Annotated in this window: 38 protein-coding genes; 11 read left to right on the top strand and 27 right to left on the bottom strand. The window is 37.2% G+C overall.

Going from position 1 to position 41,202, the window contains the following annotated elements:
- On the top strand, positions 1-556 hold a 556-nt coding region (locus ACPYKA_RS01410; protein WP_479540627.1), incomplete at its 5' end, for a pyridoxal-phosphate dependent enzyme.
- Positions 557-622: 66 nt separating this feature from the next.
- Here the strand turns inward: ACPYKA_RS01410 and ACPYKA_RS01405 are convergent.
- A complete protein-coding gene (locus ACPYKA_RS01405) occupies positions 623-1,108 on the bottom strand; it encodes a tetratricopeptide repeat protein (RefSeq protein WP_479540626.1) in 486 nt (161 codons plus the stop codon).
- Between the two features lie 652 nt (positions 1,109-1,760).
- Between ACPYKA_RS01405 and ACPYKA_RS01400 the strand changes: the two genes are divergently transcribed.
- Positions 1,761-2,384, top strand: coding sequence for an RraA family protein (locus ACPYKA_RS01400; RefSeq protein ID WP_479540625.1), 624 nt, complete (start codon positions 1,761-1,763; stop codon positions 2,382-2,384).
- Between the two features lie 516 nt (positions 2,385-2,900).
- On the opposite strand, the gene ACPYKA_RS01395 is transcribed toward ACPYKA_RS01400, so the two are convergent.
- On the bottom strand, positions 2,901-4,253 hold the full coding sequence (locus tag ACPYKA_RS01395) for an FAD-binding oxidoreductase (RefSeq protein ID WP_479540624.1): 1,353 nt from the start codon (positions 4,251-4,253) through the stop codon (positions 2,901-2,903).
- Positions 4,254-4,768: 515 nt separating this feature from the next.
- On the opposite strand from ACPYKA_RS01395, the gene ACPYKA_RS01390 reads away from it, so the two are divergent.
- A complete protein-coding gene (locus ACPYKA_RS01390) occupies positions 4,769-6,025 on the top strand; it encodes an IS110 family RNA-guided transposase (RefSeq protein WP_479540623.1) in 1,257 nt (418 codons plus the stop codon).
- Between the two features lie 545 nt (positions 6,026-6,570).
- Here the strand turns inward: ACPYKA_RS01390 and ACPYKA_RS01385 are convergent.
- Positions 6,571-7,632, bottom strand: coding sequence for an NAD(P)H-dependent flavin oxidoreductase (locus ACPYKA_RS01385; protein ID WP_479540622.1), 1,062 nt, complete (start codon positions 7,630-7,632; stop codon positions 6,571-6,573).
- 143 nt (positions 7,633-7,775) lie between these two features.
- Between ACPYKA_RS01385 and ACPYKA_RS01380 the strand changes: the two genes are divergently transcribed.
- From ACPYKA_RS01380 to ACPYKA_RS01370, 3 genes are all read left to right on the top strand, one after another.
- On the top strand, positions 7,776-9,374 hold the full coding sequence (locus ACPYKA_RS01380) for an FMN-binding glutamate synthase family protein (protein WP_479540621.1): 1,599 nt from the start codon (positions 7,776-7,778) through the stop codon (positions 9,372-9,374).
- Positions 9,375-9,546: 172 nt separating this feature from the next.
- A complete protein-coding gene (locus tag ACPYKA_RS01375; protein ID WP_479540620.1) occupies positions 9,547-10,551 on the top strand; it encodes a methionine ABC transporter ATP-binding protein in 1,005 nt (334 codons plus the stop codon).
- A gap of 2 nt (positions 10,552-10,553) precedes the next feature.
- Positions 10,554-11,216 (top strand): methionine ABC transporter permease, encoded by a 663-nt coding sequence (locus tag ACPYKA_RS01370; RefSeq protein ID WP_479540619.1) that lies wholly within the window; start codon positions 10,554-10,556, stop codon positions 11,214-11,216.
- 251 nt (positions 11,217-11,467) lie between these two features.
- Here ACPYKA_RS01370 and ACPYKA_RS01365 read toward each other — a convergent pair whose 3' ends face one another.
- From ACPYKA_RS01365 to ACPYKA_RS01335, 7 genes are all read right to left on the bottom strand, one after another.
- Positions 11,468-12,295: a MetQ/NlpA family ABC transporter substrate-binding protein gene (locus ACPYKA_RS01365; RefSeq protein WP_479540618.1), complete on the bottom strand. Its 828-nt coding sequence runs from the start codon at positions 12,293-12,295 to the stop codon at positions 11,468-11,470.
- Between the two features lie 504 nt (positions 12,296-12,799).
- The gene (locus ACPYKA_RS01360) at positions 12,800-13,402 is read right to left on the bottom strand and encodes a 4Fe-4S single cluster domain-containing protein (RefSeq protein ID WP_479540617.1); all 603 of its coding nucleotides are present in this window, start codon (positions 13,400-13,402) and stop codon (positions 12,800-12,802) included.
- 73 nt (positions 13,403-13,475) lie between these two features.
- The gene (locus ACPYKA_RS01355) at positions 13,476-14,258 is read right to left on the bottom strand and encodes a ComEA family DNA-binding protein (protein ID WP_479540616.1); all 783 of its coding nucleotides are present in this window, start codon (positions 14,256-14,258) and stop codon (positions 13,476-13,478) included.
- 5 nt (positions 14,259-14,263) lie between these two features.
- Positions 14,264-14,491 carry a DUF2997 domain-containing protein gene (locus ACPYKA_RS01350; RefSeq protein WP_479540615.1) on the bottom strand — a complete coding sequence of 76 codons (228 nt, stop codon included), beginning with the start codon at positions 14,489-14,491 and terminating at the stop codon, positions 14,264-14,266.
- Positions 14,492-14,495: 4 nt separating this feature from the next.
- Positions 14,496-14,939, bottom strand: a complete 444-nt coding sequence (locus ACPYKA_RS01345; protein ID WP_479540614.1) for a hypothetical protein — start codon at positions 14,937-14,939, stop codon at positions 14,496-14,498.
- An 18-nt stretch (positions 14,940-14,957) separates the two neighbouring features.
- Positions 14,958-16,613 (bottom strand): AAA family ATPase, encoded by a 1,656-nt coding sequence (locus ACPYKA_RS01340; RefSeq protein ID WP_479540613.1) that lies wholly within the window; start codon positions 16,611-16,613, stop codon positions 14,958-14,960.
- A gap of 89 nt (positions 16,614-16,702) precedes the next feature.
- Positions 16,703-17,335 carry a phosphatase PAP2 family protein gene (locus tag ACPYKA_RS01335; RefSeq protein ID WP_479540612.1) on the bottom strand — a complete coding sequence of 211 codons (633 nt, stop codon included), beginning with the start codon at positions 17,333-17,335 and terminating at the stop codon, positions 16,703-16,705.
- A gap of 216 nt (positions 17,336-17,551) precedes the next feature.
- Here ACPYKA_RS01335 and ACPYKA_RS01330 point away from each other — a divergent pair, with 216 nt between their 5' ends.
- On the top strand, positions 17,552-17,818 hold the full coding sequence (locus ACPYKA_RS01330) for a phosphocarrier protein HPr (protein WP_479540611.1): 267 nt from the start codon (positions 17,552-17,554) through the stop codon (positions 17,816-17,818).
- Positions 17,818-19,524 (top strand): phosphoenolpyruvate--protein phosphotransferase, encoded by a 1,707-nt coding sequence (gene ptsP / locus ACPYKA_RS01325; protein ID WP_479540610.1) that lies wholly within the window; start codon positions 17,818-17,820, stop codon positions 19,522-19,524. Before ACPYKA_RS01330 ends, ptsP begins: the two co-directional genes overlap by 1 nt.
- A gap of 1,022 nt (positions 19,525-20,546) precedes the next feature.
- On the opposite strand, the gene menC is transcribed toward ptsP, so the two are convergent.
- The 3 genes from menC to ACPYKA_RS01310 are packed head-to-tail and all read right to left on the bottom strand — an operon-like array spanning position 20,547 to position 23,606.
- Positions 20,547-21,662, bottom strand: a complete 1,116-nt coding sequence (gene menC, locus ACPYKA_RS01320; protein ID WP_479540609.1) for an o-succinylbenzoate synthase — start codon at positions 21,660-21,662, stop codon at positions 20,547-20,549.
- A gap of 16 nt (positions 21,663-21,678) precedes the next feature.
- Positions 21,679-22,473: a GNAT family N-acetyltransferase gene (locus ACPYKA_RS01315; RefSeq protein ID WP_479540608.1), complete on the bottom strand. Its 795-nt coding sequence runs from the start codon at positions 22,471-22,473 to the stop codon at positions 21,679-21,681.
- A gap of 5 nt (positions 22,474-22,478) precedes the next feature.
- The gene (locus ACPYKA_RS01310; protein ID WP_479540607.1) at positions 22,479-23,606 is read right to left on the bottom strand and encodes a M20 peptidase aminoacylase family protein; all 1,128 of its coding nucleotides are present in this window, start codon (positions 23,604-23,606) and stop codon (positions 22,479-22,481) included.
- 225 nt (positions 23,607-23,831) lie between these two features.
- Between ACPYKA_RS01310 and ACPYKA_RS01305 the strand changes: the two genes are divergently transcribed.
- On the top strand, positions 23,832-24,017 hold the full coding sequence (locus ACPYKA_RS01305; RefSeq protein WP_479540606.1) for a hypothetical protein: 186 nt from the start codon (positions 23,832-23,834) through the stop codon (positions 24,015-24,017).
- Between the two features lie 63 nt (positions 24,018-24,080).
- Here ACPYKA_RS01305 and ACPYKA_RS01300 read toward each other — a convergent pair whose 3' ends face one another.
- The 3 genes from ACPYKA_RS01300 to ACPYKA_RS01290 form a co-directional block, all read right to left on the bottom strand.
- Complete coding sequence (locus ACPYKA_RS01300; protein ID WP_479540605.1) at positions 24,081-24,470, bottom strand: KGG domain-containing protein; 390 nt, start codon at positions 24,468-24,470, stop codon at positions 24,081-24,083.
- 934 nt (positions 24,471-25,404) lie between these two features.
- A complete protein-coding gene (locus tag ACPYKA_RS01295) occupies positions 25,405-25,563 on the bottom strand; it encodes a hypothetical protein (RefSeq protein WP_479540604.1) in 159 nt (52 codons plus the stop codon).
- 23 nt (positions 25,564-25,586) lie between these two features.
- Positions 25,587-26,831, bottom strand: a complete 1,245-nt coding sequence (locus ACPYKA_RS01290; RefSeq protein ID WP_479540603.1) for a hypothetical protein — start codon at positions 26,829-26,831, stop codon at positions 25,587-25,589.
- A 187-nt stretch (positions 26,832-27,018) separates the two neighbouring features.
- Between ACPYKA_RS01290 and ACPYKA_RS01285 the strand changes: the two genes are divergently transcribed.
- On the top strand, positions 27,019-27,474 hold the full coding sequence (locus tag ACPYKA_RS01285; RefSeq protein ID WP_479540602.1) for a hypothetical protein: 456 nt from the start codon (positions 27,019-27,021) through the stop codon (positions 27,472-27,474).
- Positions 27,475-27,606: 132 nt separating this feature from the next.
- A complete protein-coding gene (locus ACPYKA_RS01280) occupies positions 27,607-27,969 on the top strand; it encodes a YflT domain-containing protein (protein WP_479540601.1) in 363 nt (120 codons plus the stop codon).
- Positions 27,970-28,046: 77 nt separating this feature from the next.
- On the opposite strand, the gene nhaC is transcribed toward ACPYKA_RS01280, so the two are convergent.
- The 11 genes from nhaC to ACPYKA_RS01225 form a co-directional block, all read right to left on the bottom strand.
- Positions 28,047-29,492 (bottom strand): Na+/H+ antiporter NhaC, encoded by a 1,446-nt coding sequence (gene nhaC / locus ACPYKA_RS01275; protein WP_479540600.1) that lies wholly within the window; start codon positions 29,490-29,492, stop codon positions 28,047-28,049.
- Between the two features lie 402 nt (positions 29,493-29,894).
- Positions 29,895-31,112 (bottom strand): dihydrolipoamide acetyltransferase family protein, encoded by a 1,218-nt coding sequence (locus ACPYKA_RS01270; RefSeq protein WP_479540599.1) that lies wholly within the window; start codon positions 31,110-31,112, stop codon positions 29,895-29,897.
- A 15-nt stretch (positions 31,113-31,127) separates the two neighbouring features.
- Positions 31,128-32,150: an alpha-ketoacid dehydrogenase subunit beta gene (locus ACPYKA_RS01265; RefSeq protein WP_479540631.1), complete on the bottom strand. Its 1,023-nt coding sequence runs from the start codon at positions 32,148-32,150 to the stop codon at positions 31,128-31,130.
- Between the two features lie 2 nt (positions 32,151-32,152).
- Positions 32,153-33,211 (bottom strand): pyruvate dehydrogenase (acetyl-transferring) E1 component subunit alpha, encoded by a 1,059-nt coding sequence (gene pdhA / locus ACPYKA_RS01260; protein WP_479540598.1) that lies wholly within the window; start codon positions 33,209-33,211, stop codon positions 32,153-32,155.
- A gap of 36 nt (positions 33,212-33,247) precedes the next feature.
- Entirely contained in the window at positions 33,248-34,387 is a 1,140-nt protein-coding gene (locus tag ACPYKA_RS01255; RefSeq protein ID WP_479540630.1) for a Leu/Phe/Val dehydrogenase, read from the bottom strand.
- Positions 34,388-34,389: 2 nt separating this feature from the next.
- Positions 34,390-34,809 carry a thioesterase family protein gene (locus ACPYKA_RS01250; protein ID WP_479540597.1) on the bottom strand — a complete coding sequence of 140 codons (420 nt, stop codon included), beginning with the start codon at positions 34,807-34,809 and terminating at the stop codon, positions 34,390-34,392.
- Between the two features lie 830 nt (positions 34,810-35,639).
- Positions 35,640-36,851, bottom strand: a complete 1,212-nt coding sequence (locus ACPYKA_RS01245; RefSeq protein WP_479540596.1) for a dihydrolipoamide acetyltransferase family protein — start codon at positions 36,849-36,851, stop codon at positions 35,640-35,642.
- A 12-nt stretch (positions 36,852-36,863) separates the two neighbouring features.
- Positions 36,864-37,880: an alpha-ketoacid dehydrogenase subunit beta gene (locus ACPYKA_RS01240; protein WP_479540629.1), complete on the bottom strand. Its 1,017-nt coding sequence runs from the start codon at positions 37,878-37,880 to the stop codon at positions 36,864-36,866.
- A 9-nt stretch (positions 37,881-37,889) separates the two neighbouring features.
- Entirely contained in the window at positions 37,890-38,951 is a 1,062-nt protein-coding gene (gene pdhA / locus ACPYKA_RS01235; RefSeq protein WP_479540595.1) for a pyruvate dehydrogenase (acetyl-transferring) E1 component subunit alpha, read from the bottom strand.
- Between the two features lie 22 nt (positions 38,952-38,973).
- Positions 38,974-40,113 carry a Leu/Phe/Val dehydrogenase gene (locus ACPYKA_RS01230; protein WP_479540628.1) on the bottom strand — a complete coding sequence of 380 codons (1,140 nt, stop codon included), beginning with the start codon at positions 40,111-40,113 and terminating at the stop codon, positions 38,974-38,976.
- 800 nt (positions 40,114-40,913) lie between these two features.
- A partial coding sequence (locus tag ACPYKA_RS01225) for an FCD domain-containing protein (RefSeq protein WP_479540594.1) occupies positions 40,914-41,202 on the bottom strand: 289 nt, incomplete at its 5' end.

Below are 41,202 nucleotides of genomic sequence, written 5' to 3'. Positions count from 1 at the left end.
GGTAAAACATTTTCAATCGATAATTAGCGAAGAATCTAAGCAACAGATTTTAGAAAAAGAAGGAAAACTTCCGACAGCCGTAGTAGCTTGTGTCGGTGGTGGAAGCAATGCAATTGGGGCATTCGCTCATTATCTCGAAGAAGAAAATGTACGCTTAATTGGTGTGGAGCCGAAAGAAGCTGCATCCATTACCGAAGGAGTTCCTGCTGTCATTCACGGATTTAAATGTCTCACTCTCCTGGATGAAGACGGTGAACCAGCACCAACTCACTCGATTGCAGCGGGGCTAGATTATCCTGGCATTGGACCTGAGCATAGTTATTTAAAAACGAATGGCCGCGCTGAATATGTAACCATTACCGGAGACGAAGCTTTGGAGGCCTTTAAGGAATTGTCACGAGTAGAAGGAATTATCCCGGCACTTGAAAGTTCCCACGCAATTGCTCATACAATAAAACTTGCAAAAGAACTTACAAAAGATGATGTTATAATTGTTAATTTATCAGGTCGCGGGGATAAGGACGTTGACCAAGTGTTTCAAATGGAAAAGTTATAAGATATTCTGGCGGGATGGTTACTTCTTTTCGAAAACACATCTCGCCAGTCTTTTTTATGTATAAAATTAATCCCAAATCTGATCTAATCGTGGTGCATAGAATTCAATTGCTTTTTGATAACTTAAAATTTCACTATCTTTAGTTGTTTCCATTAAACATGCAAGTAGTAGTTTCATGGCTGCTTGGTGTTCATGTAAATTATATAGGGTCATTGAATAAAATACTTGCATTGCCCTATTATCGGGGAACTGATTAATGCCTTTTTCAAAAACATTTTTTGATTCTTCATAATTTCCAATCGTTCGATATGTGCTCCCCAATCCAATAATTGCTTTTTCCAAATCTTTACCTGATAATCCCAATTTTATTGCCTTTTCATAATACGAAACAGCTTTTGTTTCCTCTCCTAGTACATCAAAACTCCATGCACATTGAAAATTCACATCAGGATCATTTGAAAATTTTCTTACCAGTTGCATTAATAATTTATTAGATTGTTTTAGTTCAGATTTTTTACGTAACTCAATTGCTTGTTTAATCTCTTCTTTCACGTCAACAACGTCCTTTCCTCGTTTACGATAATTTCCATCCGAAAATTCTACATATCACATGAAATATTAAAAATAATCCTAGCACTTTCATGTATCCTGAAATAGAATCAGAAAAGCTAAAGGTTAAAAACGGAATTCCCAAAATTAATAACAAACCTAATAACAGCCGTCCCAAAACAAAAAAGGAATACAGAAAACCGCTATACGAATCTGGATCAACCGAATGTGATTGATGATAGTTTTCTATTTGAGGATCATCAAAATAATTATCGTCTCGATCATCCTACATTAAATCACCGCCCCAATATTTTAATTATAAATCCTTTACACTCGTCTAATTTTTAAAAATTTTAATCTATTAATTCAATTCCAAGGCATCATATAAAAGTTTTGTTCGTTTTAATGACCTTACACATACCGGCTTATTAGGTTTAATTATAAAACGTTTTGATTATTTTTCCTATATAAGAGGATGTTCAAAAAGTCCGGTAAAAATGACTCAGCGAACTTCTTGGTCCTTTTTATTCTGTTTTTGAACACACACGATAATTCTATCACTCTGTATTATAACAATATACAATAAAAACATTGCAATGGAGCCACTATTGTTATTATAATAGAATTAACATCACTACATAAAGGAGTTAATTTTATGAATTCTGTTATAGAACAATTAAAAAATGTGCCAACAACCGCTGTTTCTGATGTCCTTAAAGGGATGAACAATATTGATCCTACTATTAAACCTTTAAAAGAAGAATATAAAATTGCTGGGCAGGCATATACGGTAAAACTTCCTGTGGGAGATAATTTAATGCTGTTAAAATCTTTAAAAGAGGCAAAACCAGGTGATATTCTTGTCGTTGATGTAAAAGGTGATACCTATCGTGCTATTGCCGGCGATTTTGTCGTTGGGATGATGCAAACACTAGAACTTGGTGGTCTAGTAGTCGACGGGGTAATCCGTGATCTAATTGACATTAAAGCATTAAATTTCCCAGTTTTCTCTAAAGGAACAACGGTGTCCTCCGGCGAAAAAACAGGACCTGGGGAAACAAATGTCCCAATCTCCTGTGGTGGAGCTTCCGTAAATCCCGGAGATATCATCGTCGGCGATGTTGATGGAGTAGTTGTTATTCCAAAAGATCGTGCGGAAGAAGTATTAGAAGGAGCAAAAGCAAAAATGAAAGCCGATGACATGCGAGAAGCAAAAATTGGTGGAAATAAAGAAGAAATTTATAAATACATTGACGGAATGATTGCAAAAAGTAAATAAAATCTAGTAAGCAGAATAAAATTATAGAAATCCGAACTAAACACTAATTATAGTTCGGTTTTTCTTTTAACCGCTTCAGTAAACTTTATTGTTTATTTCCTAAAACTACACCATAAAACACTGCATGTATTGAATCAAATTGACATGTTGGAAATCGACTCAACAATCTTGGGAATCCACTCGGTATCTTGGAACACAACTCAACTTCTTGAGAATCCACTCGACATCCCTGAAACGAATAGACATCCGGAAAACCCACTCTACATCTTGAAGATCGAGTCAGCACCAACCGCAGCGGTGATTTAATCAAAATAAATGAGTAAAAACAATGTTTTTTAAATAAAAATGAATGAGTATTAAACGATAATCGATTTTTTATCAGTTACGATCGAGAAGTTAGAACTGTTATCGAAGAGTTCAATAACGGAAGATTGCAGAAAAATTACAAGATTTTTATGCAATAAGAAAACTGCCTGGTGAAAAGCCTAGAATATAACTTCTAAGCTTTTCAACAAATTAATTAAAAATTTTGCCAGGGTTCAATATATTATCGGGATCTAACAGTTGCTTAATGCTTTTCATAACTTCTACCGCATCTCCATGTTCTTCTCGTTGATATTTCTTTTTACCAAGACCTACACCATGCTCACCTGTACAAGTCCCTCCTACTTTAATCGCTTTTAAAACAAGTTTATCGTTCATTCGTTCGGATCGCTCCCGATCTTTTTGATTATCTACATCAAATAAGGATAATGTATGGAAATTTCCATCACCTACATGCCCTAAAATACCACCATGTAAGCCAGATTCTTCAAGTAAATCTCTCGCATAATGGACTAGTTCAGGAAGTTTAGAGATAGGAACGCAAATGTCTGTACCAAAAAATCGTTTTCCTTTTTGATGTCTGAAAGCATAAGCCATTTGATGCCTAGCTTTCCAAATTTCATTTCTTTCTTTTGTACTTTCTGCAATATCCCAATGTTCACAATCGAGCTCCTCCATTAACTCCTTAACTAATTCTACTTGAGCCTCTACAGCAGTCTTAGCACCAGCAAATTCAAAAAATAGAGAATGTGCTACCGGGAAAGAGTAGTCACCATATTCATTCACTTGCTTGATACTTGATGCATCAACTAATTCCATTCTCATGATTGGGATATCATTTGCCAACACCGTGTATGCTGCCTCTGCACACTCCTCTACTGTTTTGAATGTGCACCTTGCTGCGATAATATGTTCTGGAATCCCATGCAATTTCAATGTAACTTCGGTAATGATTCCAAGCGTGCCTTCTGATCCAGTAAAAAGTCCAGTTAGATTATATCCGGATGATGATTTTTTCGCTTTAGTTCCTGTATGTATAACACGACCATCCGCCAAGACAACTTCCATATCTAGCACTTGATCTCTCATTGACCCATAACGTACCGCGGTCGTCCCACTTGCATTCGTTGCCGTCATCCCACCAATTGTCGCATCTGCACCCGGATCAATAGGAAATTGCAGACCATATCTATTAATCTCTTCATTTAACTGAAGTCGTGTAATTCCCGGTTGAACAGTTACAGTCATATCTTCTGGAGAAAAGTCGACTATTTTATTCATTCGCTCTAAATTAACAGATATTCCTTTTTTAACCGGAATCACTTGCCCTTCAAGGCCTGATCCGACACCGTATGCGGTAACAGGAGCTTGAAATTGTTTGGCGACAGAAAGTATTTTTTTCACATCTTCTGTAGATTCAGGAAAACATACAATATCAGGTGTAACGGCTGCATGTGCAGATTCATCATGACTATGTCGGAACAGTTCTGTTTCATTTATACTTACCTTTTCAATACCTAACTCTTCTTCTAATCGTTTTTTCATAATTTTCCCCCTTGTATATTATGTTTAGACCTAATTTTTTAGGTTTTTAAAAGAATCATTTGTTCCTTGAAAATTAAATAATTTCTTACGCTTTATTTAATGTTGGGGGGCGTAGCTTCGATATGAGCGTTAGCTTGCGAAGCAAGGTAAAAGCTCATTAGAAGGAAGCAAGCGTAAGCGCGGTAGCCCCATGGTCATGCAAATTTGTTTACGATGCTAAGCTGTCTTTGGGAAAATAGCTATAGGTAGTGTCCTACCAAGGGAATGTTCCGATTCCCCTTGTCGCCCCAAAACTTGGGTGTCTTCCGAAAAAAGAGTGTTCCCCTGGCCCTATGATATAGACCTACACGCTGACTGTTTCCCGGCTGGTTGGCCCTCCTGCAATGCAGAGGGAGGCACGTGCACCGCTAACCCCCGGTGTATTCCAATAGCTCGCAAGGCTGTCGTTCATAGGTTTCCTAGGGACATCTCAGCATCGTAGGCACTACAACCCTTAAACAAAGGAGGTGATTATGATGACTTCACCCTTGTTCGTCGGAATTGATGTAAGCAGTAAGAATAACGTCGTCTGTTGCTTAACTCGGGACGAAGAGAAACGACCAATAAGCCGATTTACCATCACCAATAATCGTCCCGGTATTAATGAGTTACAAGACCGTATTACCAAGCTTGTAAAAAAGCATGGATACGAACAACTTTTGTTTGGACTGGAGCACACCGGTCATTATTCGATCCATGCCGCCATGTACTTGCATCGTCACTTAGATTTTGGGATTCCAAATAAAAACGTTTATGTTTTCAATCCTAGTCTGATCAAAGAATTCAAGAAATCTAGTTATTTGGACGCTCCCAAAAACGATCGGGCAGATGCGTGGTTTATTGCCGCCAAACTTCGTGCGGGAAATCTCCCGCATCCATTCACATGGAGCGAGACACAAATGGCTCTTCAACGGCTGACACGTACTCGTTACCATTTGATGCAGGACCTAACACGGGAAAGCAATTTCCTTATGACGAACTTATATCTAAAGTTCAGCGATTATTCGGTCACTGGTCCCTTCAAGCAAAACAAGTTGGGAGCCACATCTCTCGCTGTCATGGAAGAGTTTGAATCCGTTGAAGATTTGGTCGGCATGCCCTTGGACGAGCTGATTGAATTCCTTGTCCTGCATGGAAAAAATCGATTTGATGACCCGGAAGCTGTTGCCCGTGCTTTGAAAAAGGCAGCACGTTCTTCCTACCGTTTGCCGGATTCCATGGCAGATTCTATCAACCTCGCCATGGCCTCTAGCATTCGCGTCATTCGAGTCGTTCAGGAACAGCTGAAAGTGTTGAAAAAGGCGATTGTAGACCATTTGGCAACAATCCCTCAAACGCTTGATACCGTTCCCGGAATTGGGCCAATATTCGCTTCTGGCATTTTGGCCGAAGTCAATATCCAGGAATTTAATACCCAGCAACAGTTGGCAAAATACAGCGGATTGGCATGGAACCAGAATCAATCCGGTGATTTTACTGCCAAACGAACTAGGCTGATTCAATCCGGTAACCGCTATCTCAAATACTACCTCGTGGAGGCGGCAAACAGTGTTCGGGTGCACGACCCTGTTTACGCCGAATATTATGCCAAAAAGTTAGCGGAACCGAAGCAATTTGCCGAGAAACGTGCCCTTGCGCTTACAGCTCGAAAACTAGTGCGGTTGATCTTTTATCTGCTGAAGAACAACCAAATTTATCACCCGGAAGGAGGGATCCGACAAGAAAATATCTGAAACTATTAATTCGGATCATTCCACCTATTAATTAGTTTACTTGGATAATTTTGTAAACCAATTAGGGTGGGCTTAGTTCAGTATTGTCTTTTTTAGCTACACCACCTTCAAAGCAACAAGATTTTTAAATATTTATCTTGACATATTACCGCTGCTCTTTATAATTAAATTTTTATTTTAATTAAAACAAAGTGAACAAGAAAATGAGAACCCAAGTGAATTGCAATGTAACCACGAGGTTTCCAAAATAACCACGCAATTGGCGATTTAACCACGAACAAAACGATTATCCAGCCAAATTGCAATTTATCCACGAGGTTTCCAAAATAACCACGCTATTCGCGATTTAACCACGAACAAAACAGTTATCCAGCTAAATTGCAATTTAACCACGAGGTTTCCAAAATAACCACACAATTCACAAATTAACCACGAACAAAACAATTATCCAGCTAAATTGCAATTTATCCACGAGGTTTCCAAAATAACCACACAATTCACGATTTAACCACGAAATACCGGAATTATCCACGGCCGAGAAAACATCATTTTATCAATTTAGTCGCTTCAAACATCGTATCTTCAATTAGTTTTTTCACAGTTTGATATTTCGCGAGACGTGGACTTTGGCCAGCCCATAAGGACATATATTCTTTATCTTTATTTTTAGCTGCTGCTGTTCTCATCGGTTGTGTCAATGCGTTTTGGATCGGAAACTCAGGTAAATCTTCTTCAAATTCCGTCATGTTATCAATATATTCATTCCGAATTCCTTGAGCATATTTTCCCGAAAATGCTCTTGTTTCTACAATTTCTTCTTCCACCGCTTGTAAAATTGCTTCTTTATGTATGTGATTAGCGCCACTTTCTTCGGTCATTAAAAAGGCCGTTCCCATTTGTACTGCTTCGGCACCTAGACTAAGAGATGCGGCAAGACCTCGCCCATCCATAATACCTCCTGCAGCAATTACTGGAATCGTTACATGATCTACTATTTGTGGAACTAACGACATTACACCAATAGAATGTTGGTTATCTTTCAGAAAACTACCTCGATGACCCCCTGCTTCGTACCCTTGAGCAACGACAGCATCCATGCCTAATTGTTCAATATGGATTGCTTCTTGTACGGTAGTTGCCGTCCCTACTATAATTATGCCTGCTTGCTTAAGTTCATTAATGATTGATTTCGTAGGGACGCCAAATGTAAATGAACATACCGGAATTTTTTCTTCAACAACTACTTTTATTTGCTCAAGATAATTCTTTAAAAATGACTCTTTTGTAGGAATAGACGAATTTTTCTTCAGCTTATACTTTTCCCGAATGCCTGCTAGCGCCTTGTTCGCCGTTTGTATTTTATTTTCGACAGGTGAAAAATCATTTGGAACAAATAGATTAACACCAAAATTCGTCGTTTGTAATTTTAGCTCTTTGACTTGGTTACGCAACTGCTCCGGACTCATATATCCTGCCCCAATCATACCAAGTCCTCCGTTATTAGAAGTCGCTGAAACGAGTGAATTGGTAGTGATTCCACCTGCCATAGGGGCTTGAATAATCGGATACTTAATGTTACAAAGGTTGGTAAATTGATTTTTAATCATGACGGACACCTCTTCCAAATTCATACTTATAATTTTATCATAGCTGTTTTAACACCCTGTAACAAGAGATGTTTACATCGTTACAAGAATGATAATACTAATAATTAATCTAAGTTAATGCCCAATTTGTTAGGAGAGGTTTTATGACCAAAATCGCAAGTGCAATAATTTTATTCGTAGGCATTGTTAGTGCTATTATTTTAACTGGAGCAATTGGTTTCTTTATTTATCTCGTCTTTTTTGACCGCAGACAAAAAATGCATTCTATTCTAAGAAATTACCCACTTCTTGGTAGAGTGCGTTACTTTTTTGAAAAAATTGGACCGGAACTAAGGCAGTACTGGTTTAATAATGATACGGAAGGTAAACCTTTTTCAAGAGCAGATTATGAACATATTGTCCGTAGCGCAAAATATAAACGTGATGTCATCGGTTTTGGTTCTAGAAGAGATTTTGAAAAAGAAGGATATTATATTCGAAATGATATGTTCCCTAAATTGACGGAAGAATTAAAAGTAGATTCGAATGTAATTACTTTAACTAATAAATATTTATTGTTACGTGATCCACTCTTCACCCAGAGAAAGGAAAAATTAAAACAAGATAAATCACTTGCCTATCTTTTACATGATGATGATGCAGTAGTCATCGGACCAAATGCGAAATATCCTTTCATCACTAAAGGTCTAATCGGGATGTCTGCAATGAGTTACGGTTCTTTAGGAAAAAATGCAATCACTGCCCTCTCAAAGGGCCTTGCAATGGCGAAAGGTTCATGGATGAATACAGGAGAAGGTGGGCTGTCACCATATCATTTAGAAAGTGATGTTGATATGATCATGCAAATTGGACCTGCATTATTTGGTGTGAGAGACAATCAAGGTAAACTTGATTTAGCTGAGCTGGAAAGAAAAAGTAAAATACCTCAAATTAAAGCAATTGAATTAAAACTCGCACAAGGAGCAAAAGCTCGGGGTGGACATATTGACGCTGAAAAAGTAACACCGGAAATTGCAGAAATCCGTAGAGTAGATGCTTATAAGTCTATTGATAGTCCAAATCGTTTTTACGAGTTTAATGATCCAGAAAAAATGTGTGAATTTATTACATTAATTCGTAATACAACTGGAAAACCGGTTGGAATAAAACTTGTTATAGGTGGAGTCGACAGTATCGAACCGTTAGCAAAGTATATGAAAGCAACCGGTGAAGGACCGGATTTTATTACAGTCGATGGCGGAGAAGGCGGCACTGGTGCTTCCTACCAAGAACTCTCCGATAGCGTTGGATTACCGCTTAAATCTGCACTCCCGATTTTGGATGGAACCTTAAAGAAATATGGCGTTCGCAATAACGTGAAAATTATCGCTTCCGGAAAACTATTTACCCCTGACCGAATTGCCATTGCATTAGCTATGGGGGCTGATCTTGTTAACATTGCACGAAGTTTAATGATCTCTATCGGTTGCATTCAAACTCTAAAATGTCACGCTAATATTTGTCCAGTAGGCGTAGCAACCACTAACCCAAATCTACAAAAAGCGCTCGTGATCGATGAAAAAAAACATCGAGTTGCGAACTACATCACGACACTAAGAAAAGGATTATTTCGTATTTCTGCTGCCGCAGGACTAGATTCGCCTGTTCATTTTGAGCCGAAACATATTATGTATAAAGATGATCATGGAGTCATCTATCCGTTAGAAAAAATATTAAACGATATCCATAACCAATTAGGTTGAGAAAAGAATCACTGATGCCGCGGCAACAGTGGTTTTTTCACGAATCATATATTTGTGACATAAATAAATGTTCAATACAGTAGTATATCATCTTGATTCCCTCTTGCAATCAGCCTCACTACAATGTATAGTAAGTTTATAGGAATAATACATGAAAGTGTGGAGAAATGTCTTGATTGAATTAAAAAATGTTTCAAAAATATATAAACGAAATGGCACCGAAACAGAAGCATTAAGTAATGTAAATTTGCAAGTAAATAAAGGGGATATCTTTGGAGTAATCGGTTTTAGTGGGGCTGGTAAAAGTACATTAATTCGGCTTGTAAATTATTTGGAAAAACCGACCGCTGGAAAAGTTATCATTGATGGAAATGATTTAAGTACGTATCCAATGAGTGAATTACGAGCTCTTAGAAAAAATATTGGAATGATTTTTCAACATTTCAATCTATTAAACTCTAAAACAATTTATCAAAATATCGCAATTCCACTTATTTTAGCAAAAGAAAATAAGCAAGTAATTAAAGATCGTGTCATGGAACTTCTTCATTTCGTAGGGTTAGAAGACAAAGCTAACAGTTATCCAAACGAATTATCTGGCGGACAGAAACAGCGAATCGGAATTGCACGGGCGCTAGCTACAAACCCGTCAATTCTTTTATGCGATGAAGCAACATCAGCACTTGATCCGCAGACAACAGATTCTATATTACAGTTACTGCAGAAAATTAATGAAGAATATAATATTACGATTATGATCATTACCCATGAAATGAGCATCATTCAAAAAATATGTAATAGGGTCGCAGTAATGGAAGACGGAAAAGTAATCGAAGAAGGTAACGTATTGGATGTATTTGGAAATCCAGAGCACACTTCGACTAAAAACTTTGTACGAACAGTGATTCAAGATGAATTGCCTGAAAGTGTTCGTCAAAAAATAAAGCACATTCCAGGAAGTAGATTATTTAAAATTGACTTTACTGACAAAACTAACTCTGTAATTAATGAGTTAATAAAAAAGTTTGATGTGAATGTTAATTTTATTTATGCAACAATGAATGAAATTAAAGACGATACAGTCGGTCACATGATTATCCAATTAGCCGGCAATTCTATTAATGAAGCTATATCATTTTTACAAGCAATAGACATTAACGCGAAGGAGTTGGCATAGTTATGTTCTCTACTACCGTCACCCTAGACCAATTCCTACAAGCGATGGTCGATACATTCTATATGGTCGGATTTTCTTTAATCATCGGTTCAATTATTGGAATTCCATTAGGCATTTTACTAGTTGTCACACGTTCTGGTGGCATTATAGAAAATAAGATTATCTTTAATATGTTAAATCCAATTATTAATATGGTCAGATCTTTACCGTTCATTATTTTACTCGTCGCAATTATTCCATTTACTCGTTTAATTGTTAACACTTCAATCGGAACTCCGGCAGCAATTGTTCCATTAATTATTTATGTGGCTCCCTTTATTGCCCGCTTGGTGGAAAATTCAATCTTAGAAGTGGATGATGGAATTATTGAAGCAGCTGAATCGATGGGTGCCACTCCGATGCAGACAATATGGTACTTTTTGCTCCCAGAAGCACTTGGTTCATTAATTTTAAGCCTAACTACTGCGACCATTAGTTTACTTAGTGCAACTGCAATGGCTGGAGCTGTCGGCGGCGGCGGAATCGGAGACTTAGCAATCAGTTATGGATACGAGCGATTTGATTCATTTATAATGCTTGTTACTGTAATTGTATTAATCATATTCGTACAATTTATGCAGTCATTTGGAAATTGGTTAGCAAGAAAAGTAAGAAGAGAAAGTTAAATTCATGTACAATAAAAGTTTTTTAAAAGCTGTCAATGAATGGCAGCTTTTTTTATGTAATTCCGAATTTACTAGTTTTGAAAATCCACTCATCATCTTAGAGATTGACTCGACTTCTAAGGAATCCTCTCGCTCGACATTCTAAGAATCGAACAGACTTCTTAAATAATCCACTTAAAATCTTCATTATCCACTCTGCATTTTTACGTATAGAAAAAACCCGCCCAATATAGGACGGATTTTAATGATTTTTATCTAATTTCTTCTGGTATAAACCAATAGCCATCTTCGTTATTTTCTTCCATATATGTTTTAAATTCATCGGATTCATAAGCCGCTTTTACAGCTTGAGCCCAATCTGTATCTTTATTTTTCTCATCAACTACTGCAACAAGTTCTAAATCTTTTAATATATCTTCATGAAGTAAACTTAAGGATGCATCGACTCCAGATGAATAGACAATACTTCCCGGAATAACACCATAATCAAGATCGTCTAAAGCACGTGGAATTTGCGCAGAATCCATTTCTTGTATATCAAGATTAAGTTCATTTTCTACGATATCGTTTTGTGTCACTTTTACTAATTCTACATCATCTTCTAATGTAATTAATCCAGCTTTTTGTAATACAGCATAAGCTCTTGCCGCATTGGATGGGTCTTTCGGAATTCCAATGACATCCCCTTCTTCAATGTCATCAAGTGAATCTTTTCGACCCGGGAAAATACCAGTTGGTACCGTCGGAATTGGTGTAATACTTGTTAGGTTCGCACCTTTTTCATTATTAAAGTTTTCATAGTATGCTGTATGTTGGTCAACATTCAGATCAATTGAACCTTCGTCAAGTGCGATATCGGCTTGTAATAATTCCGTAAAATCAGTTGTTTCAACCGTATATCCTTCCTCTTCCAATATCGGTACAATCGCATCAATAAACAACTCACTATAAGGTCCAGGTGAAGTTCCAACTCGAATTGTTGTCTTATCTTCACCATCTCCTGCTGTTTCTGAACCACAAGCAGCGAGAAGTAATGTTGTTAAAATTGTAAAAATAAACAATAACCTTGAGACTTTCATTGCGTTTCCCCTTTTTATACGTTTTTAATCCATACTTTACTACTTTGTTTTATATGAATTATGTACTATAATACAGGGAACAGGAAAAAAAGTCAATTATATTTTTTCATCTTGCCTTGTCCGATAGAATAATAAATTCCATGTAAATTAATTCCAAAAATAAATGTGAATGAATGTGACCGTTATTCTCAGAACCCGCAAAGCTAGACTCCGATATTTAAAAGATTTCCCACCGATGAAACCGTTAGCGCCATTAAAATTCATCAGCCGCCAATTTATTTATTTGCTCCGCCGATAAAATCACGCAACCGCCGAAATCACCGTCGATCCGCCGTTATCAAATGGCAACTCGCAGATAAAATTATTAGGCCGCTGTATTCCGTAACCCGCCGTTACGTCCATCGCCCCTAGTCTTAAAATAACTTCTTCCTAAAAAAGACAAAAACCGTTATCAGTTATAACGGCCTTTTACGTCAAGTTTTCAATTTTGACTAAGTATACAAATTATATTTTTTTAAACAATCTATCCCATATTTCAGATGGTACCATACCGTTTGCTTCTACTGTTCCATCTTTCTTTAAATAAATTTCCAGTCGATCAGGCAATTTTACTAAATCAGTTTCCAACGCTTTATAACGATCGGTTAAAAAGTGAAAACGTTGATTCGTTGACCCAACCCATGGACGCTGCTTATCTAATTTATCATGTTCGAATGGTCCATCGATAAAAAGATCTGTTACATCATACAAATCTTTCCATCCAGGTTTATTCATCTTTTCAAGTTGTTCTTTATAATATCCACTAAACGTCATCACGCTAAGTCCATCAGCTCGTGCTCGTCTCCCAATCTCCGCAAGTGCCTCCGCCTGTTCAAAAGGTTCACCACCAAGAAATGTTATTCCTTCAATATTTTCTTCATTTTTACTTTTCATAATCATTTCCCAAATTGCATCGACAGATATACGGGTACCTTTATTAGGATTCCATGTCCATGGAACTCCACATCCTTTACAATGGATGGGACAACCTTGTACCCATACGCAAGCGCGACGACCTGGACCTTCTGCCGTCGTTAACGGTAAAAATCGATGAAGTTGTACTTCCATTACTTATCCACTAACCTTTCTGGATGCTGTTTTACTTTCTCAAAACCTTGCTTGAGTAAATCTATAACAGTTTTTAGTAATCAACAACTCTTCCAGTTTGTTTTCTTCTTTCTAGTTGCTGTTGATCTGGTTTATGCTGATTTTGCTTATTTTGTCTGTTATTATCATTTTTACGTTTATTTCTTAATTCTTCATCCGAAAAAACAATATATGGTTTTGCTTTAATTAAGACATGTGGCTTCACGTTTAACGAGTTTACTAAATGAGTATACGACGTAAATGCAGAAACTTTATTTCGAACAATAATGATTTCTTTTGCCATAAAAGATCCGACAGACGGCAACTTCTTTAGTTGTGCTTCCGTTGCATTATTTATGTTAACAAAGGTTGGTTTTTTTTGGGCTTTTTTACGATTCTTCTTTCGTTTCATCGGGTGTTTAGTCGGCGCAGGCTTTGTAGATGGCGTAATAGTACTACGAGTTCGTATTTGTTGGTTTCTTGGTTGTACCATTAAAGGTGGCATTTTATCGGGTGCAATCCGCCTTGCTAATAGTTGCAAATATTCAATTCGTCCCAAAAAAGCTTGAACAAAAGCGGCGATCCAGCCCATTATCACAAGACCTACTGAAAGATCATAGACAATATGTTCCTCATTGAAATGCTCATCAACTAGAAAAAATTGAACAACAATTAGTAAATAAATAAATCCAGAAATTAGCCACTTCATTTTTTTTGCTCGTGCACCAATATAAAAAAAGCTAATAAAGGAAAAAAAGCCAAATGGAAAAAGCAGCCAACATAACCAAATTGATCTAGACCATTCCCACTTTTTTCCTAAAGGAGTTATTGGATTCATTGTCCTTAGTCTCCTTTAATTTCCATTTGTTCTTCAACCTGTGTTTGCTGTTTTTGATATTGCAACTGTTGTGCAAGTAAAAACTCCTCGGTATATTCAGAATCTACTGTTTCAGCATCCAATAAGCTTTCTAGAATTTCCACATAATCCAAACATTCTTCATCATTCATTCCAATCGTTTTTGCACGAATTTCACCTGAAGCAGTTATCTCCAATCTTATTTTTTTCTCCATTGTCCTACTCTCCTACCTGGAATGTTAAAACAATTGTGTCTTCCTCATTCCGTTTTTCGGATTCAAGTATTAATCCTTCATTTTTAGCTCGTTCTACTAATTTATGATATGTTTTTTGTTGTACGATTCTCGTATATTCTTCATGTGTATTTTTCACAAATTCCTCGGCATCTTTAAGAGGAATGTCTTTATGAAAAACAGCACTAATTGTATCATCTTCTTGGCGTTGAAAAACTATTTCAACATTCCCTAGTGTCGATTCAATCTGTCTTTTATCAAGCGAGACTTTACACCCACGGTTTTTAAGAGCCTCTGTTAAAATGTTTTCATCTTTTAAGTTTGTATCAATTTTATAGTAAATTCCTTCGTCAATCTTATCTTGCAAAGCATACGAAACAACAGATGAAGCAGCAATTGCAATCGGAATTAAAGTCAATGATAAACTCAAATTTCTTCCTCCTTTAGTTTAAAAATCTAACATTCTTCCTCCACGTTTCGAATGTATATCACTTGTATCTTCTGGAAGGGATTTTTTCTCTTCCTCCGCAACTTCTTCGTATTCTCTGCGATCATCGCGAAGTGTAGCAGTAACTGCGCGGACACTTGCCCATTCTCGTAATCTTTTAATTTCTTCTGACTGTGTAATCGATAATGGAACAATTTCCTCAATTGCTTTTTCAAGGTCTTTCACTTGTAATCCACGATTTTCAGCATACGCTTCAAATAACCCGATAATAACAACTTGTTCAATTTCAGCACCGATAAATCCTTCTGTCAAATTAGCAAGATGCTCATATGTTTCATTCGTGAGTGGAAATTCACCTCTAGCTTTTTCTGATTTCAACCGTTTTTCAATATGAATTTTAAAAATTCCTTTACGTTCAGTCACAGTTGGGAGATCGACAAAAAATATTTCATTAAACCGTCCTTTACGTAAAAACTCAGGTGGTAAACGCTGAATATCATTAGCAGTTGCAACAAGAAAGACAGGTGCTGTTTTATCTTGCATCCAATTTAAAAAAGTTGCAAAGATTCTTGAGGAGGTTCCACTATCTCCAGATGAACTTGTTCCAGCAAGTCCCTTTTCAATTTCATCAATCCATAAAATGGATGGAGCAATTGCTTCAGCAGTTTCAATCGCTTTTCGCATATTTTCCTCACTACTACCAACAATTCCACTAAAAATTTTACCCATGTCTAGTTTTAAAAGCGGTAGTTTCCACAATGAACTAACTGCTTTGGCGATCAAACTCTTTCCACATCCGGGTACCCCTGTAATTAATAATCCCTTAGGTGCAGGTAGTCCATATTCACTAGCTGAATCCATCCATGAATTGTTTCGTTTTTTAAGCCAACGTTTTATATTTTCAAGCCCGCCGATATCTTCCATGCTCGGATCTTGGGGTATGTACTCTAAAATCTCATTCTTTTTAATAATTTGTTGTTTCTCACTTAAAACATGTTCCACCGTATTAATATCTAGTCTTCCGTCCATAACCATCGATAAAGCAAATGCATTTTCTGCCTCTTGAATGGTAAGTCCAAGAGCGGCTTTTACAACTAGCTCCTTTTCTGCATTCGATAAGTCGACAGTAATACGCGGATTATTTTCATTTAACTTTATCATTTGATCCAATACTTTTTCTATCTCTTTATACGTCGGTAATCCATATTCGACAATCATAATATCTTTTTGCAGTTCCATTGGAATATCAAATGTCGGCGACACAAAAATAACATTTTTCGGATTCGGATCATGTTCAATGACAGACACTAAATCACGTATTCGGCGGACCACTGCATGATCTGTCTGTCCACCATGCCCTAAAAATATATGAAAATCTTTTAAAATAATTACGGCAGGTTCATCAATTTTTTCAATTTGATTTAGAACTTGCATCGGTTGCTTGTATTTACTAAGTGAAGTGTCTTGATCCGAAAGCAATCCTTCCGTTACACTCCATGTATAAACTTGTCGAACTGTTTTAATCTGTTTTTTATCTGAACAGATACGTTTAATATCACGAATTAATCGTTCTTCTTCCCACGTTGTAATCGATAAAAATGAAAATCTTGCTCGTAAATAATGAGCAAGTCGCATTGAAAATGATTTTTCCTCCACTGTTCCACCCCATTATGTGCTACATACTGTCATTTTCTTTATATTAATTATATAAGAAAATTAGGCACATTTCATACAGGATAAAAGGACTATTTTTCGTACGTTCGCCGTGCTTGAATATTTTTATTTAGAAAAATTAACAGTAGAACATAAACATATCCAACAAAGAAACCTGTGATCACATCCGTAAGATAATGTACATTAATAAAATATCTACTCATCCCTATTAAAACAATCAGCATGCCAAAAAAGATCCGAATGCTTACCTTCCGATTTGGAAATCGTTCGCTAAGAAAATATGCTAATAATCCGTAACAAACAATGGAAGTAACCGCATGTCCGGAGGGAAAACTAAATCCGAGAGCATCAAGTTCTTTCGAAATACTAGGACGTTCCCTAGCGATAAGGTGTTTAATAAACCGATTCAACATCGAAGCGCCAAGTGTCCCAAAACCAAAAATAATGGCTGGAAAGACTTTTTTGTAAGCAATCCACAAAACAACCATCATGACAATTACAAATGGGATGACAAAAGACTTGCTGCCAAGCTCTGTCATACCTCGAAAAAAAGTATATACTCTAGTGCCTGCAACCTCCTCTACCAACCCTCTCGTTATTTGGTCTGTTAGGGGGATTTTTCCCTGTTTAAGTTCTAAAATCCAAATGATAATAGCAATTAATCCGACTGTTAAAACGGTTATATGTATCATATTTCTTTTCATATAAAATTTCCTTTCAGCATTTTACAAAATAGAAGTTTATCTTCTAATAAAATTGGGTATTTATCGTTTTAAAATTAAATTTCCGTTTCACTAGCTAATTTGTTACATAAGATGCGCTTTATATGGTAATCTTAATTATAGTTATAGCATAGTATGCTAGTAAAAAATACAAGTATTCACCCAGTAAATACGAAACAGAAGAAAGGAAAATCAAACATGATAAGTAAAGAATTTACCGTAACAGGAGAAACAGGATTGCACGCAAGACCAGCTACACAATTAGTACAAGTTGCGAGCCGCTTTTCATCAGACGTGGAATTGGAATATCAAAATAAAAAAGTAAATGTTAAATCAATTATGGGTGTGATGTCGTTAGGTATCGCGCAAGGTGCAAAATTTACCATGATCATTGACGGGCATGATGAAGAGGAAGCAATGAAAAATATTGAAGAATTATTTACTAAAGAAGGGATAGCTAACTAATGTCATTAAGCTTAGAAGGCATTGCTGCATCAAGTGGTATTGCGTTTGGAAAAGCTTATAAACTAATTGAACCTGATTTATCCTTTGAAAAAAAGCCAGTTGAAAATAGTGATTTTGAAATCACTAAATTACATAATGCTTTAGAGAGAGCGAAAGATGAACTAAACCTAATTCGTGATAAAGTCTCCGAATTACAAGGAGAAGAAAATGCGCGAATCTTTGATGCACATTTACTAGTTTTACAAGATCCAGATTTTCTTTCCGCTATTCGAGAGAAAATTACCAATGATAAAATAGACGCTGCATCTGCTCTATCTAAAGTAACAACTTCATTCATTGATATGTTTGAACAAATGGAAAATGAATATATGCGGGAAAGATCTGCAGATATTAAAGATGTGACAAAACGTGTACTCGCACATCTGCTTGGTAAAACATTACCAAATCCCGGACTAATCACAGAAGAGACTATTCTAATTACTAAAGATTTGACCCCATCTGATACGGCTCAAATTAATAAAATATATGTAAAAGGCTTTATTTCAGATATTGGCGGTCGGACATCTCACTCTGCCATTATGGCTAGAACAATGGGAATTCCAGCAATTGTTGGAACAAAAGATGCTTCACAAAAAATTAAAAATGGTGATAACATCATCATCGATGGAATGACTGGTGAAATCTTTGTTAATCCTTCTGAAATAATTCAAGAAAAATATAGGAAAAGACAAGAAAAACTTGTTATACAGCGTGCGGAATGGGAATTATTAAAAGAAAAACCTACTGTCACAAAAGATAACTACCAAGTAGAATTAGTTGCAAATATTGGTTCACCAAAAGATTTGGAACAAGTTAAGGCTAACGGTGCTGAAGGAATTGGACTGTACCGGACAGAATTTTTGTACATGGAAAGAACATCTTTACCTACTGAAGAGGAACAATTTGATGCATACAAAACTGTGTTACAGGAGATGGATGGGAAATCGGTCATTGTTCGGACACTAGATATTGGAGCGGATAAACAGCTCCCCTACTTAAATATGCCAAAAGAAACGAATCCTTTTTTAGGACTTCGTGCAATTCGGTTTTCCTTAGAGGAAATGACCATTTTCAGAACACAATTACGTGCTTTAATCCGGGCCAGTAACTATGGAAACTTAAAAATTATGTTTCCAATGATCGCAACGCTTGATGAATTTCATGAAGCTAAACGAATTCTTATTGAAGAGAAACAGAAACTCCAAAAACAGAATATACCTGTTGGGAATATGGAAGTCGGAATTATGGTAGAAACTCCGGCTACAGTAATGCTGATCGATCAATTTGCTAAAGAAGTAGATTTTTTTAGTATCGGAACTAACGACCTCATTCAATATACATTTGCAGCCGATCGTATGAATGAACATGTAGAATATTTATATCAACCATATCACCCGGCAATTTTACGCTTAGTGAAAATAGTGGTTGATGCAGCACTTGCAGAAGGTAAATGGGTTGGAATGTGTGGAGAAATGGCCGGAGACCCAAAAGCGATTCCGCTCTTATTAGGCCTGGGACTAAATGAGTTCTCCATGAGCGCATCCTCAATACTTCCAGCTCGAAGCCAATTGAAAAAAATAAATAAAAAAGACATGGAGCTTTTAGTAGAAAAAGCACTTTCAATGAAAACAGCCGATGAAGTGCTCAAACTTTTAAAAACCATTTGAAACAGCTCTTCCGGTTGAAGGAAGAGCTGTTATTTATTTAGCAGATTAATATAGTAACTTCTGTTTATTTCTTCTTCCCGCGGCTAAAACAAATATTGTGTGGTTATTTTGTAATTTGCATGGTTAACCACGCGTATGCCGCGGTTATTTCCAATTCCTCGTGATTAAAATAGATATCGTGTGATTATTTCATAATTTGCGTGGATAAACACACATACCGCAGGGCTCTTCTCACTTCTTTCCAACGAGATCAAAGGCGCGGGAGGGCGCAGCGGCGCTCTTCTCACTATTTTCACCGAGATCAAAGGCGCGGGAGGATGCCGCGGCGCTCTTCTCACTATTTTCACCGAGATCAAAGGCGCGGGAGGATGCCGCGGCGCTCTTCTCAATTCTTTCCAACGAGATCAAGGGCGCGGGAGGACGCCGCGAGGCTCTTCTCACTTCTTTCCAACGAGATCAAGGGCGCGGGAGGGCGCAGCGGCGCTCTTCTCACTATTTTCACCGAGATCAAAGGCGCGGGAGGATGCCGCGGCGCTCTTCTCAATTCTTTCCAACGAGATCAAGGGCGCGGGAGGACACCGCGGCGCTCTTCTCAATTCTTTATAACGAGATCAAGGGCGCGGGAGGACACCGCGGCGCTCTTCTCACTTCTTTATAACGAGATCAAGGGCGCGGGAGAACGCAGCGGCGCTCTTCTCAATTCTTTCCAACGAGATCAAAGGCGCGGGAGGGCACCGCAGGGCTCTTCTCACTTCTTTCCAACGAGATCAAAGGCGCGGGAGGGCGCAGCGAGGCTCTTCTCAATTCTTTCCAACGAGATCAAAGGCGCGGGATTCCAATTCCCCGTGATTAAAATAGATAGTACGTGGTTATTTCGTAATTTGCATGGTTAAACGCACATGCCATGGTCATTTCGCAAAATAGCCGGTTAACAAAAAAACTGATGTATTGGAATTTGCATAAAAAAGTTTCTCCAAAACAAAGAATCTAAAGGACACTTTCCCAAGGTGTTGAAATAATAACTATAAGTTAAATTCCTTTGTACTAAGCGTAAACTCTTCTAATGCCTTTTCATCAATCTCATACCCAATTCCCGGCTTTGTTGGGACATTAATGACGCCGTTTTCGACAATAACTTCCGGCTCAATAATATCTTTTTTCCAATAACGAGAAGATCCAGCAGTATCACCAGGCAACGTAAATTGTGATAAGGTTGTAAGTGCAATATTATGTGCACGACCAACGCCCGCTTCTAACATGCCACCACACCAAACATCGATGCCTTTTTCCTTGCAATAATCATGAATTCGTTTTGACTCTGTTAACCCACCGACACGTCCGATCTTAATATTAATAATTTTACAGCTTTCTAGTTCAATTGCTTTTCTAGCATCCTCAAGAGAATGTATACTCTCGTCCAAACATATAGGTGTTGTCATTGCCTTCTGCAGTTTCGCATGATCAATAATATCATCATGTGCGAGCGGTTGTTCAATCATCATTAAATCTAAGTCATCTAATTTTCGTAAATGATCGATATCATTTAATGTATATGCCGAATTTGCATCAGCCATTATTTTAGTCTCCGGAAATACACGCCGTACTTCTTTCAGAACATCGACATCATATCCCGGTTTAATTTTTATTTTGATTCGTTTATACCCTTCTTGTACATAATGTTCAATTTTTCTTAGTAGATCGTTTACAGTCGGCTCGATACCAAGGCTGATTCCAACATCAATTGTTTTTCTTTCTCCTCCTAGCGCTTCTGCTAAAGGAATATTTTTTTGTTTCGCATACAGATCCCATACCGCACCTTCAAGTGCAGCTTTTGCCATATTATTTCTTCTAATTGGCTGAAACAGGTCAAAAACCTCATCTGGATGATGAATTTCATTATTTTTTAAAATAGGTATAAGAAAGTCAGTCATCATATGCAAATTTGTTTGTACAGTTTCTTCACTATACCATGGACTTGTAAATGCAACAGACTCGCCAAAACCTCGGTTGCCACTGCCATCTATCATTTCGGTAATAAAAAATTCTTTCTCTTGAAACGTCCCAAAACTCGTTGAAAACGGATCATTCAATGTCATTTTTAAATGATGTAGTTTGATCTTTTCTATAACTAGTGCCATCTCTTTCCCTCCAAAATTATTTCGTGAATACATAGAAACTAATAAAATTTTCGTTCGTATCTAGTAATAAATCTGTCGCTTGGTATCCTACAGCAAATAATTGCTTGAAAATTTTTCTCGTTTGATAGCGCCATTCTTTTGCCAATTCAAAATCTGTTTGCTTCATCGTTTGAATATCCCGTGGTATTGCGACAAACCACTTGTCTGACGATAATGTACCTGTGACGTCCGACGCAATCGGTTTGCCAAATTTGTCTGCCGTAAGCAACACTTTCTCCATATCCAATGAGTGATTTTCACGCTTCTTTGTAGACTTATTTAAGTCCCATTTAATTAGGATCCGATCTGTCGGTAAACCTTGATTTAATTTGTCATTTAAATCTCCATAATGATTAGCCCGATAAACTGCACCTCTCGCTCCTAATTTATGCAAATTAAGATAGGCATTTTTACTTTCCAATGGATCAAATGTCCACGTAATCATGTCATATCCTTTATCTTTAGCAAGTTGTGCCTGCTTTAATTTCATTTTGACTCCAAGATCAGCTTTTCTGTATTCTGGTAAAATACCGAGCATATGTGAGCATAGATAGACAGAGTTGCTGTCAAATCCTGCAAAACTGTATAAAAATCCAACCATTTTTTCCCCGGAATAAGCTCCGAGTATGATGCCACCGTTTTTCATTGCTGTAAACGTCTGATGAATGGGGATTGACGGCATCTCCCAAACCGCACGTTCAACTTGTTGCAACTGATGCAACTCTTCAATTGTTGTTATTTCACGGATTTCAATCGTTTGTATGATTCTCATCTCCCTTAAGACTGCGCTTTTACCGTATTTATTAAGACATTTGATAAAATTTCAATCGATTTTGGAATTGCTTCATGATTAAAAGTCATATCTGGATGATGAAGACCGGGAGCTAAATCACAACCAATGGCAAGCATCGTCGCTTTTAAGTCTGGACGTTTTATTGTATAAAAATGAAAATCATCCCCACCAGTTGTTTCAATAATCGGTGCTAAATTATTTTCTCCCACACTGTCAATAATTGCTTTTTTCATTTTTTTCACAGCATCTTCATTGATAATTGCTGCAGCAACATTTGAAACCGTTTCAAGTTTAATCTTCACTCGATGATAATCTGCTAGCATCTCACTAATCTTATGGATCTGATTTATTAATTCAAACATAGCATCATTCGTTTGTGCACGAATATCGATTGAAAACGTAGCGCTTCCTGGAATAATATTGATACTTTTTCCACCCGATTGAAAAGAAGTCAATTTTGCGGAATAAGGTACCATTGGGTTAAGTTGAATTTGATTTAAATGTTGGTAAAATTCACTCCCAACTTGGATAGCATTTGCCGTTAAATGAGGTCTTGCGCCGTGGGCATCCTCTCCAATAATTTCGCCTTTCATAAAGCAGGCAGCCCCATGACGAATTGCTGGAGCGAATTTACCATGTGGCAATTCTTGAATTGGTCTTACATGCATTCCATATAAATAGTCTACATCATCTACAATCCCTTTTTTAACTAGCGCTAAAGCTCCAGTACCTTTTTCTTCAGCAGGTTGAAAGATAAATCGAAATGTACCTGTAAGAGGGACATCACTGCGAAGTAGGTTTAAAATAGTTCCGATTACTATCGTCATATGGGCGTCATGTCCACAAGAATGATTAGCTTGAAACTTTCCATCTACTTCTTGCCATAGGGCATCAATATCTGCCCGTAACGCTACGACAGGTTTGCCACTTCCAATTTCAACGATTAGTCCAGGGAGATCATCAAACGTAGAAATTTTACAATTTTCCTTTGCAAAAAGGGACTGAATATAGTCAGTTGTGTTAAATTCCTGCCAACTAATTTCTGGATTGGCATGTAGGTGTTGAAAGATTTTTTGTAATTGGGGTGTTAATTTTTGAATCGTTTCATTCATAAAAATGCTCCTTTTTCTTACATTAAGACAATTAAAATCTAATTACATACCAATTATATTAATAAAAGGTCTATATTATATCGTATCGTTTTCTTAACAAAAATGAAACCATGAAGAAGTCATTAATCAAGTAGGCAGATAATTATTTTTGCTAATCTTTCTACAAACATCCATTCAGATTACTTTTAAATTAATAAGATAATAGAGAAGGAAGGAGGGAGGAAAATGAACCAAGTTTCCTTGCTTTACCTAGCCTGTATTCTAGCTGGTTACGCATTAGCTAATCTACCAACTTCTGCGATAATTACTCCTGAATTGTCAAATATATTCACTATTATTGGTGGACTAATCATGATTATATTTGCAGTTGCATTAATCATTCAAGGCATAAGAGCAATTATAGGGAAATAGGGAAAGAAAAAAATAGAGACCGCGTAATTACGCGGTCTCCAGGGATGCGAATATATTTACTTTTTACATGTTTCTACGTTTACGGCTACGTTTTTTACCGCCCTTTTCTCCTATCTCTTCATAGAATTCGCGATCATGGTTTTTAGCTGTCGTTTTTCCACCTTTTTGACCTATTTCTTCATAAAATTCTCGGTCATGATTTTTGGCAGTTTCTTTTCCACCCTTTTGTCCTATTTCTTCATAGAATTCGCGGTCATGATTCCTTGCAGTCGCTTTTCCACCTTTTTGTCCTATTTCTTCGTAAAATTCTCGGTCATGGTTTCTGGAAGTTGCTTTTCCACCCTTTTGACCTATTTCTTCGTAAAATTCTCGGTCATGGTTCCTAGCAGTTGCTTTTCCACCCTTTTGACCCGCTTCTTCGACTGACATCTTTTTTCTATTCTTCTTAGCCATTAATAACAGCTCCTTTGAATAAGATTTAGGCATCATGTCCTTTGCCTTCAGTAGCTGTTATTCCACGTACAACATATGATAAACATATTTTTGGCAAAGATTGTCGATTTTTCTCCAATGTAACTCCTTAGAGCTTGTCATTATGCATTTCTATACAGTTTTATCAATTGTGTTAAAGAATTATTACAGATCTTTTCATTACAATTATCCATTCTAGTAGACGAAGATACTTTACTCTGAATAAAGATTAAATGTATTTTTTATAGATATTGACTCTTCATTTATATTTAGCTCTAACGACGACATAAAATAATTCACCGAAGCGTAAGGTGATAATCGTTTCACTACATGCTAAGTTGTTCGAAAAGATGTTGAGTCGATTCTTAACATGCTGAGTCGATCGAAATGATGACGAGTGGTTTCCTAACATGCTGAGTCGATCAAAATGATGTTGAGTGATTTCCTAACATGCTGAGTCGATCAAAATGATGACGAGTGGTTTCCTAACATGCTGAGTCGATCAAAATGATGACGAGTGGTTTCTTAACATGCTGAGTCGATCGAAAAGATGAAGAGTGGTTTCCTAACATGCTGAGTCGATCGAAATGATGCTGAGTCGTTTTTTAATATGCCGAGTCGATCGAAATGATGCTGAGTCGTTTTTTAACATGCCGAGTCGATCGAAATGATGCTGAGTCGTTTTTTAACATGCCGAGTCGCTCAAAAAGATGACGAGTGGTTTCCTAACATGCCGAGTCGATCGAAATGATGCTGAGTGGTTTCTAACATGCTGAGTCTAAAGCCGCACTTAATAGACTTGAAACAACATAGTCTACAATAACACCTAAAAATCCGAACTATTATACATTTCTTAAATAGAATTTGGGAATAGTTCGGATTAGTTTAGAACATAAAACTTTTGTTTCGACCACATTTATTCATCCATAAATTTTTCTTTCACTTTTTTCATAACTTTTTCTGCGGCAATTTCTTTTTCTTCTTTTTCTTTTCTTTTCAGCTCTAGTTCCATTCTGTCTTCATCCGATAGATTAAAATAACTTCCTTTGTTTGTGTTTTTACCTTCCCCTGCCATGCCCATTCTCCTTTCTATCCCATTTATTTTTGCTCAACAACTTGTTTTCGTTTCACCCAGACAAATCCTTCTCCTTTTGTTATTACAGCAACATCAATTGGTGGTCCAACAGATTCTGTTACTCTCGTTACACGTCTTTTAAAAGAGGTTAAATTGATGAGCGTTTCCGTCATTTCCGCCAGTTCTCTAACCGGAAGTGATCGAACTATTTCTAAAAGTGGTTGCATGTAATTATTTTCCTTATACTCTTCAACTGCATCTTCAATTGATTCATATATTGTATTACCCATTTTCTCAAGCGCTGTAACTTGTTCCTTTGTTAAAGAGATATTTAATAAATATTGCATCTGATCATGGTAATTTTTTAAAACTTTATCAAGAATTCCAAACATTGCATCTTCCATATTCGGCTCGATTCCATAAATAAATGAATTAATCATTTCTTTTTGGCCAAATGCAGATATTGATGTAGTACCATTATCTTGGTCGGATGTATAACTTATAATTTTTTCTTCTATTTTTTTATATTTTAATTGCCCAAAGACAAATCCTTCTAAACGATAGTTTAATAAATGAGGAAAAATTTCTTTTTCCCCATATCCCGCCATGACAAATCCACTGCTTCCATTACTAAAATAATCCCGTTTCACAACTTCAAATGCTAATTTGTACAATTCTTGTAAAAGTTCCTCCACTGTTTCAATTGGTATTATCTCTTTACATATTTCATCAATAATATGACGAAACTGTCTTTTAAAACTTTCAAACTCTAATTCAATCAATGCTTTTGTTTCTTTGTAATAAGCGACTTTTTTCTTTACGCAATCATAGATCCAGTCGGCAATATTCCGGTCATCAATTTGCATTCCTTTCTCTTCGTTTTCTTTCATCGTTTCCTCTACTTCTTTTACTATTTCTTTTAACGAATCAAAAAATAAACGATAGACGATGATTTCTTCAACTTCTTGATGATTATACTTCTTTTCTTCTTTAATAAATTCCAAAAAATGATTCATATAATCGGTAAGATTCATAAACTTTTCATCCCGTAATTCATCACTAAATGTTTTAATTATGATCTCCCATGGAACTTCCATAAATGAAGCTGAGCCATATACCATAATCCCAACTGGATGATTTTTTGACAAAGAGAATAGTTTGTTTGCCGAATTATATACCTTCCTAACCCCATCTTCTCCGCTAGTAATTGCACTATCCGCAGCCAATGATAAGCCACGTTTATTCATAATTACAATTTCGGCTGTCATTACAGTTTCATCCTTTCCTTACCTTGTTACTACTTGTATATCCCTCTTTTAAATAACTAAAACGAAAGTAGGTTAAATTATGTTTCTAGTGGGAATGGGTCTAGTAAAACTTCATTTTGGAAAGTAGGTATAAGATATTTTAGGGCTAGTCGATTTCATTAGTTTAATTATTTCGCTATTTATCATATTGCCAGTCGTTTCTCTCGTTAGAGAATTAGGATACTTATTTACAAGCAAAATATTTGGGGCAAAAGAAACGAAAGTAACTATCGGTTCTGGGCCTGTAGTTTTCAAACTTGGAGTATTTGAAGTACGCCGCTATTATTTTACTTATAGCTGGTGTTCATATAAGGATTTAAAAAAAGACTCCAAATTAACGCATATGATAATTTACGCATCACCAATTATTTCGACTCTTTTCATGGCATTAATTGTGAACAGTCTATTAGTTGAGGGAATTTTAGAAGCAAATTTTTGGCACCGATTTGTTTTTTATGCGTTCTATTTTGTATTATTTGATGCGATTCCCATCTATTATCCAGATGGACAACCAAGCAATGGCCGTGTTGTATATGATTTAATCCGTTATGGAAGAAAAACAGATTTCACTAAAAACGACCCTCAAAGTAAAATAAAAAAATGATTTATTAAAAATTTTTTGTTTAATTTTAAGGTGAGCGGGTATTGCTTACATAAGTCGACTTTGCAAAGTATAATTGCAGAATTCTGCAAAATTAAACAGTAAGGAATTGTTTTCTCTAAGGAGGAATTACACTTGAAGCCTAGCGTAAAAGAATTTACTGATGACCAAGCTTTAATTACAGAAGTTCAGGAACTGACTGCAAGAGGAGTTGACAGAACAGATTTATATGTTTTGACACATGATGACGATCGGACAAATCGACTTGCAGACAATGCTGATATTAATACGATTGGAATTGAAGAAGAAGGTCTCGGTTCAGCTGTAGGAAATATATTCCGACAAAAAGGTGACGAACTTCGGGAAAAATTACAAAACATGGGGTATTCTCCTTTCGAATCAGAAGAACTTGAAGAAAAACTTGATCAAGGGAAAGTGTTATTGTTAATTAATTATGATTCGATGACACCTCCTTCAGACAATTTACCAATGTATTAAAGAAAAAACTAGCACAACCATTTTTGGTTCGTGCTAGTTTTTTTCATTTATAGGTTTAATTTCTCGTCAAAAATTTTTTATACGATCGTATTTCCTTTCATATCGAGAGACACTTCTGGCTCCTGGTCTTCTTGCTCACTTGCTTCTATATAAGTAAGTGTTTTACCCGTATATCCATAAAAAACAGTTAAAATAGGACTTAATAAACAAAAGAATGCAAATGGTAAGTATGCAAGAGTTGATACGCCAAGTACACTTGTAATAAAGACTCCGCAAACACTCCAAGGAACAAGTGGATTCACAACTGTTCCGGCATCTTCAGACACTCTTGCTAAATTTAAATTGCTTAGGCCAACCTTCTTATATGAAGATGCGTACGCCTCACTAGTTAAAAGAATGGATAGATATTGTTCTCCAATTAAAACGTTAATTCCAATTGCCGTTAAAGCAGAAGATAAGATGACCGAGCTTACCTTTTTTAAAGCTGATTCAATGGCAGCAAGCAGCCTTGGAACAATGCCCAATGTAAATAATAATCCTCCAAGACTGAGGGCAAGCAATACTATTCCAATGGTAAACAGCATACTTTCCATCCCACCTCGGGTCAATAATGAATCGATTTCTTCAACACCAGTATTGGATGTGAATCCACCAAATAAAATCCCCATAATTTCCCCAAGCGGCTTCGGCCCATTAAATAAGGAAACGATAATCGCACTAACAGAACCAGCTGCAAGGGCGAGTAGTGCGGGTGCTTTTTTAAGCGAAAATATTAATAAAACTACGATTGGAATAACTCCTCCATACCAACTAACAAGCCCTGTGTCCATTAAACCTTGTTTGAATACTTCCATTTCTCCAAAATTAGCTCCCGATATATTTGGCGAAAGAACCGCAAATAAAATGAGTGAGATAATAAATGCAGGTATAGTTGTCCATCCCATATTTTTAATATGGTCAAATAAATCAACTTGCAAAATAGATGAAGCCATATTCGTTGTATCTGATAATGGCGACATTTTATCACCGAAAAATGCTCCCGATACAATAGCACCTGCCGTCATCGCCAATGAAACATCAATTGCGCTAGAAATTCCAATGAACGCTACACCAATAGTTCCGACAGTCGTTAATGAACTTCCAACACTTATTCCAATAATGGATGTAACAATAAAAACAATTGCTAAATAAAATTTAGGTGTTACTAATTCAAAGCCAACATAGACCAAAGTCGGAATTGTCCCACCTAACATCCATGACGCTATTAATATCCCAATGAAGAAAAATAAAAACGTAGCGGCCATTCCTGCTTTAGCTCCGTCTGTTATTCCATTTTCAAGTTCTTTATAAGAGACTCCTTTTATCAAGCCATATATAACTAAAAACAGCATAGAAATAACGATTGGAATATGGGGAACCGTTTCTAAAAAAATAATACTTGAACTAATAATTGCTATCACAGCAAGTGTAACTAGAATTGCTTCACCCAATTTTGGGGTTTGTACTGCTTTTATACGAAACATAGGACATCTCCTTAATTTTCTTCAATATTCTAAATGCTTTTATCGTTTACTCGTAAGTTAAGAATTTTAAAATTGTTATACTACTATGTTAAATGATGTCATTATGGAATGTAAACTTTAGTATTCCGTTTATTCCTCCTTTCAAAATTTCATTAGATAATATGCCGCCTTTTCAGGTATACTACTCCATTTAATAATCCCCCATTAAACATATATAATATCGTATATGTTTGTCGGCATGAATTTGTATTAACCTAACATTATTTGTCATATTAAATTCTTTTCCACTTCATGATAGCGCATTCATTTCGGGGACAGGCAGCAATCATCTTTTCATTTAATCAAGCAGTATATTCCTTCAGAGGTTTTGGAAGGAATATACGCATTAATTAAGGCAAACTACTATACCAATTCGATTAAAAGCTTATTCGGTTGTTCGATTAATTCAACAAATCGATTCGTGAATCTCACAGAATCTGCACCATCAGCAACCCGGTGGTCGAAGGACAGAGAAATATTCATAATATCGCGAACTTCCATGTCACCATTATCCATTATGACCGGTGTTTTTTTCGTTTTGTGAAAGGCCATAATTCCAGTTTGTGGATGATTTATAATCGGCGTTGCACCAACTCCACCCAAAGGTCCAACATTACTAATCGTAAATGTACCATTTTTCATTTCATCTGCACTTAGTTTCCCTTGTTGCGCTTTTTCAGTTAAATCTTTCATTTCTATCTGAATTTGTTGTAACGATTTTCCGCCTATATTTTTTAAAACAGGTACTAATAAGCCTGCTTCGGTGTCTGTTGCAAGACCGATATTGACAACTTTATATAATTGAATAACTTCCTTTTCTTCATTAAGTTCCGCATTAAAGATCGGGTAATCTTTTAACGCAATCGCTAAAGCTTTCAAAAAGAAAGCAACTACTGAAATATGTTTATCGGATGCTTTTAACTCCTTGCGAAACTCCAATAGATTTGTTAAATCAACCTCTTCAAAATGGGTTACATGTGGAATCGTCTGAACAGAATAGCTTAAATTTTTTGCAATTTGTTTACGTATCCCTTTAAACGAAATAATATCTGGTTCCACTTCTAACTGCGTATTTTCAACTGTTGTCTGTACTATTGGGTCTTCTTTTGGCTGATCTTGATTGATAAAATTATACACATCTTCTTCCGTGACCCGTCCGTTTTTACCGGTTCCAATAATTTGCTCAATATCAACTCCATGTTCACGAGCAATTTTTCGTGTATAAGGAGCTGCTTTTACATGATTAATTCGATTTGTCGGTGTAAATGTCTCCGTATCCGTTTTTTGTTGGAGCGTTTTTTTCGTTTGCTGTTCCATAGCCGGAGCCGCCTGTTTTTTTGTTTTTTCTTTCCCATCATCTATTTCTAAAATCGTAGTCCCTACGGTAATCGTTTCGCCAGGTTTAAAATGAATAGCCTCCACTTTTCCCGCAACTGGAGATGGGATTTCTGCAACCATTTTATCTGTTTGCATTTCTACTAAAGGTTGATCTACAGCAACTTCATCACCGACTTGGACAAAATAATGTAGAATTTCTCCCTCGGTCATTCCTTCACCAATATCATGAAACTTAACATCCAAATGTTTCACCCCCTACTAAAATTCCACTACTTTTTTAATCGCTTCTTTTACACGATCAGCAGTTGGTAAATAATCATTTTCAATTGCAAACAATGGAACAGGAACATCGAATCCAGTTACTCGTTCAATCGGAGCTTTCAAATATAAAAATGACGTATCATTTATAACGGAAGTAATCTCACTACCTACCCCACCTGTTGCATGAGCTTCATGGACAATAACAACACGTCCTGTTTTTTGTACAGACTTTGCAATGATATCTTTATCTAATGGATATAATGTTCGTAAATCAATGACGTCACAAGAAATACCTTGTTCCTTCATTTCATTAGCTGCCTGTTCAGCAATAGGAACCATTGCTCCCCATGCAAAAACGGTAACATCTTCCCCTGTTTCGATTGTTGCACCCTTTCCTAGTTTGATTGAATATTTTTCAGCTGGAACATCCATCCTTTTCCCTCGGTACAAACGCATTGGTTCTAAAAATAAAACTGGGTCGGGATCTTCAATTGCTGCAATTAAAAGACCTTTTGCATCATATGCATTGGACGGACAGACAACTTTTATTCCAGGCATATGTGTAAAAAGTGCTTCAACACTATCTGAATGTATTTCTGGTGATCTTACTCCAGCACCATAAGGAGCACGGATTACCATTGGCAAATTATAATGTCCCATTGTTCTTGAACGAGTTCGTGTAACGTGTGTGGCAATTTGTTCATAAGCCGGATAAATAAAACCAAGAAATTGAATTTCGACAACTGGTTTTAAGCCATTTAAAGCCATTCCGACGGCAGTTCCAACAAATCCTGCTTCACTTAGTGGAGTATCAATGACACGACGCTCCCCAAACTCTTTTTGCAATCCATCTGTTGCTCTGAAGACTCCGCCGTTTACACCAATATCTTCTCCGAGCAGTAAAACGTTCTCATCTTCTTGTAGCATCGTTTTAAGCCCTTCATTAACTCCTTGGATTAATGTGAGAGAATTATGCTCTACATTTATTTGCTCTACTTGATTTTTAACTGTACTTATCATCATTATCCTATCCTTCCTAGCAACGCTTCTTTTTGTTCAGCAATTGTCCAAGTCGGTTCCTCAAACACATAATCAAACATATCAGCAGGATTTGGTTTCTCGAAAGCTTCCATTCTATCAATCGCATTATTTAGTTCTATTTCTATTTCATCCTCCATATTCTTTATCCAGTCTTTATCCCACATATGTAGATTTTTCATTAGACGTTCTACCCGAGATAAAGGGTCTAATCGTTCACGTTTTTCGTCTATTTTTTCTTGATTACGGTATTTCGTTGGATCATCTGCTGTTGTATGGGGGCCAAATCGTATTGTTACCGCTTCAATTAATGTTGGCCCTTCACCACGACGTGCCCGATCAAGCGCCTCTTTTACTGCAAGATAAACAGCAAATACGTCCATCCCGTCTACACGGATTCCGGGAATACCGTAAGAAACTGCTTTTTGGGCAATCGTCTCGGAGTTCATTTGTTTTTCAATCGGAACAGAAATCGCATATCCATTATTTTGATTAAAGAAAACGACAGGTGCTTTAAATACACTTGCTATATTCATGCCTTCGTGAAAATCGCCTTCTGAAGTGGCACCATCTCCAAAGTAAACGATAGAACAATTATTAGTCCCCTTATATACTTCCGCCATCGCAGCGCCAGTAGCATGAGGAAGTTGGGTAGCAATCGGTATCGCTGCAGGGAAAATCTTTTTAGTTAGTGATGGGACACAACCCTCTACTCTGCCGTTCCAATGAAGCAGTAACCTATCCAAATCTGCTCCAAACGTTAATGTTGCCCCGTGATCACGGTAAGTAGGAAACATCCAGTCCTCGTCGTTCAAAGCTAATGCGCTGCCTACTTGTGATGCTTCTTGTCCTTCAAACGGTACATATGTCCCAATTCTACCCTGTCGTTGTAGTGCCTTTCCTTTTTTATCGTATGTACGTAAACGCAGCATATTATAATAGAATGTTTTTACTTGTTCTTCTTTTACCTCTGATTGATAATGTTCTGAAACGAGCTGTCCCGTTTCATCAACTACTGTCATTAAAGGATATTTCTCCTTCATCTATAATCTTCCTTTCACTTAGATTGCTTCACTAATTTATTTTTGGATATTCCATTTCGGTCTTAGCGTGCGACTAAAAAAACTATTTCGATTTTTTTGCTCGTGCAAAACTTTTTGACACTTTTGATCTGCTGCTTCTACGGTGGATATTTTCTGCTGTTTTGCCTGATCGTATATGTCTAAGAGTAGGTCATAGATCGCTTTCGTTTTAAGTAACACTCGCTCTTTATTTACACCGTATAATTCATCAGATACTTGAATTAGCCCTCCAGCGTTTACGATATAATCGGGTGCATAAAGTATTCCTTTATCCATTAATTGTTCAACTAAACCTGTATGCGCTAGCTGGTTATTAGCCGATCCGACAATAGCTTTTACTTTTAACTGAGCAATAGTTTGTTCATTAATAATTGCCCCCATTGCACAAGGGACGAATATATCTGCATCCACGGAATAAATATCCTCACTCGAAACAACAGTTACTGTTCTATTAAACTCATTTCCTTTTTCCTGGATCTTTGTCAATACATCTTCATGGATATCTGTTACATACAAGTCGGCACCCACTTTTAATAAATGCTCTGCGACTTTAAAACCTACTTTTCCTAAGCCTTGAATGGCATATTTTTTTCCACCTAACGATTTGTCCCCAAACAAATAATAATTCGTTGCTTCTAATGCATAAATAACGCCTTGGGATGTCGGGATTGATGAATCGCCCCCTCCACCATATGCTTCAGGAATTCCATTAATAAAATTCGTTTCTTTTAAAGCGTGGACAAAATCATCCATTGTCGTTCCCATATCTGTACCTGTATAAAAACGTCCATTTAGAGAGTCAACAAATTGACCGAACGCCCTAAATAATGCAGGAGATTTATCTGTTTTTGGATCACCAATAATAACAGCTTTACCACCGCCAAAATCGATATCTGCTGCCGCACATTTATAAGTCATTCCTTCCGATAAACGTAAAACATCTTCCAGGGCTTCTTCAACACTTTCATAAGGATACATACGTGTACCGCCTAAAGCTGGGCCAAGCGTTGTATCATGAATCGCAATGATTGCTTGTAGGCCAGTAACCGGGTCGTTACAAAACATCACTTGCTCATGACCTGCTATTTTTTTAAAAATATCTTCTTGTTGTAATTTTGTTTTTTCTAATTGCATCATCTTCATTTAACCCCTTCCAATATTTCATTTCTAATTGATTTTTCAATCTTACTTTCTATCAAATTTTTGGCAAGGATTCCTTGAACTACTTCTCCTTCACCAATTGGACCGAGTGAGTTTGTCGCAGTTATTTTTGTAACAACTTTTCTTTCCGTAACATCTGTTACAGTAGCAGTAATCTCTACCTGTGTTCCAAGTCCTGATGGAGCTAAGTGTTTAAGTGAAACAACCGCACCCATTCCTTCTTCATTTTCTTCTAAATGTGGGAGTAATAGTTTTCTAGAAACCAACTCCATATGATAAACCAAAGCTACCGTTGAATATGTTGGATGTACTAACTCACCATCAAATTTAGCCAACATTTCCTCGGTTACTTCAACCGTGATTGATTCCTTTAACCCAACTTTCATTGAATCTTTCATGCTATCATCCTCCAACAGCTTATATTTGTATCCGTTTTCAATGACTTAAAACGTAAAATGAATTAAATATATGATTTAATATATCTTATCTGTTTTCAGTATATTTGGTTAACGGTTAACTGTCAACAGTAAACTGTAATTTAAGTTAAAAAAGTAGAATGGAACATGCCGAAAACGTTCCACTCTAAAGACGAACGTAGAGAAATCGATGATTAAAATATTACTATTTTAACGGTCAGTCCTTATTTCGTTGTTGAAGTAAACTGTGCAGTAAATTCGGACAGTAATTAACCACCGCTACGGAAATACATTCCGCTTTCCGCAGGCGGCTGATGAGCCTTCCTTGTGCTACGCACTGCGTTGTCTCACCTAGGCCTTTCCTCCTGCAGGAGTCTCCATGTATTTCCTCCGCTAGAACAGTTGCTTTGAATAAATGACCAAAGTTTACTTTTCCAACTAGCGTAGGTAGAATACGAAGACTCCTACGGGAAAAGCACATGTCTGAAGACCCCGCAGCGGTGGTCTTTCCGCGAGGCAGGTTAAGTGCGCGACGTCCTATCGCAACACCTGCACTTGCACGTCCTGTGCTTCGGAGGCTGAAGCCGTGCCCGTGGAAAGCGAAGTATTCTGCCGAAGCGGTATTTTACGTTGCAACTTTGTTTAGATATTTACAGAACCATATTACTTCGAGTTACTACACAGTTTATGGAAATTAGTAATGAAAAAAATCCAAACTAATATAAACTTTAATGAAGAAAGTTTGTATTATAGTTCGGATTTTTTGTGGCTAATACACTTTTATTTCACTCAATTTGAAAACCTGAAAGTATTTAAATCAGCTCCATAAATAATCTTTTTGGTTCTTCAATCAGTTCAATAAAACGATTAGTAAATCGGACGGAATCCGCACCGTCTGCAACACGATGATCAAAAGATAATGAAATATTCATCATGGATCGAATCGCAATTTCATCATCTTTCATCACAACCGGAACCCGCTTCGTTTTATGAAATGCCATAATGCCTGTTTGAGGATGATTAATAATTGGTGTTGCCCACGTCCCTCCTAATGGACCGACATTGCTGATCGTAAATGTTCCACCTTGCATATCTTTTACCGTTAATTTTCCTTGTTGTGCTTTTTCAGTTAATTGTTTCATTTCATTATGAGTTTCCCGCAATGACTTTTTATCGACATCACGGAGGACAGGAACAAGCAATCCAGCCTCCGTATCTGTAGCGAGACCAATATGATAAGCTTTATGCAAGCGTATAATTTCCTGTTCTTCATCGAGTTCTGCATTAAAGACCGGATAATCTTTAAGTGCTATCACTAATGCTTTTAAGAAAAATGGAACGATTGAAATATCTTTACCAACCGCTTTTAATTCTTTCCGATACGTTTGTAAATTTGTAATATCTACCTCATCAAAATGCGTTACATGGGGTATAGTGCGAACTGATCGTGTTAAATTAGTAGCAATTTGTTTACGGATTCCTTTAAATGGAACTTCCTCTACTTCGGTTTTCTCATGTATTATTGTTTGTTGGACATCTTCTTTAGTGGCTTTTTGTTTTTGTTGATTCATGAATGCATAAACATCTTCTTCGGTAACACGTCCGGCACGCCCTGTACCTGTTATTTTTTCGATATCTACTCCTAATTCACGCGCTATTTTTCTCGTATAAGGTGCAGCTAAAATTCCATTATACCGCTTCGGCAGTGAGCTTCTTTTTTTACCGGCTCGTTCTATATCTAGTTTTTCCGACTCTTGTTGTTTTTTTTCTGCTACCGGTACCGCCTGTTTTTTCCCATCATCAATAACCATAATTGTTTCTCCAACCGTAATCGTATCTCCTGGTTTAAAAAATAGCTTTGTCACTTTTCCTGCAACTGGGGAAGGGATTTCTGCAACCATCTTATCTGTCTGGATTTCCAGTAAGGGTTCATCAACTCCTATCTGGTCACCGACTTTCACGAAAAAATTTACTATTTCCCCTTCTGTCATTCCTTCGCCAATGTCGTGAAATTTAACTTCCAAACCCTCCACCCCCTAGAATTCAACCGAATTTTTTATAGCGTCTTTGACCCGCTCCGGTGTCGGTACATAATCATGTTCGAGCGAAAAGAAAGGAACAGGTACATCGAATCCAGTAACACGTTCAATTGGAGATTTTAAATATAAAAAAGACGTATCGTTAATGATTGACGTAATTTCACTTCCTACTCCACCAGTTTCGTGAGCTTCATGGACAATGACTGCCCTGCCTGTTTTTTGTACAGATGCCGCAATAATATCTTTATCAAGTGGATAAAGGGTACGTAAGTCAATTACGTCAGAAGAAATACCTTCTGCCTCTAATGCTTGCGCTGCTTTTTCTGCTACAGGAACCATCGCCCCCCAAGCAAAGACAGAAACATCTTCCCCTTCTTTTACATAGGAGCCTTTTCCAATTTCAACCGTATATTTCTCACTAGGAACCTCTTTACGTGTACCTCTGTACAATCGCATCGGTTCAAGAAATAACACTGGATCCGGATCTTCAATCGCTGCAATGAGTAAGCCTTTTGCATCGTACGCATTAGAAGGGCAGACAACTTTTATTCCTGGCATATGGGTAAAAAGCGCTTCAACACTGTCTGAATGGATTTCTGGGGCACCAACTCCCGCTCCGTATGGCGCCCTGATTACCATTGGCAAACTGTATAATCCTAATGTCCGAGAACGCATGCGTGATACATGTGTTGCGATTTGCTCATATGCTGGATAAATAAACCCAAGAAACTGAATCTCTACAACTGGTTTCAACCCATTTAATGCCATCCCGACTGCCGTACCAACGAATCCTGCTTCACTAAGTGGAGTGTCGATTACCCGATTCTCTCCATATTCTTTTTGTAGTCCTTCTGTTGCCCTAAAAACTCCACCATTTACTCCAATATCCTCCCCAAGCAATAATACATTTTCATCATAGGCTAGCATCGTCTTTAATCCATCATTAATAGCTTGAATAACATTGTATTTGTTTTGCTTCGAGGTCATCTTTTGTTCTGTTATTCTATTATCCATCATGACCATTTACGAACCACTCCTTCCTAATAATGCTTCTTTCTGTTCTTGAATTGTCCAAGGAGCTTTTTCAAATACATAATCAAACATATCGGCAGGATTTGGTTTATCAAAATACTCCATCTGTTCTACCGCATCGTTTATTTCGGTTTCGATTTCCTTCCGTGTTTGGTCAATCCAAGCTTCATCCCACATACCATTATTTTTCATTACGCGTTCTAATCGTAAAATTGGATCAACCTCATCCCGGATTTGCTCAATCTTTTCTTGATCACGATATTTAGTCGGGTCATCCGCCGTCGTGTGGGCACCGAAGCGTAAGACGACTGCTTCAATTAACGTTGGTCCATCCCCACGCCGTGCTCGTTCAAGCGCTTCTTTTACAGCAAGATAAACAGCAAATACATCCATTCCATCGACCCGAACTCCCGGTATCCCATAGCTGATCGCTTTTTGGGCAATGGTCTCTGAATTCATCTGTTTTTCTATTGGTACCGAAATTGCATAACCATTATTTTGGTTAAAAAAGACGACAGGCGCTTTAAATACACTGGCTATATTTATCCCTTCATGAAAATCGCCTTCAGAGGTTGCTCCGTCTCCAAAATAGGCGATACTGGCATGTTTTGTTCCTCTATACATTTCAGCCATTGCCGCACCAGTCGCATGTGGAAGGTGAGTAGCGATTGGAACTGATGCGGGTAATATACGTTTTGTTAAAGATGGAACAGCCCCTTCCACCCGTCCACTCCAGTAGAGTAATAGACGATGTAGTTCCGCACCAAACGCAAGCGCTGCTCCGTGATCTCGGTAAGTCGGAAACATCCAATCCTTTTCATCTAAAGCGAGAGCGCTCCCTACTTGGGCCCCTTCTTGCCCTTCAAAAGGCACATATGTCCCAATTCGACCTTGCCTTTGCAACGCCCTTCCTCTCCTATCGTACGTTCGGAGGCGCAGCATATGATAGTAGAATTTCTTGATTTTTTCTTCTGTAATATAAGACTCATATTCTTCTGATACAATATTACCCGCTTGATCTATCAACTGCATCAAAGGAAATTTATCCTTCATTTTAAGCTATCATCCTCTCCATTTATTTATCAAAATTCCATTTTGGCCTTTTCAATCGGCTAAAAAAGTTATTACGGTTTTTCTGTTCCTCCAATGTTTTTTGACATTTTCGGTTAGCCGCTTCTAATGTTGAAATACTTTCTAACGCTGCCTGTTCATAAATTTCTAATAAGGATGAAAAGATAGTTTTTGTTTTATTGAGCACTCTTTCTTGATTTGCTCCATATAATTCATCTGCAACGGAAATTAATCCACCTGCATTTACAATATAATCTGGTGCATATAAGATATTTCTTTGGTGTAGTTCATCGATGAGGGATTCATATTTTAATTGGTTGTTTGCAGAACCTACGATGGCTTTTACTGTTAGTTGAGGTATTGTCTGATTATTGAGGATTCCGCCCATCGCACAAGGGATAAAAATGTCTGCTTCTACAGAGTAAATATCATCACTTTTCACAACCGTTACAGGATTTCCTAACTTTTTTCCGATTTGTTCAATTTCCATTATTGCTTGCTTATTAAGATCAGCCACAATAACATTTGCACCATCTTCTAATAGGTGCTTACATACTTTAAAACCGACTTTTCCAAGACCTTGGATCGCATATGTTTTGCCAGTTAATGTTTCATCATCAAATAAATACTTATTCGTCGCTTTAAGGGCATGGAGAACTCCGATTGCAGTGGGAATGGAAGTATCTCCCCCACCACCATATGCTTCGGGTATACCGCTAATAAAATTCGTCTCTTTCAATGCTTGCACAAAATCATCCATTGTCGTACCCATATCCGTCCCAGTGTAAAAACGTCCATTTAATGATTCAACATACTGTCCAAAAGAGCGAAAAAGAGCCGGTGACTTATCGGTTTGTGGATCTCCAATAATTACTGCTTTTCCTCCCCCGAAATCTAAATCTGCTGCTGCACATTTATATGTCATTCCTTCAGATAAACGGAGCACATCATCAAGTGCTGCCTCAACACTTTCGTACGGATACATACGAGTTCCACCTAAAGCAGGTCCAAGTGATGTATCGTGAATAGCAATAATTGCCCTCAGTCCGGTTTTGGGATCATTACAAAACATCACTTGCTCGTGATCGGAAATTTTTTCGAATATATCTTTCTCTTTTATTTTCGATTTTTCCAATTGTTCCATCATGCTTATCCCCTCCCAATTCGATCTTTCAGTTGGAACATCCCTGTATGAAAGCGGATACATTTTATCCTGAAATTTAGTTCTTAAAACTATTGCAGCAAATAAGCTAATTTAGAGTTTCCAACTTATCCCTAATTTTACTCTTAGTATATGCGGTTAACGGTTAACTGTCAACCGCATATACCGAAAGAAAAAATCTTATTTCAGGCAAAATAAGATTTTCTTTGACTAGTATTGCGTGTTTAAAACAGCAAGATTTGACCGCGACACCTTCCAGCGGACAAGTATTTGTTCAAAAACGGTGAGATTTGTCCGAGGCAACTTCCAACAGACAAATAGTTGTTTAAAAACGGCAAGATTTGTCCGAGGCATCTTCCAGCAGACAAATAGTTGTTTAAAAACGGCAAGATTTGTCCGAGGCATCTTCCAGCAGACAAATAGTTGTTCAAAAACGGTGAGATTTGACCGCGACACCTTCCAGCGGACAAGTATTTGTTCAAAAACGGTGAGATTTGTCCGAGGCACCTTCCAGCGGACAAGTATTTGTTCAAAAACGGCGAGATTTGTCCGTGGCACATTCCAGCAGACAAATAGTTATTCAAAAACGGCAGGATTTGTCCGAGGCAACGCCGACACTAGCACGTCCTGTACGTTGAAAGTTCGAGACGGCGAAGCTCCCGACAGTGGACTTCCACAGGATGTGGTGACTTCGACGTTCGACACAGGACGTATCGGTATTTAGTCGAAGTTCCCCTAATGCAGTGTCATTTTTACCGGACTTTTTGAACATCCTTTAGTAATTAATTAATTTGTTTTAGGACGCCGTCTAGCCCTCGTTTAATATGTTCACTCATCATTTGAACTGCTTTCGGTTCATCTTTGTTCTGGATTGCTTCAAATAATCTTTCATGTTCTTCTAATAGAGTTGGATAAAATGTAGCACCTACCATACTATTTCGCATATAATGAATTTTTGTTTTAATCATATTTAACATCTGAATTAAATGTTTATTTTTCGAAGCTTCTATGATTATCGTATGGAATTGTTGATCCAGTTGTTTCAATGCTGGTGCTTTATCGACCATTTCT

Origin of the sequence: Pseudogracilibacillus amylolyticus (SeqCode), from assembly GCF_051918545.1 — a bacterium.
Lineage (GTDB): Bacteria > Bacillota > Bacilli > Bacillales > Amphibacillaceae > Pseudogracilibacillus.
This window is presented reverse-complemented; position numbering and strand designations above follow the sequence as displayed.

Excerpts from the sequence above, each read along its gene's own strand:
- ACPYKA_RS01400 (WP_479540625.1), top strand. The coding sequence starts at position 1,761 with ATGAATTCTGTTATAGAACAATTAAAAAATGTGCCAACAACCGCTGTT.
- ACPYKA_RS01395 (WP_479540624.1), bottom strand. The coding sequence starts at position 4,253 with ATGAAAAAACGATTAGAAGAAGAGTTAGGTATTGAAAAGGTAAGTATA.
- ACPYKA_RS01390 (WP_479540623.1), top strand. The coding sequence starts at position 4,769 with ATGACTTCACCCTTGTTCGTCGGAATTGATGTAAGCAGTAAGAATAAC.
- ACPYKA_RS01385 (WP_479540622.1), bottom strand. The coding sequence starts at position 7,632 with ATGATTAAAAATCAATTTACCAACCTTTGTAACATTAAGTATCCGATT.
- ACPYKA_RS01380 (WP_479540621.1), top strand. The coding sequence starts at position 7,776 with ATGACCAAAATCGCAAGTGCAATAATTTTATTCGTAGGCATTGTTAGT.
- ACPYKA_RS01370 (WP_479540619.1), top strand. The coding sequence starts at position 10,554 with ATGTTCTCTACTACCGTCACCCTAGACCAATTCCTACAAGCGATGGTC.
- ACPYKA_RS01365 (WP_479540618.1), bottom strand. The coding sequence starts at position 12,295 with ATGAAAGTCTCAAGGTTATTGTTTATTTTTACAATTTTAACAACATTA.
- ACPYKA_RS01360 (WP_479540617.1), bottom strand. The coding sequence starts at position 13,402 with ATGGAAGTACAACTTCATCGATTTTTACCGTTAACGACGGCAGAAGGT.
- ACPYKA_RS01355 (WP_479540616.1), bottom strand. The coding sequence starts at position 14,258 with ATGAATCCAATAACTCCTTTAGGAAAAAAGTGGGAATGGTCTAGATCA.
- ACPYKA_RS01350 (WP_479540615.1), bottom strand. The coding sequence starts at position 14,491 with ATGGAGAAAAAAATAAGATTGGAGATAACTGCTTCAGGTGAAATTCGT.
- ACPYKA_RS01335 (WP_479540612.1), bottom strand. The coding sequence starts at position 17,335 with ATGAAAAGAAATATGATACATATAACCGTTTTAACAGTCGGATTAATT.
- ACPYKA_RS01330 (WP_479540611.1), top strand. The coding sequence starts at position 17,552 with ATGATAAGTAAAGAATTTACCGTAACAGGAGAAACAGGATTGCACGCA.
- ptsP (WP_479540610.1), top strand. The coding sequence starts at position 17,818 with ATGTCATTAAGCTTAGAAGGCATTGCTGCATCAAGTGGTATTGCGTTT.
- menC (WP_479540609.1), bottom strand. The coding sequence starts at position 21,662 with ATGGCACTAGTTATAGAAAAGATCAAACTACATCATTTAAAAATGACA.
- ACPYKA_RS01315 (WP_479540608.1), bottom strand. The coding sequence starts at position 22,473 with ATGAGAATCATACAAACGATTGAAATCCGTGAAATAACAACAATTGAA.
- ACPYKA_RS01310 (WP_479540607.1), bottom strand. The coding sequence starts at position 23,606 with ATGAATGAAACGATTCAAAAATTAACACCCCAATTACAAAAAATCTTT.
- ACPYKA_RS01305 (WP_479540606.1), top strand. The coding sequence starts at position 23,832 with ATGAACCAAGTTTCCTTGCTTTACCTAGCCTGTATTCTAGCTGGTTAC.
- ACPYKA_RS01300 (WP_479540605.1), bottom strand. The coding sequence starts at position 24,470 with ATGGCTAAGAAGAATAGAAAAAAGATGTCAGTCGAAGAAGCGGGTCAA.
- ACPYKA_RS01295 (WP_479540604.1), bottom strand. The coding sequence starts at position 25,563 with ATGGCAGGGGAAGGTAAAAACACAAACAAAGGAAGTTATTTTAATCTA.
- ACPYKA_RS01290 (WP_479540603.1), bottom strand. The coding sequence starts at position 26,831 with ATGACAGCCGAAATTGTAATTATGAATAAACGTGGCTTATCATTGGCT.
- nhaC (WP_479540600.1), bottom strand. The coding sequence starts at position 29,492 with ATGTTTCGTATAAAAGCAGTACAAACCCCAAAATTGGGTGAAGCAATT.
- ACPYKA_RS01265 (WP_479540631.1), bottom strand. The coding sequence starts at position 32,150 with ATGATAAGTACAGTTAAAAATCAAGTAGAGCAAATAAATGTAGAGCAT.
- pdhA (WP_479540598.1), bottom strand. The coding sequence starts at position 33,211 with ATGAAGGAGAAATATCCTTTAATGACAGTAGTTGATGAAACGGGACAG.
- ACPYKA_RS01255 (WP_479540630.1), bottom strand. The coding sequence starts at position 34,387 with ATGATGCAATTAGAAAAAACAAAATTACAACAAGAAGATATTTTTAAA.
- ACPYKA_RS01250 (WP_479540597.1), bottom strand. The coding sequence starts at position 34,809 with ATGAAAGATTCAATGAAAGTTGGGTTAAAGGAATCAATCACGGTTGAA.
- ACPYKA_RS01240 (WP_479540629.1), bottom strand. The coding sequence starts at position 37,880 with ATGGATAATAGAATAACAGAACAAAAGATGACCTCGAAGCAAAACAAA.
- pdhA (WP_479540595.1), bottom strand. The coding sequence starts at position 38,951 with ATGAAGGATAAATTTCCTTTGATGCAGTTGATAGATCAAGCGGGTAAT.
- ACPYKA_RS01230 (WP_479540628.1), bottom strand. The coding sequence starts at position 40,113 with ATGGAACAATTGGAAAAATCGAAAATAAAAGAGAAAGATATATTCGAA.